At 67.7% G+C, this 56222-nt stretch carries 55 protein-coding genes (2 of these 55 only partly in view); 27 read left to right on the top strand and 28 right to left on the bottom strand.

Translation table 11 applies throughout. The features are described 5' to 3' along the window. From AMYAL_RS51010 to AMYAL_RS47540, 7 genes are all read right to left on the bottom strand, one after another. Positions 1 to 306: the start of an aldo/keto reductase gene (locus AMYAL_RS51010; RefSeq protein ID WP_020637833.1), read on the bottom strand. Its footprint begins 1068 nt before the window's first position; only the first 306 of its 1374 coding nucleotides appear in the window; its start codon is at positions 304 to 306; the stop codon falls past the left edge of the window. A gap of 182 nt (positions 307 to 488) precedes the next feature. Beyond that, positions 489 to 1106, bottom strand: a complete 618-nt coding sequence (locus AMYAL_RS0144720) for a DNA-3-methyladenine glycosylase I (protein ID WP_020637832.1) — start codon at positions 1104 to 1106, stop codon at positions 489 to 491. After that, the gene (locus AMYAL_RS50715) at positions 1103 to 1654 is read right to left on the bottom strand and encodes a type 1 periplasmic-binding domain-containing protein (protein WP_245193358.1); all 552 of its coding nucleotides are present in this window, start codon (positions 1652 to 1654) and stop codon (positions 1103 to 1105) included. The genes AMYAL_RS0144720 and AMYAL_RS50715 overlap by 4 nt, the downstream gene beginning before the upstream one ends. Beyond that, complete coding sequence (locus AMYAL_RS47545; protein WP_020637830.1) at positions 1651 to 1926, bottom strand: Ada metal-binding domain-containing protein; 276 nt, start codon at positions 1924 to 1926, stop codon at positions 1651 to 1653. Before AMYAL_RS47545 ends, AMYAL_RS50715 begins: the two co-directional genes overlap by 4 nt. Then, positions 1926 to 2639: a 2OG-Fe(II) oxygenase gene (locus tag AMYAL_RS0144705; RefSeq protein WP_020637829.1), complete on the bottom strand. Its 714-nt coding sequence runs from the start codon at positions 2637 to 2639 to the stop codon at positions 1926 to 1928. The genes AMYAL_RS47545 and AMYAL_RS0144705 overlap by 1 nt, the downstream gene beginning before the upstream one ends. Then, a complete protein-coding gene (locus AMYAL_RS0144700; protein ID WP_020637828.1) occupies positions 2636 to 3253 on the bottom strand; it encodes a methylated-DNA--[protein]-cysteine S-methyltransferase in 618 nt (205 codons plus the stop codon). The genes AMYAL_RS0144705 and AMYAL_RS0144700 overlap by 4 nt, the downstream gene beginning before the upstream one ends. Beyond that, positions 3250 to 3747, bottom strand: coding sequence for an RNA polymerase sigma factor (locus AMYAL_RS47540; RefSeq protein WP_020637827.1), 498 nt, complete (start codon positions 3745 to 3747; stop codon positions 3250 to 3252). The genes AMYAL_RS0144700 and AMYAL_RS47540 overlap by 4 nt, the downstream gene beginning before the upstream one ends. Positions 3748 to 5068: 1321 nt before the next feature. On the opposite strand from AMYAL_RS47540, the gene AMYAL_RS0144690 reads away from it, so the two are divergent. The 9 genes from AMYAL_RS0144690 (at position 5069) to fabI (ending at position 17083) form a co-directional block, all read left to right on the top strand. Further along, complete coding sequence (locus AMYAL_RS0144690; RefSeq protein WP_020637826.1) at positions 5069 to 7711, top strand: aldehyde dehydrogenase family protein; 2643 nt, start codon at positions 5069 to 5071, stop codon at positions 7709 to 7711. A gap of 5 nt (positions 7712 to 7716) precedes the next feature. Continuing rightward, complete coding sequence (locus AMYAL_RS0144685; RefSeq protein WP_020637825.1) at positions 7717 to 9402, top strand: thiamine pyrophosphate-binding protein; 1686 nt, start codon at positions 7717 to 7719, stop codon at positions 9400 to 9402. Next, positions 9399 to 10661, top strand: a complete 1263-nt coding sequence (gene fabF, locus AMYAL_RS0144680) for a beta-ketoacyl-ACP synthase II (protein ID WP_245193356.1) — start codon at positions 9399 to 9401, stop codon at positions 10659 to 10661. Before AMYAL_RS0144685 ends, fabF begins: the two co-directional genes overlap by 4 nt. 10 nt (positions 10662 to 10671) lie before the next feature. Continuing rightward, positions 10672 to 12603 (top strand): condensation domain-containing protein, encoded by a 1932-nt coding sequence (locus tag AMYAL_RS0144675; protein WP_143267931.1) that lies wholly within the window; start codon positions 10672 to 10674, stop codon positions 12601 to 12603. Positions 12604 to 12704: 101 nt separating this feature from the next. Then, positions 12705 to 13847 (top strand): aminotransferase class I/II-fold pyridoxal phosphate-dependent enzyme, encoded by a 1143-nt coding sequence (locus AMYAL_RS0144670; RefSeq protein ID WP_245193355.1) that lies wholly within the window; start codon positions 12705 to 12707, stop codon positions 13845 to 13847. Positions 13848 to 13904: 57 nt separating this feature from the next. After that, positions 13905 to 14147, top strand: a complete 243-nt coding sequence (locus tag AMYAL_RS0144665; protein WP_020637821.1) for an acyl carrier protein — start codon at positions 13905 to 13907, stop codon at positions 14145 to 14147. A gap of 55 nt (positions 14148 to 14202) precedes the next feature. Beyond that, entirely contained in the window at positions 14203 to 14964 is a 762-nt protein-coding gene (locus AMYAL_RS0144660; protein WP_020637820.1) for an SDR family NAD(P)-dependent oxidoreductase, read from the top strand. A 58-nt stretch (positions 14965 to 15022) separates the two neighbouring features. Further along, positions 15023 to 16270, top strand: a complete 1248-nt coding sequence (locus tag AMYAL_RS0144655) for an MFS transporter (protein WP_020637819.1) — start codon at positions 15023 to 15025, stop codon at positions 16268 to 16270. A gap of 45 nt (positions 16271 to 16315) precedes the next feature. Continuing rightward, positions 16316 to 17083, top strand: coding sequence for an enoyl-ACP reductase FabI (gene fabI, locus AMYAL_RS0144650; protein WP_020637818.1), 768 nt, complete (start codon positions 16316 to 16318; stop codon positions 17081 to 17083). A gap of 73 nt (positions 17084 to 17156) precedes the next feature. On the opposite strand, the gene AMYAL_RS49020 is transcribed toward fabI, so the two are convergent. Continuing rightward, positions 17157 to 17864 (bottom strand): DNA glycosylase AlkZ-like family protein, encoded by a 708-nt coding sequence (locus tag AMYAL_RS49020; protein WP_020637817.1) that lies wholly within the window; start codon positions 17862 to 17864, stop codon positions 17157 to 17159. Between the two features lies 1 nt (position 17865). Next, positions 17866 to 19044: an epoxide hydrolase family protein gene (locus tag AMYAL_RS0144640; RefSeq protein WP_020637816.1), complete on the bottom strand. Its 1179-nt coding sequence runs from the start codon at positions 19042 to 19044 to the stop codon at positions 17866 to 17868. Between the two features lie 62 nt (positions 19045 to 19106). Between AMYAL_RS0144640 and AMYAL_RS0144635 the strand changes: the two genes are divergently transcribed. Next, on the top strand, positions 19107 to 20066 hold the full coding sequence (locus AMYAL_RS0144635) for a helix-turn-helix transcriptional regulator (RefSeq protein WP_026467975.1): 960 nt from the start codon (positions 19107 to 19109) through the stop codon (positions 20064 to 20066). 979 nt (positions 20067 to 21045) lie between these two features. Here AMYAL_RS0144635 and AMYAL_RS0144630 read toward each other — a convergent pair. After that, on the bottom strand, positions 21046 to 22029 hold the full coding sequence (locus AMYAL_RS0144630) for a hypothetical protein (RefSeq protein WP_020637814.1): 984 nt from the start codon (positions 22027 to 22029) through the stop codon (positions 21046 to 21048). 2280 nt (positions 22030 to 24309) lie between these two features. Between AMYAL_RS0144630 and AMYAL_RS0144620 the strand changes: the two genes are divergently transcribed. Then, positions 24310 to 24627 carry a hypothetical protein gene (locus AMYAL_RS0144620; RefSeq protein ID WP_020637812.1) on the top strand — a complete coding sequence of 106 codons (318 nt, stop codon included), beginning with the start codon at positions 24310 to 24312 and terminating at the stop codon, positions 24625 to 24627. A gap of 37 nt (positions 24628 to 24664) precedes the next feature. On the opposite strand, the gene AMYAL_RS0144615 is transcribed toward AMYAL_RS0144620, so the two are convergent. Beyond that, entirely contained in the window at positions 24665 to 25315 is a 651-nt protein-coding gene (locus tag AMYAL_RS0144615) for a winged helix-turn-helix domain-containing protein (RefSeq protein ID WP_245193354.1), read from the bottom strand. 520 nt (positions 25316 to 25835) lie between these two features. On the opposite strand from AMYAL_RS0144615, the gene AMYAL_RS47525 reads away from it, so the two are divergent. From AMYAL_RS47525 to AMYAL_RS0144600, 3 genes are all read left to right on the top strand, one after another. Further along, positions 25836 to 28853, top strand: a complete 3018-nt coding sequence (locus AMYAL_RS47525) for a BTAD domain-containing putative transcriptional regulator (protein ID WP_020637810.1) — start codon at positions 25836 to 25838, stop codon at positions 28851 to 28853. A 70-nt stretch (positions 28854 to 28923) separates the two neighbouring features. Next, positions 28924 to 29241, top strand: a complete 318-nt coding sequence (locus AMYAL_RS0144605; RefSeq protein WP_143267932.1) for a peptidase inhibitor family I36 protein — start codon at positions 28924 to 28926, stop codon at positions 29239 to 29241. Positions 29242 to 29366: 125 nt separating this feature from the next. After that, positions 29367 to 29738, top strand: a complete 372-nt coding sequence (locus AMYAL_RS0144600; protein WP_020637808.1) for a hypothetical protein — start codon at positions 29367 to 29369, stop codon at positions 29736 to 29738. Positions 29739 to 29817: 79 nt separating this feature from the next. Here AMYAL_RS0144600 and AMYAL_RS0144595 read toward each other — a convergent pair whose 3' ends face one another. Then, positions 29818 to 30711, bottom strand: a complete 894-nt coding sequence (locus tag AMYAL_RS0144595; RefSeq protein WP_020637807.1) for a LysR family transcriptional regulator — start codon at positions 30709 to 30711, stop codon at positions 29818 to 29820. Positions 30712 to 30805: 94 nt separating this feature from the next. Between AMYAL_RS0144595 and AMYAL_RS0144590 the strand changes: the two genes are divergently transcribed. The 3 genes from AMYAL_RS0144590 (at position 30806) to AMYAL_RS49015 (ending at position 32610) form a co-directional block, all read left to right on the top strand. Next, complete coding sequence (locus AMYAL_RS0144590; RefSeq protein ID WP_039795042.1) at positions 30806 to 31975, top strand: MFS transporter; 1170 nt, start codon at positions 30806 to 30808, stop codon at positions 31973 to 31975. A 96-nt stretch (positions 31976 to 32071) separates the two neighbouring features. Continuing rightward, on the top strand, positions 32072 to 32311 hold the full coding sequence (locus tag AMYAL_RS50710; protein ID WP_020637805.1) for a hypothetical protein: 240 nt from the start codon (positions 32072 to 32074) through the stop codon (positions 32309 to 32311). Continuing rightward, positions 32260 to 32610, top strand: coding sequence for an alpha/beta fold hydrolase (locus AMYAL_RS49015; RefSeq protein ID WP_245193353.1), 351 nt, complete (start codon positions 32260 to 32262; stop codon positions 32608 to 32610). Before AMYAL_RS50710 ends, AMYAL_RS49015 begins: the two co-directional genes overlap by 52 nt. Here AMYAL_RS49015 and AMYAL_RS0144575 read toward each other — a convergent pair. After that, positions 32567 to 33430 (bottom strand): alpha/beta fold hydrolase, encoded by an 864-nt coding sequence (locus AMYAL_RS0144575; protein WP_020637803.1) that lies wholly within the window; start codon positions 33428 to 33430, stop codon positions 32567 to 32569. The two genes, AMYAL_RS49015 and AMYAL_RS0144575, sit on opposite strands and share 44 nt — an antisense overlap. A gap of 131 nt (positions 33431 to 33561) precedes the next feature. On the opposite strand from AMYAL_RS0144575, the gene AMYAL_RS0144570 reads away from it, so the two are divergent. After that, positions 33562 to 34470 carry an AurF N-oxygenase family protein gene (locus AMYAL_RS0144570; protein ID WP_020637802.1) on the top strand — a complete coding sequence of 303 codons (909 nt, stop codon included), beginning with the start codon at positions 33562 to 33564 and terminating at the stop codon, positions 34468 to 34470. 1 nt (position 34471) lies between these two features. Continuing rightward, on the top strand, positions 34472 to 35974 hold the full coding sequence (locus AMYAL_RS0144565; protein WP_020637801.1) for an FAD-dependent oxidoreductase: 1503 nt from the start codon (positions 34472 to 34474) through the stop codon (positions 35972 to 35974). Here AMYAL_RS0144565 and AMYAL_RS0144560 read toward each other — a convergent pair. Next, positions 35936 to 36145 (bottom strand): hypothetical protein, encoded by a 210-nt coding sequence (locus AMYAL_RS0144560; RefSeq protein ID WP_020637800.1) that lies wholly within the window; start codon positions 36143 to 36145, stop codon positions 35936 to 35938. The genes AMYAL_RS0144565 and AMYAL_RS0144560 overlap by 39 nt on opposite strands. A gap of 500 nt (positions 36146 to 36645) precedes the next feature. Between AMYAL_RS0144560 and AMYAL_RS49725 the strand changes: the two genes are divergently transcribed. Both AMYAL_RS49725 and AMYAL_RS0144550 read left to right on the top strand, forming a co-directional pair. Then, positions 36646 to 36855 carry a hypothetical protein gene (locus AMYAL_RS49725; protein WP_143267933.1) on the top strand — a complete coding sequence of 70 codons (210 nt, stop codon included), beginning with the start codon at positions 36646 to 36648 and terminating at the stop codon, positions 36853 to 36855. A gap of 213 nt (positions 36856 to 37068) precedes the next feature. Then, positions 37069 to 37677: a DUF1345 domain-containing protein gene (locus tag AMYAL_RS0144550; protein ID WP_020637799.1), complete on the top strand. Its 609-nt coding sequence runs from the start codon at positions 37069 to 37071 to the stop codon at positions 37675 to 37677. 178 nt (positions 37678 to 37855) lie between these two features. Here AMYAL_RS0144550 and AMYAL_RS0144545 read toward each other — a convergent pair whose 3' ends face one another. The 5 genes from AMYAL_RS0144545 to AMYAL_RS0144530 form a co-directional block, all read right to left on the bottom strand. Continuing rightward, complete coding sequence (locus tag AMYAL_RS0144545) at positions 37856 to 38740, bottom strand: SAM-dependent methyltransferase (protein ID WP_026467973.1); 885 nt, start codon at positions 38738 to 38740, stop codon at positions 37856 to 37858. Between the two features lie 113 nt (positions 38741 to 38853). Next, complete coding sequence (locus AMYAL_RS0144540; protein WP_020637797.1) at positions 38854 to 39702, bottom strand: Scr1 family TA system antitoxin-like transcriptional regulator; 849 nt, start codon at positions 39700 to 39702, stop codon at positions 38854 to 38856. Between the two features lie 139 nt (positions 39703 to 39841). Further along, positions 39842 to 40051: a DUF397 domain-containing protein gene (locus tag AMYAL_RS49010; RefSeq protein WP_084702287.1), complete on the bottom strand. Its 210-nt coding sequence runs from the start codon at positions 40049 to 40051 to the stop codon at positions 39842 to 39844. Positions 40052 to 41228: 1177 nt separating this feature from the next. Further along, on the bottom strand, positions 41229 to 41429 hold the full coding sequence (locus AMYAL_RS0144535) for a hypothetical protein (RefSeq protein ID WP_020637796.1): 201 nt from the start codon (positions 41427 to 41429) through the stop codon (positions 41229 to 41231). Between the two features lie 477 nt (positions 41430 to 41906). After that, positions 41907 to 42185 (bottom strand): DUF3892 domain-containing protein, encoded by a 279-nt coding sequence (locus AMYAL_RS0144530; protein WP_020637795.1) that lies wholly within the window; start codon positions 42183 to 42185, stop codon positions 41907 to 41909. A gap of 224 nt (positions 42186 to 42409) precedes the next feature. On the opposite strand from AMYAL_RS0144530, the gene AMYAL_RS0144525 reads away from it, so the two are divergent. Next, on the top strand, positions 42410 to 42991 hold the full coding sequence (locus tag AMYAL_RS0144525) for a hypothetical protein (protein ID WP_020637794.1): 582 nt from the start codon (positions 42410 to 42412) through the stop codon (positions 42989 to 42991). Positions 42992 to 43039: 48 nt separating this feature from the next. Here the strand turns inward: AMYAL_RS0144525 and AMYAL_RS48150 are convergent, their stop codons facing one another. Next, a complete protein-coding gene (locus tag AMYAL_RS48150; protein WP_143267934.1) occupies positions 43040 to 43762 on the bottom strand; it encodes a DUF4190 domain-containing protein in 723 nt (240 codons plus the stop codon). Positions 43763 to 43900: 138 nt separating this feature from the next. Then, a complete protein-coding gene (gene shbA, locus AMYAL_RS50930; RefSeq protein ID WP_020637792.1) occupies positions 43901 to 45088 on the bottom strand; it encodes an RNA polymerase sigma factor ShbA in 1188 nt (395 codons plus the stop codon). 190 nt (positions 45089 to 45278) lie between these two features. On the opposite strand from shbA, the gene AMYAL_RS0144510 reads away from it, so the two are divergent. Continuing rightward, on the top strand, positions 45279 to 45530 hold the full coding sequence (locus AMYAL_RS0144510; RefSeq protein WP_020637791.1) for a WhiB family transcriptional regulator: 252 nt from the start codon (positions 45279 to 45281) through the stop codon (positions 45528 to 45530). 94 nt (positions 45531 to 45624) lie between these two features. On the opposite strand, the gene AMYAL_RS0144505 is transcribed toward AMYAL_RS0144510, so the two are convergent. Together AMYAL_RS0144505 and AMYAL_RS0144500 are read right to left on the bottom strand one after the other, a co-directional pair. After that, on the bottom strand, positions 45625 to 47139 hold the full coding sequence (locus AMYAL_RS0144505) for an MDR family MFS transporter (protein WP_020637790.1): 1515 nt from the start codon (positions 47137 to 47139) through the stop codon (positions 45625 to 45627). Positions 47140 to 47228: 89 nt separating this feature from the next. Then, entirely contained in the window at positions 47229 to 47864 is a 636-nt protein-coding gene (locus AMYAL_RS0144500) for a TetR/AcrR family transcriptional regulator (protein ID WP_020637789.1), read from the bottom strand. Positions 47865 to 47955: 91 nt separating this feature from the next. Here AMYAL_RS0144500 and dprE2 point away from each other — a divergent pair, with 91 nt between their 5' ends. From dprE2 to AMYAL_RS0144480, 4 genes are all read left to right on the top strand, one after another. Next, a complete protein-coding gene (dprE2, locus tag AMYAL_RS0144495) occupies positions 47956 to 48699 on the top strand; it encodes a decaprenylphospho-beta-D-erythro-pentofuranosid-2-ulose 2-reductase (RefSeq protein ID WP_026467970.1) in 744 nt (247 codons plus the stop codon). A 174-nt stretch (positions 48700 to 48873) separates the two neighbouring features. Further along, positions 48874 to 50076 carry an LCP family protein gene (locus AMYAL_RS0144490; RefSeq protein ID WP_020637787.1) on the top strand — a complete coding sequence of 401 codons (1203 nt, stop codon included), beginning with the start codon at positions 48874 to 48876 and terminating at the stop codon, positions 50074 to 50076. A gap of 114 nt (positions 50077 to 50190) precedes the next feature. Further along, positions 50191 to 51075 carry a hypothetical protein gene (locus AMYAL_RS0144485; RefSeq protein ID WP_020637786.1) on the top strand — a complete coding sequence of 295 codons (885 nt, stop codon included), beginning with the start codon at positions 50191 to 50193 and terminating at the stop codon, positions 51073 to 51075. A gap of 26 nt (positions 51076 to 51101) precedes the next feature. Next, the gene (locus tag AMYAL_RS0144480; RefSeq protein ID WP_026467969.1) at positions 51102 to 52493 is read left to right on the top strand and encodes a neutral zinc metallopeptidase; all 1392 of its coding nucleotides are present in this window, start codon (positions 51102 to 51104) and stop codon (positions 52491 to 52493) included. Positions 52494 to 52565: 72 nt separating this feature from the next. Here AMYAL_RS0144480 and AMYAL_RS0144475 read toward each other — a convergent pair whose 3' ends face one another. The 5 genes in view from AMYAL_RS0144475 to AMYAL_RS0144455 are tightly spaced (at most 11 nt apart) and all read right to left on the bottom strand, a layout consistent with a single transcriptional unit that may run on beyond the window. Further along, the gene (locus AMYAL_RS0144475) at positions 52566 to 53759 is read right to left on the bottom strand and encodes an acyl-CoA dehydrogenase family protein (protein ID WP_020637784.1); all 1194 of its coding nucleotides are present in this window, start codon (positions 53757 to 53759) and stop codon (positions 52566 to 52568) included. A gap of 1 nt (position 53760) precedes the next feature. Further along, entirely contained in the window at positions 53761 to 54687 is a 927-nt protein-coding gene (locus AMYAL_RS0144470) for a 3-hydroxyacyl-CoA dehydrogenase NAD-binding domain-containing protein (RefSeq protein WP_020637783.1), read from the bottom strand. Further along, on the bottom strand, positions 54684 to 55430 hold the full coding sequence (locus AMYAL_RS0144465; RefSeq protein WP_020637782.1) for an acetoacetate decarboxylase: 747 nt from the start codon (positions 55428 to 55430) through the stop codon (positions 54684 to 54686). Before AMYAL_RS0144465 ends, AMYAL_RS0144470 begins: the two co-directional genes overlap by 4 nt. Position 55431: 1 nt before the next feature. Then, positions 55432 to 56199, bottom strand: coding sequence for a crotonase/enoyl-CoA hydratase family protein (locus tag AMYAL_RS0144460; RefSeq protein WP_020637781.1), 768 nt, complete (start codon positions 56197 to 56199; stop codon positions 55432 to 55434). An 11-nt stretch (positions 56200 to 56210) separates the two neighbouring features. After that, positions 56211 to 56222: the 3' portion of a CaiB/BaiF CoA transferase family protein gene (locus tag AMYAL_RS0144455; protein ID WP_020637780.1), read on the bottom strand. Its footprint extends 1143 nt past the window's final position; 12 of the gene's 1155 nt are visible here — the last part of the coding sequence; its start codon lies beyond the right edge, outside the window; the stop codon is at positions 56211 to 56213.

The following is a 56222-nucleotide window of genomic DNA, read 5'->3' as shown; positions in this document are numbered from 1 at the left end:
GGCGGGATCGAAGGCGACACCGCCGACGTTGAGCCGGAGCTGCCCGTCGATGATCCGCGGCGTCATCGCCTCCAGATCCTGCGGCGACCAGGCGAGCCGATCCAGGGCCGGGACGGTGAGCGTGTCTCCCGGCAGGCATGTCGCGAACGCCCGCTCCAGCCCAGGCCGCTCAGGGCGAGGTCCTGCTGATTCGACGTCGACGTACAGGTCATCCGGCCTTACGCCAAGCCCGGTAAGGATCGTGTGGACAGTGGCGTAGTCCTCGTCACCCGGAGCGATCAGCGAGTAGCCGATGGCGGTGGACATTGGCGAATCCCCTTTCACGATCCTCGCAAGCGGCGTCCTTCGACACCGTCACCCGGTAGACGCCGGGCCGTGGCGGAACGTGAGCTGTGATCGGCACCGCATTCGATCGCGGCAGCTGTCCACGAGTGAAACGCGCGCGGAGCGTGGCTTTGGCACCGCCGTGCGCAGGCGAAGCTGCCGGGTCACCGACCGTCCGTGGGCGGCCAGACGCCGGAACTACCGCGACGGTGGCTGTCGAGCAGGTGGGTGTCGACGATGCCGGTGGCCTCCATCAGCGCGAACATCGTCGTCGGGCCGACGAACGCGAACCCGTGCCGCCGCAGTGCCGTCGCCAGGGCGACCGACTCCGGCGACTGGGTCGGGATGTCCTCCACCCAGCGCGGCGACGGCGTGCTGTGTGGCCGGAAGGACCACACCAGCGCGTCCAGCCCGCCGTTGTCGCGCAACGCGATCGTCGCGCGGGCGTTGGTGACCGCCGCGTCGATCTTGCGCCGGTTGCGGACGATCCGGGGGTCGGTCATGAGCCGCGCGATGTCGCGCTCGCCGTAGCCGGCCACCCGGTCGGGGTCGAATCCGTCGAAAGCGTCGCGGAACGCGGGCCGCTTGCGCAGGATCGTGGCCCACGACAGCCCGGCCTGGAACGCCTCCAGGCTGATCCTCTCGTAGAGGTTCTGTTCGCCATGGACGGGCATGCCCCACTCGGTGTCGTAGTACTCCCGCAGCAAGGGATCGGTCGCGGCCCACGGCGGCCGGGCGAGTCCGTCGTCACCGACCACCGCGCCGGTGCGGGTGCGGGTCACTGCGGACTGCCCGGGTGATCGACGAGCAGGGTACGGACGATCTCCCAGCTGCCGCCGTCGGCGTGCGCGCCGCGCAGACCGTCGAACGTGCCGATGCCGCCGGCCTGGATGAGCGCGGGGACAGCGAGCCCGGACGTGGCGATAGTCCGCTGCGGACTCCACTCTGTCGAGCAGACCAGCCGGCGTCCCATGCCGATCCATCCCGCCGGGGTAGCCGTGACGATCCAGGCATCCGGGTCCGGGGCGGCGAAACGCCGCGCTTGGCGTAACCATGACGCGGCGGTCTCCGGCCAGGCCACCGTGGCCAGCACGAGCCCGCCGCGCCCGGTCCATGCGTCGGCGATCCGCGCCGCGTTGGCGTGGGAGACCTCGTCGGCCGCGCGGCCGATCACCACACTGGCCGGCCGGGGGCGCATCCCGTGTAGCAACCGCAGGATCGTGCCGATCTCGGTGTCGTCGCAGAGCGCCGGGCGGGACGGCTGGACGGGGATCCTGGGCAGGGGTGAGTAGGACCGCGCGTCGGACACGGACGCAAGGGGGGAGATCATGGTCGTGGTGTCTTTCCGGTCTGCTTGTGCTTCCAGACCTGGTACTTCTCGGGCAGGCAGGAACAGCAGGGGCGGTAGCCCGCGGCGAGGGCGGTGGCTTCGTCGGCGAAGAACACCCGATGCCGCACGTAGCCGCCGCGGGCGATCGCGCGCAACGCCGCCGGGCAGTCCAGACGGCCGTAAAGCTTGCTCCGGCGATGCCCGCCCAGCGTTCCCGGTTCGGCACTCTCATACGGGTTGCCGTCCGCGCCGATCAGCGTGTAGGTCCTCATCAGGTGGCGTCGTGGAACACGAGGCCGAGTGTGTGCCGCGAACCCGACCGGACCGCCGACACACCATGGCGCACCGGCGAAGCCGACCAGCCACGCGCGGAGCGAACCGGCCGGTCGCGGGTGGTGAACACCAAGCCGTGCCCTTGCGGGATCAACGTCGCGGTGCCACGCGACTGCGCCCGTGGCCGCTGTTCGACCAGCAAGAACTCCCCGCCGGTGTGGTCCGTGCCCGGCTGGTTGAGGTTGATCACCACCTGCAGAGGGAACACCTTGTCGCCGTAAAGATCTCGGTGCAGCGCGTTCCAGCCGCCCGTCTCGTACCGCAGCAGGATCGGCGTCGGCCGTGTCTGCCCGGCACCGTGGCAGATCGCCAGCCACTCCTCCAACGTGGACGGCCACTCCGCTTCACGGCCCAGCTTGGCGTACCAGTCCTGGGCGATGGGCAGCAGCCGCGGATACAGCGCCTGGCGCAGCGCCTGAACCGGATCCGGGACCGGCTCGGCGAAGTAACGGTAGTCGCCGTTGTCCCCGAAACGGTGCCGACGCAGATTCACCGTCGCCCGGAACCGTTCGACCTTGTCCCACAGAGCGACGATCTTCGCGCACTCGGCCGGAGTCAGCAGTCGTGGTAGCAGAGCGCAACCGTAGTCGTCGACCTCGGCGGTCACCGCGGCCCAGTCGGCCGCGGCGACCCGCTTCTCGAACCTGTTCACGCCGCCTCCAGCGTCAGCAACGTCCGCTTGGCGTCCTCGCCGCCGACGTAGCCGCCGAACGACCCGTCGGAGCGCACGACCCTGTGGCACGGCACCACGACCGGCAGCGGGTTGGTCGCACACGCGGTCCCGACCGCACGCACCGCCCTCGGACTTCCGGCCGCGGCGGCGACCTGGGCGTAGCTTTCGGTGTCGCCGTACCCGATCTCCGGCAGATGCGCCAGCACCGCGCGCCGAAACCCCTTCGACAGCCGGAAGTCCAGGGGAACGTCGAAGGTCCGGCGTCCGCCGCCGAAGTACTCCTCCAGCTGCCGGGCCACAGCGTCCAGCCGCGCCGGAGCGCGCAGGATCCGCGGGCTCACCGTGTCGGCCAGCTTCGCCAGCACGGCGTCGTGGTCTTCCCGGCCGTAGGCGACCCGGACCAGGCCCGCCTCGGTAGCGGCCAGCAACAGCGTGCCAACCGGAGTGTCCAGGGTGCGATAAGCCAGGTCGAGCAGCCCGTCACGCTGAGCCGCCGCGACCAGCCGCTCATGCAGCCGCCGCGTCGCGTCCGGATCGACGTCCGGCAACGGGTCGAACAAGTCTCTGGCCTGGTCGTCGGACATGGTCATCATGATGTCGCTCCTTCCCTGTCGGCGGGGCGCCGGTAGGTGGCTCTGAGGGATTTGACGCCGTCGGCCGCCGCCCGACGGGCAGCATCGGTACTGCCCCCGGTGATCTCGGCGATCTCGCGGTAAGGCAGCCCGCCGAGGTAGTGATAGGCGACGGCCACGCGCTGTTTGTCCGGCAACCGCGCCAGTGCGTCCCACAGATCGCCAGCCCAGGCTTCCGGCCGCCCGGTGGCGCTTGGCCGCTCCGGGACCTCCTCGACCGGAACAGCCCGCCGGGTACGGGCCCTGGTGACGTCGATGGCCTTACGGTGCGCGATCGTGACCAGCCACGCTTCGACATTCGCGTCGGCGGGCAGCCCAGGATACGCCTTCAACGCGGCCAGGAACGTCTCCGACCAGGCGTCCTCCGCGTCCACCGGACCCAGCACGGCCCGGCACACCCGCAGCACCATCGGCCCGAACTGGACCACGATCTGTTCGAACGGTTTCACGATCACACCCCGAAGACGCCCCGGCACCGCAGAACGTGAGATCGAAAATCCAACGGCCTCTTCTGCCTGGTCAACCCGACTGATCCCACTCATCGAACGCGGCATCACCCGGCATGACCAGTAACACCGCCGCACCCGACCGAGTGACACGCGTCCCGGCCCGGTTTCCTCGGGCGTCGGCGGCCGAGTGCCGCGCCCGCCCGGCATGGCTCCACTGGGACGAGCCGGGACGCTACAGCAGCGGGACACCCGCGACCGCGTCGTCCGTTTTCCAGGTAGGTCGCCGGGCAAGGAACGGAGGGCGGCAATTCGATCGGCTAGTGGCTTGTGGATCGCGCTGACCGGATATCCGGCCGCTCTCCCTTCCAAAGGATGGCGGCGACGACATCGTGGGTGATCGGCGTGAGGCCGACCGCACACGCGCCTTCGAGTGCGCGCGCCCGATATCCGGTCGTGGCCCATTGCTCGCTTCTGATGCTTCGGGTTCTCTGCCAACGCGGATCGTAAGCGAGCTCGTCGACGGAGATCGCGCGAGCGAGACGCACAGGGGCCCGGCCACCCCGCGCCGTCGGGAATCACATGGATCAGACACAATTCGCACATGGTCTTTCGTCGTTCTTGGAATGTGCCAACGCGGTCGATCCTGGAATTCTCGTGGAGACGCCGGAGTGTTGGTGCGATCGGTATGAAGCCAGTCCAAAGCTTGAGACGGTCTGTCACTCGATTCCGCTATTGCCGCGCTATTCACGCAGTGGTACGCGCTGTGTGGAGGTGCGCCTGGCGCGGTGGTGACTCTGGTTTCGCGGCGAGAGATCGAATCCGCTCGCCTGTCGCCTCGTGCAGGACTCAATACGTCAATCGAGGGCTTTAGTGACCCGGCTTTTCGTAACGGTACCCGTCGATCGACTGAACGGTTCGACAAATGATCGTGACGCGTATGGAGTATCACTTCAGGTTTTCGTTAGCGCATCGCGTTTCGGGCAAACATCACTTTTTGTCACTTGCTTGACCTCCTTACGGGCGGTCGCTACATTGATATCGGGGCAAGGTCGAGGCTTCGGGTCGGTTGTCTCGGGTAGTACTTTTATTCAGCTCTTGCCGTGGCGGAAGTATTTGTACCGCCACTAAGATTTCTCGGGTTGGCTTGATTCGCTTTCTTCGTCTTCTGTCGTCGCGCTTGCGGGCCCGCCCGTCTCGGCGGAGGAGTCGTCGAACAGGTGCGGCTGGTTCTCTCGCGGAGCTTCTTGGACAGAAGCCGGACTGTCCGCGGATTATGGGTTTACGGACGTGCGTCTAGGAAAACATCCCTGGCATCGAGGAGCACGAGTTGCCCGCCTTCAAGCGCTTGATCTCGCCAGAGGGGTACATCTGGGAGACCGATGAAATCGTGGCTCGCGTATTCGCGGCCGCCGAAGTCCTTGCCCGCCGCGGCATCGAACCCGGTTCGCGGGTGATGATGAGCGGGGCCAATTCCCTGGAGTGGGTCGTCGATCTGCTGGCGCTTGTCCACCTCGACGCGTCTGTGGTCCTGGCCGATCATCGCGCCATTCCGGCGCAGCGGGCGCGGATCCGCGCGCAGGCGCGCGTGATGTTCGAAGTCAACGGTGGTACCGATGACACCGCGGTGACGCGGCCCGCGGCGAGCACGGGGGGCGTTCCCGATCTCGCGGCCTGGGCGCGGCGCCAGGACGCCGCGATCTCGTGGTCGTCGGGGACGACCGGTAACCCGAAGGGCGTCGTCCGCTCCGGTCGCTCGATTCTGGACAACATCACTCTCAGTGCGGAACGAATGGGTTACCGGCCGGCCGATGTCTTCCTGCCCGTTCTGCCGTATTCCCACCAGTATGGTCTGTCGCTTGTGCTCTCCTGGTGGCTGAGTGGAGGCACGCTGGTGATCTATGGGCCGGCCACGCGCCTGGATCACGTTCTCGCGGTCGGTGCGGACCATGGCCTCTCCGTCGTCGACGGGGCCCCGTCGACGTATTACAGCCTGCTCAACTTGTTCGACCGTCGGCCCGTTCTGGCGAACGCGCTGAAGACGGTCCGAGCCTGGTGCGTGGGCGGCGCGCCGCTGGGGCGCACCCTGGCGGCCCGATTCCACGCCGTCACCGGCAAGCATCTGCTCGACGGCTACGGAGCGACCGAAGTGGGAAACATCGCGCTGGCGCCTCCGTCCGATCCGGTCGGGTGCGGCACACCGCTGCCCGGTGTCCTCGTCGAAATCCACGACGAGGACGGCGCCGCGCTTCCCCCCGGCAGGCTCGGCGAGATCGTGGTTCGCAGTGGCGGCCTGATGACCGGTCACCTGGGCGACGACGGTGAGATCGTCCCGGTTTCGGGTCCGGTTCACCGGACCGGCGACATCGGGACGCTCGACGACGCCGGCCGCGTCTTCCCGGTCGGGCGCAAGCACGCCGTGCACCGCGACGGCCACACCCTTTATCCCGATCACCTCGCCGAGCGGGCCGAGTCGGCCGGTGCGCAGACAGAGGTCGTCGCTGTCCCCGACGAGCGTCTGGGCTGTCGTCTGGTGTTCGTCATCGCCGACCCCGACGCCCATGGATTCGCGCACTGGAAACAGGTGCTGCATTCCGTGCTCGCTCGCTACGAGCAGCCCGACCACATCGTCGTGCTTCCCGCGCTGCCGCTCACGAACACCGGTAAGCCCAACCTGGCCGTTCTGGAAAAGATCGCCATGACCTCATTGCCCAGGCCACCTGCCACGATCACCGCCGCGGCCGTCGACGTGGCCGACTACCGCGTCCCCTTCGCCGACCGTCTTGACGCGCTGCGTGCGGTGCGACGGCACGTGGCCGAGCACGACGCTGCGGTGATGGCGATCCTCACCGAGATCTCGCCTCATCACACCGCGAGCGCGGAGATCCGCTCGTTCCTCGCCACCCTCGACGGAGCGGAAGAGGAGATCGGCCGGGTCCGGCCAGGCCGGGTGCCTCGCGCCGCTGTGTTCATGCCCTCCAACATCCCGCTCTATTCCTATGCGCTGTACCTGCTTGTGGCGTCTCTCTACATCGACGAGATCACCTTTCGCCCGTCCGCTCAGATCAAGAGCCAGCTGGAACGCTTGCACGCGCTGCTGGCGCCGATTCACGGTCTGCCACTCGATCTTTTCGACCTCAGTCAGCGCAAGTTCGTGACGGGACCGGTACGCGAGGCGGATCTCGTCGTCTTCACCGGTGACTACTCCAATGCCGAGACGATCCGCGACGGGCTGGCGGAAGACCAGCTTTTTCTTTTCTTCGGCAACGGCATCAACCCCTTCGTCATCGCACCCGACGCCGACCTCCCGCGCGCCGCTCATGACGTCGCGAGAATCCGGCTCTACAACTCGGGTCAAGACTGTTTCGGTCCCGATGTCGTGTTCTCGCCGCAGCGCCGCACCGACGAGTTCGTCGGAGTGCTGTCCGCTGAACTGGCTTCGCTGCGTTTCGGGCAGAACAGCGATCCCGCCGTCGACTACGGCCCGATCTACTACGACTCGGCACTGGTGCGCTGCTCGGACTACTTGGTGCGGCACGTGAATCACATCCGGCACGGCGGTCGCATCGATCTGCTGTCCCGCCGGATCGAGCCGACCGTGCTGCTGTGGGACTTCGACGACAAGATCCCCCTGGACGAGATGTTCGCCCCGGTGTTCAACGTCGTGGCCTATCCGGGTGCCAGGCGGCTGCGTGAGCGGTTGTCGAGCTCCTATTTCAGCGAACGCGCGCTGGGAGCGATGGTCTACGGCAACGACCCGGAGACGGTGGAAGTCCTGTCGAAGCACCACCAAACCTGTGTCAACCACACACTGCTCGACGCCGAAAACGGCAACCATCCCTTCGGCGGGTTCGGGATGAGGGCGAACTACCTCTCCTACGGCGGCGAGCGGCGTGCCGAACCACTGCTCATGTCGCAGGCCGCGGCGCGGACTCTCCCGGCGGGTGCGCCCGTCGCGGTGAGTGGGCGGTGAATCAGGTGGGCGAACGGTACGCCGACGCGTGGTCCGCGATCGTCGACGTGCTGGTGGCGAACGAGGTGGACACCTGCTTCGGGCTGCCCGGAGACGATCTGGAGTTGCTCCGCGCCCTCGACGCCGTCGGCCTTTTCCTGGTGCCGTGCCGTGATCAGCGGAACGCGATGTACATGGCGACCGGCTACGCGATGCAGTCGGGCAGGCTCGCCGTCTGCGCGCTGGGAAAGGGGCCGGCGGTCACGCACGCGGCTACGGGACTGCTGGAGGCGCGGGAGTCCGGCGCCCCTGTCCTCGTGCTCGCAGCCGGTGTGGCCGAACGACGCCGGGGCAGCGGTGGATTCCAGGAATTCGACCAGATCTCCGTGGTCACGCCTCTCGTGCAGTGGGCGCACCGGGTGGGGCATCCCGACCGGGTCGTCCCCGCGACGGTCACGGCCTTGACCCGGGCACTGGGACCTCCCGCCGGACCCGTGTACCTGGAGATACCCGATGACGTGCGCGCGACGGAGATCGTGGTCGCCCGGCCCCGGCCGACGCGACCGGAACCGTTGGCGCTCGACTCCCTCTCCGTGACGCCGGGACCGGCACTCGCGGCGATCCGCACGAGCAGCCGGCCGCTGGTACTGGTGGGCGGGGGAATGCGGCACCACAACGACGACGGCATGGTGGAGCGCTTCGCCGAACACCTCGGCGCGGCGCTCTTCACCACCGCGTCCGGCCGCGGTGCCGTCGACGAGCGCAACCCGCTTTTCTGCGGTGTGGCAGGACTTTACGCCGCTGCCCCTGCCCGTGAGCTGTGGTCGTCGTGTGACCTCGTGGTGTCGCTCGCCGGACGGCTCGAGGAGACGGTCGCCGAAGGCGGGACACCCTGGCCCCCGGTCCCGGTGGTGCAGGTCAACGTCGATCCCGGCGGGCTGTCCGCCGAATTCCCGGGCCCGCGAGTGCTCGGAGACGCCCGCCACGCCGTGCTCGGCTGGTCGCGGGCGCTGGAGGGGGACCCTAAGTCCGGGCCCGCCGCAGCCAAGGGATGGGCAGACGAGATCGCCGCCGCCCGCAAGGCCATGTCGCTCGAAGTGGAAGAGGAACTGGCCCGCGCGGCGGCGCTGCCGGAAATCCGTATCGCCGAACTGCTCGCCGCACTCGACGCCACCGGCGGCGAGCGCCGGATCCTGGTCCAGGAGAACGGGTTGCAGGACATGTGGTCCTACTGCTTCCCCTTCCACGCCGGTGGCGGTTCCATCGCGCCGTCGGAGCAGACCCCGCTGGGCTTCGGGGCTGCCGCGGCCATCGGGGTCAAGCTGGCGGCCCCGTACCACGAGGTGACCGCGTTCGTCGGTGACGGAGCTTTCGTCGCGGCCCGCGCGGACATCGCCGCCGCCGCGCCCGCCCACGGCGGTGTTCTGTATGTGGTGCTCTGCAACGGCGGCTACGGCTGGCTGGACACGCAGCGCGCCCGCCTCGGTCTCGACGCCGGACGCCACTCGTTCGTCCGCCTGGGTCAGCCGCCACCCGTGGTGGACGGGCCGGACATCCGTTGCCGGGTGCTCCGCGACAAATGCACGCTGACCGAGGAAGTCCTGGCCGCGCGGCGGTTCTGCGCACAGGGAGGCACCGCCGTGCTCATGGTCCCGGTCGCCCCCGACGACATCGCCCCGCCCATCCGCGACGCCGAGGTGGTCCCCCAGTGACGGAAGCAGCAGAACGACCGGGCGCGAGGCGTCGGGTGATGGTCACCGGATACGGGGCTGTGACGCCGCTGGGCCACAGCGTCGACGAGACCTGGACGGCGATGCTGGCCGGGCGCAGCGGTATCGACAAGGTCGAGGCTATCGACGTCACCGATCTCGCGGTCCGGATCGGCGGCCAGGTCCGCGGATTCACCCCCAGCCGCTACATGCCTGCGATGGTCAGCCGTCGCGCCGATCCGTACGCGCAGTACGCCCTCGCCGCCGCGCTGGAAGCGTGCGAGCACGCGGGGCTCGTCATCGACGATCACGTGGCGCCGCGGGTCGCCGTGATCATCGGCAGCGGCTACGGCCCGGTCGGATCGATCTACCGCGCCGCGAACAGGCTGCGCGACAAGGGACCGCGGTCCATCAGCCCGTTCACTCAGGTCACGACGGCCATGGACAGCGCCGCCGGCGAAATCAGCATGCGGCTCGGTACGCAGGGGCCCAGCCGCGCCCAGAGCACGGCGTGCGCCAGCGGTGCCGACGCCGTGGGCGCGGCGATGCGCATGATCAGCCACGGGGAAGCCGACATCGTCCTCGCCGGTGGCGCCGACGCATGCGTCACCACCGTGGACCTCGCGGGCAGCGGGAACGCCCGCGCGTTGTCCAAACGCAACGACGACCCGGCCGCGGCGTGCCGGCCCTTCGACGCGCACCGCGACGGGTTCGTGATGAGCGAGGGCGCCGCCGTGGCGGTGCTGGAGGCGGCGGACGTGGCCGACCGGCGAGGGGCGACGGCGCTGGCCGAACTCACGGGGTACGGAGCGAGTTCCGACGCTCATCACTGGACCGCACCGCATCCGGAGGGCAGGGGCGCACGCCTGGCCGTCGAGGCGGCGCTGCGCGACGCGGGGATCACGGGGGCGGAGGTCGACTACGTCAACGCGCACGGCACCGGAACGCTGCTGAACGACATCACCGAGACGGCCGTCCTGCGACAGGTGCTGGGGGACCGGGTCACCCGGATCCCGGTGAGCTCCACCAAATCGATGACCGGGCACATGATCGGCGCCGCCGGGGCGGTGGAGCTCGTCGCTTCGATCCAGGCCCTCCGCACGGGCGACGTCCCGCCGACCGTCAACTGCGATGAGCCGATCGACCCGGACATCAACTTCGTGCCCCACCGCACGCAACATCATCCGGGGATGCGCATCGCTCTCAGCAACTCGTTCGGCTTCGGCGGCCACAACGCCGCGCTCGTGGTCCGGACAGTCTGAAGTGACGGCCGTGAAGGCGACTCCGGATCCCGCCACCGTCATCCGCAGTGGGCCGCTGTCGTGGGTTCAGCAGTGGCACTGGTTCGAACGCACCATCCCCGCACCACGGCGGGTGAACCCGACGCCGCTCGCTGACCACTGCCACGTCCCGCCCCCTGCCACCGTCAGCGACGTGCACATGGCGCTCGCGTCCCTGACCGCGCGGCATGAAGCGCTGCGCAGCACCATCGGCCCGCTCCGCCCGGTACAACGCGTCCATCGCCCGGACTGGGCGCCGCTGCCGATCGATCACGTGGACGTCCCCGCTGTCGATGCCGGCACCTTGGAAGCCGCCACGGCGGCACTGGCGGCCCGCCCGATCGACCCCGAGCGGAATCCGCCCTGGCTCGCCAGAGTGCTGCTCGAAGCGGGAAAGCCGCGCGCGGTCCTGATCGCCGCCCACCACGTCATGATCGACGGGTGGGGGCTGGCGGTGCTGCTCGACCAGTTGCACGACCGGCTTCGCGGCGCCGACGGACCGGCGGAAACAGCCCTCCACCCGCTCGACGCTATCGCCGAGCAGAATCTGGAACGCGCCCGCCTGTCGGAGTGCGAGTGGCTCGCACGTCTCGCGGACAACCCCACCGGCGTGCTGGCCCCGTTCGGCGGCATCGCCGACGGCAAGGGGCGCCACCGTCTTCAATACCGCTCGGTGGAGGCGTATGACGACCTTGACCGCGTCGCCCGGCGTCATCGGGCCAGTCCGGAGATCGTCGTGCTCGCGGCGCTCGCCCACGAGGTCGCCACCCGCACCGGAGAGCATCGTTTCCTCGCGTCGGTGGTGGTCTCCAATCGAGCCCGGGCGGCTCTGCGCACCAGCGTCGACGTCCGGGCTCTGACGGTCCCGGTCCAGATCGACCTCCAACCGGGCGCGGCGTTCGGTGAGGTGGTCGCCTCGGTCGCGACGGCGTCCACCGCGGGCTACCGGCACGGCCGGTACCGCCCCGCGGAACTGGTCGCCGCCTGGTCCCGCCAGGACCGGCGCCGCGGTGTCGTTGCCATACCCACCATCGAATTCAACTGCTATGCGTGGCCCCGCGGATACCTGGTCCCCACCCGGACCACTCCGCCGGGCGGGGACGCCACCTGGATCAGCAGCGCGCCTGACGAGCCCTGCGAGACCCTCTACGTCGACTTCAGCCGCGACGCGGGGTTCATCACCCTCGACGTCACCGTCGGGGATCACCTGCTCGACGCCGCGCAGGCGGTGGCGTTGCCCGAACGCCTGTGTGGTCTCCTGCACGCGCTCGCCGGCGGTGCCGAGTGCCCGGTCCTGTCGGACCCGCGCACACCGGCGGCGTCCGGATGGTGGCGCGCCCCGCAGGGATGGGCGTGCCTGACCACGGTCGAAGACGTGCTGCAGAGCCACCCCGGTGTGCTCGATGTGACAGTGACGCCCAGCGGCGGCACTTCGGGAGAAGGCGATCGACCACACCTCGTCGCGCGCGCCCGCGTCACTCCTGGCGTGACGATCGACGAGCTACACCAGCACGTCCTGGACCACCTCGGCGACGTGCCCGGTCTCCTCACCCCAGGCCGCTACATCCTGTCCCCGGCCGAACACGGCACCGCCACCGGCGGCTCAAGCGTCCCGCCGATGTCGTCACGGCTGGCCGTGACGACATCGGAACGGGCTCTGGCCGCCGCTGTGGCCGCCGTCGTTCCGGACGATTCGCGGCAGCCCTCCTATGACAACCCTGGCTCGGTCGACATGAACCGTTGCCTCGCCGACCACGGGGTCACCCTGGTCGAGATTCCTCGTCTGCTGATGCTGCTGCGCCAGTCCGGCTACACCGGGATCGCAGCGGACGAGCTGGCCGGAACAGTCTCGCTCGGCCACCTCGCTGCGGCTCTGGAGCCCTTTCCGCCCCGCGCCCACCACGGAGGAGAAACGTCATCGTGACTGCGTCTTCCACTTCCGCACAGTCCGTGGATCGCCTGGCCCCGTGGGCCTTCGCTGCTTTCGTCGAGGCGAATACCCACGACACCGCATACCGTCCTCCGGTGGTGGACGGTCCCGTCGGGCCGACCATCGTCCGCAACGGGCGCGAGCTGGTGAACTTCGCCAGCATCAGCTTTCTCGACCTGGACCGCCACGTCCCGGCCCGGCGCCACTTCGCCGAGGCGGCAATCGCCCACGGCCTGAGCACCAGCGGTTCCCGGATGACACAGGGAATCTGCCGCCCGCATCAGGTCCTGGAGGAGACGATCGCCCGCCACACCGGCAAGGAGCGGGCCATCAGCTTCGCCACCGGACTCCTGGCCAACATCGGATTCGTCCACGCCATGAGCAGTTCCGCGTACTTCGACACCGGGATCGAAGTACGCAATCGCGACACCGTCTTCGTCGTCGACAGGGACGTCCACTGGAGCATCTGGAAGGGGCTCGAAGGACTCGGCTACGGCCGTAACGTCCACGCGTTCCGGCACAACGACGTCGCGGATCTGGCCGCCATCCTCGGCCGGATCCAGAGCCGCAAGACCGTGGTGATCGCCGAGAGTATTTATTCCGCCGACGGCACCATGGGGCCGATCGTGGAGATCTTGGACGAGTGCGACCGGCACGGAGCTGTCAGCATGATCGACGACGCGAACGGGTTCATGGTCTACGGGGCCGAGAACCGTCCATATGCCCGGGAGGCGGTGGCGATCAGGGAGCGCGCCGACTTCGTCATGGTGTCCCTGTCGAAGGCCATCGGTCTGGAAGGCGGCGCGATTGCCGGGCCCGCGGCGGCGATCGACGCCTTCGAACTGCTTTCCGGCACCTCGATGTTCACAGCCGCTATCCAGCCACCCACCGCGTACCTGGCCGACCGCACGATCGACGTCCTCGCCGACCATCCGGAGATCGTCGACGACTACCTCGCACACGCCGCCCGCCTTCGGCGGCAGATGCATGCGATCGGCACGATGACGACGCCGACCGAGTCGTACATGCTCTCGGTGCCGATCGGCGCCGATGCCGCCGCGCTCCAGATGCGGGAGTGGTTCGTCGAGGACGGCTACCTCGTTCCCGTCTTCTCCTACCCGGCCGTCTCGCGCAACCAGGCGCTCCTGCGGTTGTTCCCCCATGCGGGTCACACCGAGGCACAGATGGACGGTTTCCTGCGCACCCTCCTCATCTACCGGCGGCGTCTCGGGCTCTGACGTACAGCCGAGGGTCGCCCATTGATCGAGCATGCCCGGCCGACAAGGAGAAAGCCCGTGGTCAGCAACACCGACATCCTCGCCGACATCGCCGAGATCGTCGAACAGGTCACCGGTCTCGACCGCGCCAACGTGACTCCGGAGAAGTCGTTTGCCGACGATCTCGGCATCGACTCCCTGTCAATGGTGGAGATCACCGTGCAGGTGGAGGACAGGTTCGCGGTGAGGATTCCCGACGACGAGGTTGCGGAGCTGAGGACCGTCGGTGACGCGATGAGCTACGTCGCCTCCCAGCGGTGACCGTTCTCGGGAGATACGCCGTGCACGAATGGACTTCCCTCCAAGGAGAACGGCTATGAGCGTCCTTGATCGGTTCCGGATCGACGGCCGCGTCGCCGTGGTCACCGGAGCGTCCTCGGGGCTGGGCATCGCCTTCGCCACCGCCGTCGCCGAGGCCGGTGCCGACGTCGTCCTCGGAGCGCGGCGCACCGACAGGCTGGAGACCACGCGCGCGGCCGTCGAGAAGCTCGGCCGCCGGGCCGTCGCCGTGTGTACCGACGTGGCCGATCCGAAGGACTGCCACGCACTGATCGACGCGGCTGTGCGGGAGTTCGGGCGCGTGGACATCCTGGTCAACAACGCCGGGGTCAGCAGTGAACACCCCGCGGTCGAGGAGACACCGGAGCAGTTCCGCGACGTCATCGACGTCAATCTGAACGGCTCCTACTGGATGGCCCAGGCCGCAGGCGCGGTAATGCGACCCGGCAGTGCCATCGTCAACGTGTCGAGCATCCTCGCGCTGGTCACGGGTGGTCTGCCGCAGGCCGCCTACTCGGCGTCGAAAGCCGGGATCCTCGGGCTCACCCGCGATCTCGCCCAGCAGTGGACACCTGGCAAGGGCATCCGCGTGAATGCCCTCGCTCCGGGCTTTTTCACCTCCGAGATGACCGACGGCTACGACGAGGGCTACATCGAGGCGATGATGCCGAGAGTGCTCTCCGGCCGCGTCGGACAGCCCGAAGAGCTCGCCGCCGCGCTGGTCTTCCTCGTCTCCGACGCGGCGACCTATGTCACCGGAACCACTCTGGTGGTCGACGGGGGCACACACATCGCATAGTGCACACCTGCCCGACCTAGGCAAGGCCACCTCCTACCGGAATCCACGGGAGCCCACGATGACGACAGGGCCGCCCGCCCGTTCCCTTCCCCGCGAACCCCTCGGCGACCCGCGGCTGCGCCGCCTGGTCGTGGGTCAGGGTTTGGCGGCCGTGGTCGACGCGCTGTTCCTGACCTGGCTCACCCTCTTCGTGCTCGAACTTTCGGAGCCCGGCCTCACCACCGGGCTCGTTCTCGTGGCGGTGGCGCTGCCACGCGCGGTGCTCCTGCTTCCCGGGGGAGTACTGGCCGACCGGCTGGATCCCGCTCGCGTCGCGGCCTGGGCTTCCTGGCTTCGGGTCGCCGTCCTGCTCGCCCTTGGTGCCGTGATCACCTTTACCTCCCCATCGGTGACCACCGTCGCCCTTCTCGCCGGATTGCTCGGCATGGCCGACGCCGCGTACTTCCCGGCAGCCATGGCGTTGCTGCCGGCCGTCGTACCGACCGAGAAGCTGTCACGGGTCAACGCGCTGGTGCAGGGCGCGGAGTCGGGGGGCGATCTCGTCGGGCCTGCGGCGGCCGCCGGAGTCATCGCTGCGGTCGGCTTCGGCGCCGCGCTCGCTGGGATCACGGCGGTGGCCGTCGTGGCCGCCTTGGCCCTCGGCACGCTCGTCCGCCTGGCACGACTCGGTGAAGGCGCCGGTCCGGACGCCGTCGATGGTGACCAGCGACTCGGCGGCTTGCATTCCCTCGGCGAGGGTTTGGGATATGCCTGGCATGAACCGCTCGTGAGAGCGCTGCTGACGGCCGTCGCCGTGATTAACATCGCGGTCGTGGGCCCCGTGCTTGTGGGAGGCGCGGTGCTCGCCGATCAACGCCTCGGCGGAGCGGGATCTCTGGGCATCGTGCTCTCCGGTTTCGGCGCCGGGTCGCTGGCAGGATCACTGATCGCCGGATGGCGCCCACCCGGCAGGCGCGGCTGGACCGTGGTCGGCGGGGTCGCGGCGATCGGCACGGGAACAGCCGGGCTCGCGGTCGTCACCGACGTGGTCACCGCGACAGCGGTCGTCACACTCATCGGTCTCGGGTCCGCGTTTCTCGGAGTGGTCATCGTGGCCACCTTGCAAGAGCGAGTGTCCAGGCAACTGCTGGGCCGGGTGATGAGCCTCGTCGTTCTGGCCACGGTGGCGTTCGACCCGTTCTCCTACGTCGTCGCCGGGATCCTGCTGCCGTTCGGCACCACGGCGGTGTTCCTGATCTGCGGCGGCGCCGTGCTGGCGTGTGCCGGACTGGTCGCCGCGAGCCCGGTGATCCGATCCCTGCGTTGACCGCCGTTGCCTTCCCGGTTCACCGGACCACGGCTTGGAGGATTCGTGCCAGGACTGCTTGACGGCAAACGCCTGCTGATCACCGGCATCATCACCGGCAGCTCGCTCGCCTTCCACACGGCCAGGATCGCGCAACTGGAAGGCGCGCAGGTAGTGCTGACCGGCTTCGGCCGTGTGTCGCTGGTCGAGCGCATCGCGAAGCGGCTGCCCGCAGCGGTGCCGGTGCTGGAGCTGGACGTCACGAACCAGAAGCACCTGGACAGCCTGGCCGGACGGGTCCATGAGCACGTCGACGGCCTCGACGGTGTGGTGCACTCGATTGGCTTCGCACCTCGGAGCTGTGTTGGAGCACCGTTCCTGGACGCGTCGGCCGGCGACGTCAAGACCACCGTCGAAGTCTCGGCCTACTCGTTCATGTCCCTGGCCAGAGCATGCCTGCCGCTGCTGGACCGTGGCTCGTCGATCGTGGGCATGGACTTCGACGCCCGCGTCGCGTGGCCGGCCTACAACTGGATGGGCGTCGCGAAGGCCGCACTGGAGTCGGTTAACCGGTACCTGGCCAAGGAACTGGGGCCGCAGGGCATTCGAGTCAACCTGGTCAGCGCGGGCCCGATGAAGACCATGGCCGCGAAGTCGATCCCAGGCTCTTCGGACTTCGAGCGCGACTGGGGTGACCGGGCACCGCTCGGCTGGGACAGCACAGACGCCAGCCCGACGGCCAGGAGCGTCTGCGCGCTCCTGTCGGACTGGCTCCCGGCCACGACCGGAACGATGATCATGGTCGACGGAGGGGTCCACGCCCTTGGCGTCTGAGCCCCGGTCGTCCAGTCCGGCGAGATCCGCAAGGACCTGCTTCCCGGACTCGTGCGCGACGACCGCCTCGGCTTCACGTCTCAATGACCCGGCTTTCCGGCGGGCCGGGGGTGAGGGTTTTCATGGTGATGTAGCTGGTCACGGCCGCCACGCTGGGCAGGCCCGCCAGGCTGTGGGCGTGGAAGTGCTCGTAGGCGGGCAGGTCGGCGACTTCGATGTGGAGCAGGTAGTCGTAGTTGCCGGTGATGTGGTGGCAGTACCGGATTTCGGGGAGCCGGGTCACGGCGCGTTCGAACGCGACGACGTCGGCGCGGCCGTGCCGCAGGAGCCGGGTTCGCGCGAGCGCCCGTCCCAGCTCGGGCCGGGTGAGGACGCCGCTGCCCTCGAGTAGTTCGGCCGTGTCGGCGACCAGTTCGCCGAGGTCGACGCCGGTGGTGCGGCTGCCGAAGGCGTTGCGCTGCACCCGCCGCAACAGTGGTGCCAGCGCCGGCCGGACCAGCCGGAAGTCGGCCGCCGACATCAGGTGCTGGGTGGCCCGCATCATCGTGGACCGCACAAGGACACCACGCTCGATGGCGACGGTGAGGTCCTGGATCTCGAAGCGTTCGAGCCGGTTCCAGAGCGCGAAATACGCGAGATCCGGGTCCTGCGCGTTCAGCCCGAAGAGATGCTCGATCGCCTCGGCGACCCCGAGATCGACGCGGCCGAGGAGAAGTTGCCTGCCGAGAAGGGCGCGGTTGAGCGCCCGCGGGCTCAGCAGCGCGGTCCCGCGGGCGCCCATCTCAGCGCACCTTCCGGAAGAACACACGGATATCGTCGGCCAGCGCGGCGGGGGCCTCCATGGCGAGGAAGTGCCCGCCGTGGCCGAGTTCGGTCCAGTGCACGATGTGGTGGTCGCGCTCGGCCCACCGGCGGACGGTCACGTCGTGCGCGGACACGAGCACCCCGGTGGGCACGGTCGGCGCCGCAGCGCCGCTCCAGTCACCGGATCCCCAGTCACCGGATTCGCCGCCGCTCCAGTCGTTCGCCGAAATCTCCTCGTAGTAGATCTGGGCGGCCGAACCGGCGGTGCCGGTGAACCAGTACAGCGAGATCGTGGCGAGCATGCGGTCGCGATCCACGCATTCCTCAGGCAGCGCGTCTTCGGGCATGGTCAGTTCCTTGAACTTCTCCACGATCCACGCGAGCTGACCGGCGGGCGAGTCGTGCAGGCCGTAGGCCACCGTCTGCGGACGCTTGGAGTTGCACTGCAGGTAGCCGTCGTTGAAGTTCTGCATCGACTCCCAGCGGCGCTGGTCGGCCTCGGGAAGGTCGTCCAGTTCGCCCTCGACACCGATCGGGAAGGTGATCATCGCGGTGAGGTGCACGCCGAGCACGTGCTCCGGATCCTGCTTGCCGATCTCCGGCGCGACCCACGAACCCGTGTCGTAGCCGTGCACGCCGTACCGCTCGTAGCCGAGCGCGGCCATCAGCCTGGTGAACAGGCCTGCCATTTTCGCGGCGCTCATTCCCGGTCCGGCCAGCGGCGTGGAGAACCCGAACCCCGGCAAGGACGGGATCACCAGGTGGAAGGCGTCGGCCGGGTCTCCCCCGTGCGCCCGCGGGTCCGACAGCGGCCCGATCACGTCGAGGAAGTCGGTCACCCCGCCCGGCCACCCGTGCAGCAGGACCAGCGGCGTGGCGTCCTGCTCCGGCGAGCGTACGTGGAGGAAGTGCAGGCGCTGGCCGTCGATGGTGGTGACGAACTGCGGGTGGGCGTTGAGCGCGGCCTCCTGCGCCCGCCAGTCGAAACCGGTGCGCCAGTACTCGGCGAGTCCGGCGAGGTAACCGGCGGGCACACCCCGGCTCCAGCCGACGTCCGGCAGTTCACTCGGCCAGCGGGTGGCGGCCAGGCGCGTGGCGAGGTCGTCGAGGTCTGCCTGCGGGATGTCGATCGAGAAAGCGCGGATGTCCTGTGTCATGAGACCACGCTAAAACCCGGTTAGGACAACTTCGGTCCTAACCGGACGGCAGAATGAAAACCATGCTGGAAACCTCCGCACGACTGCTGAAGCTCCTGTCGCTGCTGCAGACCCACCGCGACTGGCCGGGTACCGACCTGGCCGAACGCCTCGGCGTCACCACCCGGACCGTGCGACGGGACGTCGAGCGCCTGCGGGAACTCGGCTACCCGGTGCACGCACTCCAAGGCACGCCCGGCTATCGGCTCGGCGCGGGCGCGTCCCTGCCGCCGCTGCTGCTCGACGACGACGAAGCCGTCGCGGTGGCCGTCGGGCTGCGCACCGCCACGAGCAGCTCGGTCACCGGTATCGAGGAGACCGCGTTGCGCGCGCTCACCAAACTGGAGCAGGTGCTGCCGTCGCGGCTCCGGCATCGGGTGAACACACTCCAGACCGCGACCGTGCGCGCCGGGGAGGCGCCCGGCCCGAAGATCTCGGCGGACACGCTGATGACCATCGCGGACGCGTGCCGCCACCACGAACGCCTGCGCTTCGACTACCTCAGCCCGCGCGGCGGTGCCTCCCGGCGACACACCGAGCCCTACCGCCTGGTCAACTACGGCAGGCACTGGTACCTCGTCGCCTTCGACATCGACCGCGACGACTGGCGCACCTTCCGCGTCGATCGCCTCACCCCGCGACCGCCCGCAGGCGCCCGGTTCACACCCCGCGAGCCGCCGTTCGACGACGTCGCGGCCTATCTGGCGCAGCAGCTTTCCGCCCGCACCTGGCCGTGCCAGGCGACGGTCGAGCTGCACGAATCGGCCGACGCGGTGGCCGACCGGGTGTGGCCGGGAATGGGCGCCGTCGAGTCCCTCGACGAGCGCCGCTGTCTCCTGCACCTCGGCGCCCCGTCGACGTCCGACCTGGTGTGGATGATCACCTCAGTGCAGACCGATTTCACCCTGGTCAGCGGACCACCGGAACTCGAAGGCGCACTCCGGCAGCAGGCAGAACGGTGCCTGCGCGCGATCGAGACCTGACTGTGCGCTGCCGCAGAGGCTCACCAGAATGTCGTCGATGACATCCACACGACACAGCCGGCGAGATAGCGGCACGAATCGTGAGACCCCACACCGCCTGGAGGGTCTCATCGCGCATGACATGTTGATCTCCTGCGACCTGCAGTCTTTTTGTTGTCTCACGGGGATATCGTCAAGAGCCGGCCGGTACGCCGTCCAGCAGGTCGAGGCTGCCTCGGGGCGGCGCTTCCCTGCCGAGCCGAAACGTTCCTTCAACGTTCTACGACGTTGAAGGGCATAGCCGCCGACCCGCAGCCGTCGGCCGCCGCCAGCCCATCTCCGAGCACGACGACGTCGCGCGTGCGGTGGCTGTCGGAGTCGATCCGGGCGGTCGGCCCGGAGGCGCCGGCGTCGGGGGAGGTGAGGCCGGTACTGCGTCCGATTTCGGGCTGGATGATCGCGTCTGGCGCTGCGCCTACCGCCGCATGCCTCGCCGTAGGGCATCCGACCTGACGGACCGTCGCAGGGCTGCGGAGGTCGGCGAGGCGGTGACGGCGGTGGGGCTTGGCGGGTCGTGAGCACCCCTCCTGGCCGACGTCCGATTGTCGCGCACCGAGAGGCCTTTGCCGAGGTGGCCGGTCACGACCGGGGTGGTGGGCCTGGCCGCGCCCGCGAATGGCTGGACCTCGTCCCGGACCGTGGGCCGCACGACATCCGATGCCACGGAATCCACCGTGCCGCCGGACGACACCCACCGCCGCGGTCGCGGTTCCGTCGACCGCGGCGTCGAGCGGGACGTCACCGTGGTCCCGGCGCACGTGCGTGGACAGGTGGATTGGAAAACGACACGGCCGGGCGCGAACTACTACACGACCGTCTGCGCCTACCCAGGCCCGTGGAAATCGGAAACCAACCCGTCCTCCTGCCGCGATGCCACCCAGGTTCCTCATTCTGTATCCGTTTGGTCACCTGCGGCTTGTCTTCTTGATCAAAAGGGGGCTCAAGCGCTGTCGAGTGCTTCGGCGATACGCTGGGTTACCGGTACGCTGCGGTCGCCCGATGACTGTAGTGGTTTAGCGAACTCGAAAGGTGCGTCGGCGCGAACTTGACGCAGCGCGGTGATGTAGCGGGCATCGGCTGAAACGAAGACGTCGCAGTCCGGGAGATATGCACTGTGCTGTTCGTCGGCCGGATTCCCAGGACCGATCTTCTGGGTCGACTGTACAAAGCGTACTGCCCACCGAAGCCAGTTCCGGGGCATTCTGGTCACCTCGACGTCCTGTGTCCAAAATCGGCCGAAGTCGGCTGTGTCGGAACGCATGATGCGAAGGTCGAGGTAGGCGCCGACCCAATCGGCGCGCGTCGTGTCTTCTCTGGTGAGCGCGGCGCGTCCTCCCACGGTGAACAAGTTGTACCGGTAGACGTGCCAAGATTCTATTCGCCAGGCTTCCACTGGTTCGCCGGACCAGCCGTCAAGGTACTCTTCGGGGGTGTCAGGCTCCGACTTGACCATTATCGCGGTCAAGGGACGCACATTGAAATCAGTTTCCAGTATGGCCTTTCGCTGCTCCTTCTGCTTGGCTACCAGGTAGTCTGTCGGCCGATGGTAGGTTTCAACCTGGTACTCGTGGATTCGAGTGGAGTCTTCGGCGGCCTCTCGCCACAACTTCTTGGTCCAGTAAGTGTCCAGAGACGCGGTCCTGCCGGTGTCAGGCATGCGACGCAGCCAATGAGGCCGTAGGCGCTTGGCCTCGGCGATGATTTCGGCCGCTTCCAGCGCGGCCTCGGTGCGGAGCCGCACGCGATGCCCGGTCGTCAGAGCGGTGATGATTCGTTGGCGTGCCGCGGCGACTGGTAGACGTGCGACCTCGATGAGAATGCTCGGCGGCGTGACAACGGCCACGCCCCGTGCGGCCATCTCCGCGTTGAATTCCGCGGTCGCTTCCTCGTCGCCGATGGATGACCAGAGGTTGGTGTCCAGCATTACCCGCATTTTGTCAGGCACACGCCTTTGGGAACGACTCACTTGGTAACGATAGCGGAGGCGTCCCGGTCCGCCGGGATTGTCCGACACCCATCAGAAAGCCCCGGTTGCTGCGCCGGAACTCGTTTGCTGCCGTCGATCGTTTCGGAACCTGGAGCGTCGCGTGACACGCCTGTCGGTTCCGAAGCGACACGTGGCGTGTCATCCCAGTGATTGGGAACTAGGCTTCGTCCTGGGCCTGCTCAACGGTGAACCTCCTGGTCGTGCAGGGCAGCGCTGGCCGTCCGCGGCCAGCGAGGATTGCAACGCCGTGAGGGACGCCGAGTACCTGCTGAGCCTGCAAGGCAGCGCTGGCCGTCCGCAGCCAGCGTGGATCGCAACATCCGCGAGTTCGCGAATCCGGTCTGGTGCCATCGCAGCGCTGGCCGTCCGCGACCAGCGAGGTTCGCAACTTCAGTGCAGCGCAAGAGCCCGCGCCCGCGGGAAGCAGTGCCGCCCGCCCGCAGCCAGCGAGGATCGCAACAGGGGGACGCGCGGCGAAGCTTCTCAGGGCGCGAGGACTTCGCTGGTCGTTCGTGTCCAGTGGGGTCGTGACGACGGTACGGCTGCAACGCCCCGCCGGCGCAACGCGAACGTATGTTCTACTCGTGGTGGATTGTGTGCTCCGATGGTGTCGGACTAGGTGCTGGATGAGGAGGTGGTCGGGCTGAGCTGGCTGGTGAGGGAGCGTGCGACTGGGCGTGCCGTGCCGTGTCGAGACAAGTGACATGGCTTGGGAGGCGGGCGGTTATGACCTTGGGCGCTTCGAGGTTCATTTTGTTGACGGACGTGTGAATGGCGCTTCGTCTTGTGGCTCTGGCTTGACGATGTTGCCGAGTTTCGGAGGGGAAGGTTCTGTGGGCTCCGGCGATCCTGCGGAATCCGATCACTCATGATTAGTGATTGAACATGGATCGGTCACCAGGGCCGGTGCTGCCATGGTGGTCCCGGTCGGATCGGCAACGTCGATGGTGGCGAAAGCCATGACGGCGCGGAAGCGGTGGAGACGTTGCCAGCCATGAAGTCCTCCTTTGGCTGGGCGGTGGATGTCGTGGTGCGGGGTGGCGGGAGTGTCTTGATCTTTGGGGGTGGCCGGCGATTCCGGCGCCATGGAAGGGGATGTCGCGCCGGGGAGCGGGAGGGCATGTGGTCCTGCTGGCAGCAAAGGTGCTGCCGAATGGGCAGGCACGTCGTCTCCGATTGGGCTCCGTTGCCTGCGTAGTGCCCGATACAGGCCGACGCGCAGTGGCACTCATTCTGGGCTCAAACCGGCGTTGACCTGCACAAACCGGCAGAATTTAGCGTTCGACGACACTGGCTGACATGTCGGATCTGCGGTCTCATAATCCCTTGGCCGTCGGTTCGAGCCCGACCCGGCCCACCACGTCAACATCGCTGCCGATCTGCGGGGATGTTGGTCCTTCGGCGGCAATTTCGTCTTGGCGTCAATCACGGCTCGGCTCCGTTTGCAAATGGAGGCACCACGCCAGAGTGAGCAGGGCCCTCCTCGGAACTCGGGCAAATTGGAGGTTCTTCTGGTGAGTGGCCCCCTGAAGCGAGTCGCAGACGTTGTGACCGTGCTTGCGATCATCTGGGGCGCATGCTTCCTGATGACCGTGCCATTCGGTGTCAGCGACCTTAAGTTCTCCCTCATCTTTGCGACTGTCTTGGCTGTGATACTGGTTCTCGTCGGGGGAATAGCCAGACTGATAAAGCGAGGCCTTGAAACGCGGAAGAGGCACAAGTCAGGAAACTGACCCTCGTCGCTTGACTACGGGCTGGATGGCCTGCAGGGACAAGAATCCTCGGTGGGCCGTCCGGCGCGTTCGTGCCGTAGCTGACTGGGGATCCGAAGCCTGTTCGTCAAAGAGAAGATAACAACTTTTCAGGTTTGGCACAGTGGTGGCGATAAGCGATCCTGGTCTCCTCCGCGGTGCCGGGTCGGTGATGGCAGAGTCTCCCTCGATTCGCTGTGGATGAAGATATTGATATCGGTGCTTCGTGTGTCAGGAATGACTTGGCTCTATGGTCCCGAGATGAAGAAATAGATGCACTGGCTTGGCGGTCGGAATGGGAGATTCGAACACGAACCCGCCGCTGCTCGACGTCATGCGCTCGTCGACCGGCCAAGGCGCGGGGCGGTGGACAGTACCCAGGCGATGTGGTCCGTTCGACCGACAGTGCAGGGACGTGCTTGTGGATATCTTGTAGCCGATCCCCACCAGCACCCAGAGGAGCACAATGACGGCCACCCGGCGCGTTCTCACCGTTCTGGCCACCGCGGGTATGGTCATCGCCACCGTCGGCGCGGGTTCCGCCTCGGCCGCGACGAAGGGCAAAATCTACATCTCCAACAACTGCGGTGCAGCGGTCTCGACCACGATCCACCGCACCAACGGCTCGATGATCGCAGGCACCGGGGCAGCCCCGGCGGGCAGTTACTTCGGCTATCCGGTCGACCCCGGCACCTATCAGGTTCGCGTGCCTGCGGGTAACCGGAACGTGAAGATCCTCGACCTCGGCGGCAAGGCACACTCGGTCGTCGTCAAGGCCTGCTGACGTAACCCAGGCGCGCGGCCGAGATCGAAGCCGGAACCTACCCGCTCAGCAACGCCTCACCGCGCGGTGAAACCCGGTGCCGCGCGAAGCCGCGGTCCCGGACCGTGGTGATGAGCCCGGCGCCCCGGAGCACCGACGTGTGCTGACTGATGCCGGCCACGGAGACCCCGACCTCCCGCGCGAGATCCGAGGTGGTGACCGGGGCCGCCGCCGCGATGGCGTGCAGCACTCGTGCCCTGGTCCTGCCCAGCAGCGCTGTGAGCCCCTGCCCGAACCGCGCGTGGCCGACGGTGGCCAAGGACTCGAGGTCTCGGTCGACGGGATAGACGAGAATCGGCTGTTCGTTCTGTCGCAGCAGGGTGATGGGCCCTGGCAGGCAGAAGAACGAGGGCACCAGGGTGAGGCCCTGCCCGTCCAGGTGAACGTCCTGATCGACGGGATAGGCGACTTTCAGGACACTGTCGTCCCAGCGAACGTCAGGGTGCAAGGTCGTGAGCATGGCTCCGGTACCTTCGGTGATCGCGGTCGCCGCCCTTCGCTCGCGATCCGCACCGGCCACGCGCCGGATGACGTCCCAGAACGGTTCGATGGCGACAGCGTGGTACGCCTCGAGGGCGTCTCCCAGCCTGTGGAGGGCTTCGCTCCGGCCATCGGCGAGATCAGTCGTCCAGGACGTGGGACGTGCCAAGAGCGAAAGGTCGGCTCGGAGCCGTGTCCGCGAAGTGGCCAGCAGTTGCTCCAGACCTGCATCGAAGCCTTGCTCACCAGCCGTCGGGGTCAAGAAATCCGGTGAGTAACCTCGCGGTCGCGCCAAGGGCCAGAGCAAAGCGGCCGACGGCGCGAGTTTTCCGCGCACCGCTGTCCGCCACACACGGAGTGCGCCGCTGATGCCGACCGTTTGCGCCGTGTGGAGGCTCAGCAGAAGCTCCCACAGCGGATCGGGAGTGGCCGAAACCCGCAGTCCGAGCACGTCGGCCGACGAAAAATGAATGCGCAGCAAAAGATCACCCCCATCTGTTCGCCGATCCAGCCTAGGCACGACACCGTCCCGGAACCTGACGCGTTTCTTGACCTGGACCACCCCGCTGAGCGGGGGAAACGGGAGAAGACCGGCAGAAATCGTCGTCGACCGGAGAAACAGCGGAAACTCGTCAGCCGAACACGGTATTTTGGGGACCGGTCGGCATGAACCAACGCTGGGGGGCGTCATGACCTTGGGGAAAGCGCTGCTCGCGTACCGGGCACGGACCGGAATCACCCAGGACGAACTGGCTCGTCGCGCGGGTATCAGTGTGCGCACACTGCGGGACATCGAACATGAGGTGAGTGTCCGGCCGCACTCCAGGTCCGTGCGGAAACTTGTCCAGGCCACGGGACTCTCCGCCGTCGAGATCGACTCCGGAGTGGCCCTGCGGATCGACGTGCTCGGGCCGATGATCGTGCACGACGGACCACGGCGGATCGATGTCGGTGCCCCGATGCTGCGCCGTCTGCTCGGTCTGCTGGCCCTCCGGGCGAACGAGCCGGTGAGCCGGTCGGAGATCGTCGATTTCCTGTGGGGCGAGGGCATCCCCGCCACCTACCGGAACCTTCTCCACACCTACGCCTCCCGGATCCGGCGGCTACTCCGAACGAACGGCGACGAACCACAACCGCTCGAACGTGGCGGCACCGGATACCGCCTCACTCTGACGGCCGGGCAGACCGACGTTCTGGAATTCCTCCTCCGGGTGGCCGACGCGGCCGCCCTCCACGAGGCGGGGCGGCTCAAGGCATCGGAAGGCGAGTACGAGAAAGCGCTCTCGTTGTGGCGAGGGCCGGCGCTGGCCGACCTCGGGCCGGAGATCCAGCAGCATCCGGCCGTCGTCGCGCTGACCCAGCGACGCATGATCGCCACCCTTGCCCACGCGGACCTCGCCTTCGCGCATGGCAGGCACCACAGCGCTTTGCCGGGACTTCGAGACGTGGCCGAGACCGAACCACTGCACGAAGGCATCAACGCGCGGATCATTCTCGCGCTGACGGCCACCGGACAGCGACAGGCCGCAGTCCGCTTGTTCCACGAACTCAGTGTCAAGCTCAGGGAGTCCTTCGGCGTCGACCCCGGAACCGAACTGCGTGCCGCCTACCTGCATTGCCTCGAGCCTGTCCGCGCCACGCCACCCAGGACTGGGAATCTCAGGGCTCCGGAACAATTGCCGCCCGACAGTACGACGTTCATGGGCCGCGCTTCGCAACTCGCGGAGCTCGACGCCTTCCTGTCAGCCTCCGACCACACCCGCCGCGCCGCACGCGTCGTCGTCATCACCGGCTCCGCCGGGGTCGGGAAGACAGCCCTCGCGATCCACTGGGCTCATCGAGTCAGCGGCCGGTTCCCCGATGGGCAGCTGTACTACAACCTGCACGGCTTCTCCGACTCGGTGACCCGAACTGCGGGCGACGCGCTGACGGCGTTCCTGACCGGTCTCGGGGTCACCTCCACCGCGGTGCCACTCGACCTCGAAGCGCGTGCGGCCCTGCTGCGGTCCCTGCTCGCCGACCGGGAAGTGCTGCTCGTGCTGGACAATGTGACGGGGCCGGAGCACGTCCTTCCCGTCCTGCCCGCCAATTCTCGCAGTATGGTCGCGGTCACCAGCCGCAATGATCTGTCCGCGCTCGGACTGCACGCCGATGCCCGGTCCATCGAGCTGGACGTGCTCGGCCGTCGAGAGGCGGTCACCCTGCTGGCCCGGTTGCTGAACAGGAGTCCGGACACCCCGGCCCTGTCCGCGCTGAGCGATCTGTGCGCACGTCTGCCGCTGGCGTTGAGGATCGTCGCGGCGAACCTCGCGGGTCGTGCCCACGACAGCCTCGACGATTATGTGACCGCGCTCCGCGCGGGCAACCGACTTGCCGGGCTGGCCGTCGGTCCAGGTGGCGGTGCGGCGGTGCAGACAGCGTTCGAGCTCTCCTATGCGACGCTGGGCCCGGAATCCGCGTGCCTGTTCCGGCTCCTCGGTCTCGTGCCGTCGGCCGACGTGAGTATCGCGGCTCTGGCGGCCTTGGCGGGCGACACCGTCGCAGACACCGTGAAGCTCGCCGATCGCCTCGTCGGAGCCCATCTCGTCCAGCGCCGCACGTCCGATCGTTACCAGGTCCACGACCTCCTCCGGCTGTACGCTGCCCAGCTTTGCGCAGAAGTGGACAGTGAGGACGATCGGGCTCTCGCGTGGCGGCGGCTCTCGGAGTACTACCTGCGCACGGCGGCGGTGCTGACCGATCAGGCCTATCCGGGAATGCTGCGGCTGTGTTCCTTACCCGAAACGGAAGGGCCGGGCGGGGAAGCCCACGTCGTGCCGTCGGACTGGCTCGCAGCCGAACGCGGGAGTCTGGCGGCGACGGTCCTGCATGCCGCGGAGCACGGCCCGCGGGAACTCTCGTGGCAGATCACGGACGTGCTTCGCGGCTACCTCTGGCGCAACTACGATGTCGCCACTTGGCGATCGATGGCCGAAGCGGCGTTGACCGCTGCCCAGCGAGAGGGGAACAAGTCCGCCGAAGCGGCCATGCACTACAGCCTCGGGGCCGCCCATCGTTCGAGCGGTCAGCATCCCCTCGCTGCGAAACGACACCTACGCCGAGCGGAACGCATGTTCCAAGATCTGGGCATGCCCGAGGGACAGGCCGCCGCGCTCGACTGCCTGGGCACCGTGCTGCATCACACTGGCAGCGCGCAACGCGCACTCGCCGTCCTGGAACGCTCCATCGAGCTGTGCCGAAAGGCAGGCTTCACGATCGGCCTGGCCAAGGCGTTGTGCACCCTGGGCTTCGTCGCCGCGGATCTCGGGCTGGCCGAGCTCGCGCGGGAGCGGCTTCTCGAAGCACTGGCGTTGAGCGAAGAACTGGCGGACAAACACCTCGAAGCCCTGGCGCTGCACAATCTCAGCCAAGCCCTGCAGCACACCAGCCGCTACGAAGAGGCAATGGACGGATTCCACCGGGCCCTGACGATCCGGACCGAAATCGGCGACACCGAAGGGATAGCGGCGACCCTCGGCGCCATCGGGCATCTGTCGAACTCCACCGGGAAGAAGTCGACAGCCCACAGGTACTGGCGAGAATCCCTCGCCGTCTTCGACCGTCTCGGGCACCCCGCCGCCGAAAGCATCCGGCCCCTGCTGGGTAAACGCGGTTTCGCTTCGCTGCCGCCCGAACCGCGGCCCGCAACCATTTCAGCGCAGCCTTAACCGCCTTGCCCGGAGACTCGCGTTCGTGGACTACTGCTCTTTGTTCCGCCAAAGCGACAAAGGAGCAGAAGTGAAAAAACTGGGAACAACCGTCATGGCTTTCGCCGCGGTCGCGGCTACGGCGACCGCTTTCGCGCCGGCCGCGAACGCGGCCCCCGTGCCCGAACTCTGCGTGCACACGGGAACGAACTACAGCGGTTCCAAGACCTGCAGCAACGGCTGGAGTGGCATCAGCATCGGCAACTACCGCATCCGCAGCTGGTCCAACACCACGGGCAACGTGTGGTGCCTGTACGCCGACGTCGGCGGCCCGTGGAAGGTTTATCCCGGCTACGACCCCAACGCCGACTACGGCGAGGCCCGATTCCATTCCGCTCACATCTGCTGACAAGCCGCTGCCGACGCCAGGCAGTGCATCAAGTGCCTCCGGGCACTGGGAGGCCGGGACGGCAAGGCTTCCGACACTGTGTCCAGATCTGGACCTGGTCACCACATTGGCGAGGAAGGGTGAGCATGGTGAACAAGCTCCGATACGGCGCTGCTGTCGCCGCCATAGGTCTGGCGGCCGCGATCGGGACGCCCGGCACCGCGCAGGCGGCGACGCTTGTCGCCGAGCGACACTGCGCAGCGGCGTCCGGGTGTGACGTCGGCTTCTACAGCTACGGCGGCCCCCTTGTGATCGAGTTCGATGTCTCGGGCGGGACCAACGTGGCGATCAAGTCCTACATCAGCTCGTCGGATTGCTTCCGGCGCGGGATGGTGAACGACGCACCACTGACCTGGGCCTGCCAGTCGCCTGGCTATGGTGACCGATTCGCCTTCGTCGGCCTCGACGACGGAAACGGCGCATGGCGGAGTATGTACATCAAGGTCTACCGGGTCTGACTTCCCTCCAAGGATCAAGCTTCCGGTTTCCGGGAGGGCGGACGGTGACAGCGACCGTTCGCCCTTCATCCCGGCACGGTCAGCTTCGAGCCTGAACAGCGATCTCCTCCGCGAAGGCACGCGCCCTGCCGTCGGCCTCCGCATGCCAAACCACGCCGAGCACCGATTCCGGCAGCCCGGTGAGCAGCACGAAGGCGACCGAATCCCGCCGTCCTTGGTGTTCGGCTGTCGAGCGGCACAGCACCATTCCGCCCTGGCCTGCCGCGGCGAGGCCCATACCCTCCTGCAATGTGCCGACGGTCGGTCCACGCGGTATCCGGCGGCCTCCGGGGGTGATTTCGGGGGCTTGGGCGTGGCGCCAGTATTCCGGGGCCGGACCGCGGATCCCGATCAGAGGACATTCCGCCAGCTCCTCGACGGTGACGGACTCCCTGCGGGCAAACCGATGCCGAGGCGAGATGGCGAGCATCTGTGGCTGATGAGAGAAAACCGGACCGAGTACGAGATCCGGTTCCTCCACCGGAAGCAGCACCACCGCGGCGTCGATCTCCCGGCGGCGGAGCGAGCCGAACGGATCGGCCAGCGGGATTTCGGTGAGTTCCACCGCGCAGTCCGGGTGGTGCTTCTCAAATCCGCCGATGGCGTTCGCGAGGTGGTCGTCGATGATGCCCTGGAAGCCGATTCGCAGCACACCGCCGATCCCTCGCGCGGTGGAACGGGCATGGTCGACGGCGGCCCGCAGCGCCTCATAGGCGGGACGCAGTTCGGCGAGGAACTTCTCTCCTAGCGGAGTCAGTTCCACCCGGCGGCTCGTCCGCTCGACGAGCGTCGCGCCAATTCGTCCCTCCAGCGCGCGGAGCAGCTGACTGACCCGGCTCTGAGAGACGTACAGGCGTTCGCCTGCCCGGCCGAAGTGCAGCTCCTCGGCCAGTACCAGGAACGCCTCCAGCTCACGGATCTCCAGGCCGCTCATCGGTCTTCTCCTCCGCGGATCCAGTAGTCACGCTCATAGAAGGATGAGACATCGGCCGTTGTTCCCGGCAGCGGGCGACGGTTGCCTGGAACACGTGACGACAAAGGAAACCGAACAGAGGAAAAAGGGCTGGCCGGCGGTGAGCTCGCTCGCCGGGGCGACCTTCACCGTGGTCACCTCGGAAATGCTGCCGGTGGGCCTGCTGACCCCGATCAGCCGCGACCTGCAGGTCACCGAAGGTATGGCGGGTCTGACGCTCACGATCACCGGCCTGGTCGCGGCCGTCTCCGCGCCCCTGCTGATCCCGGCGCTCGGCAAGCTCGATCGGCGGGCCGTGCTGTGCGCCTTGATGGTGTTGCTGGCGGCTGGGAACTTCCTGGCAGCGTGGTCGCCTGGGTTCGGCGTCATGCTGGTCGCTCGGGTCCTCGTCGGGATCGGCATGGGCGGAGTGTGGGCGATCGCCGCGAGCCTGGCCGTGCGGCTGGTTCCACCGCGGTCGATCGGATCCGCGACTTCACTGATCTTCAGCGGAATCGCGGTGGCGTCCGTGCTGGGTGTACCGGCAGGCACCTACCTCGGGGAACTGGTCGGCTGGCGGGCCGCCTTCGTCAGTGCCGGCGGCCTTTCACTGGTGGTGTCGGCTGCTTTGGTGATGTCGCTTCCGTCGCTGCCGACGGAAGGGGCCGTTCGCCCTGGCGCGATGCTGCGGCTGGTGAGTGTGCCGCGGGTGCGCCTCGGACTGATCGTGGTGGCGCTGATCGTCATCGGGCATTTCACCGCGTACACCTATGTCCGGCCGGTGCTGGAAAAGGTGTCCGGGGTCAGCGCGGGGCAGATCGGAACGCTCCTCCTGGTTTACGGGCTCTTCGGGGTCGCGGGCAATTTCGCCTCGGGCGCCGGAGCGTCGCGATCACCACGGGTGACGATGCTGGTGCTCAGCGGGACTTTGTCGGCGACGATGGCGCTGGTTCCGCTCCTGGGGCTGACCACACTGGCAGTTGCGGCGCTCTTGGTGGTCTGGGGCCTGGCGTACGGCGGTGTCTCGGTGGCCGCGCAATCATGGATGCTGATGGCCGCCCCGGAGGACCGTGAAGCGACGTCGGGTCTGTTCGCTGGAGTGTTCAACGCGGCGATCGCGGTCGGAGCGCTGGCCGGCGGGCTGGCCACGGACGCAGCCGGGACCACCGCGGTGATGTGGCTCGGTGGGGTATTCGCGGCCGGGGCGGTGCTGGTTCTCGCCACCGCCGGTGGCCGGTCCACCTGACGAGCGTGCTCGAACCGGGTCTCCGCCACTCACGCGATGCATGCCTGGATGGGTGAGGCGTTCTGGCTCTCTCCCTCTCGTCGAGGTTTCCTCGAAATGAGTGCCACGGCCGCCATCGGTGTGGCGTCTTCGGGTGTCGCGGGCACCGCACAAGCCGCCGAGCCGACGCGGATACAACCGCTGCGGATACCCACTCCCGCCGGCATCTTCGACGCTGTGGCCGCCGGCCCGCGGCACGGCCGGAAAGTGCTGTTGTTGCACGGCTTCCCCGAGTTCGGCATCGAGTGGGAGCATCAGCGGAGTACTTCCGGCGGCTTTCCCGGCCGGGCGCCCTGACCGCCGCGTTGAACTGGTACCGGGCCAACGATTTCGCAGGTTACGAACAGCGGGTCTCGGTGCCGACGCTCTTCATCGCGAGCACGAAGGATCGCATGGTCGCCCCCTCGGGTGTGGCGACGACCGAGAACTGGGGCACCGGACCGTATCGGCTGGAGAATCTCGCGGGGATCGGGCACAACATCCCCGAAGAGGCCGCCGAGGCCACGACGGCGCTGCTCCTCGCACATCTCGCCTCGGTGTGTTTCCAGGAGGTCAGGCCGGCGGACTGGAGGCGTCCGTGGCCGTGCGGTCGATGATGGCGGCCAGTGTCGTGGCCGCTTCTTCGGGGACCCAGTGGCTGACGCCGGTCAGGATTTCGAGCCGATAGGCGGCGTCGACGTACTGGCCGGCGAGTTCGGCGCTTCGCCGGGACAAGGCCGTGTCGCCGTCGCTCCAGACGTGGGTGGTCGGCACGGTGACCCTGGCGCGGAGGGCGGCCGGGTGTTGCAGCAGCATCGCGCGATACCAGTTCAGTCCGCCGGTGAGGGCTCCGCCGAGGACGATGTCCTGGCGGACCCGGTCGATCTGGGCCGGTGTCATCCCCGTGCCTGCCAGTGTCCGTTCGAGTACGCGTGGCCGGCGCCGGATGGCGAGTTCGGGCAGCCAGGGGAGCTGGAACAGGAACATGTAGTAGGACCGGATGAGCTGGTCACTGCTGATCATCGCGCGGAGGAACGCCGCGGAGTGGGGGACCGACACGGTGGTCAGTGACCTGATCAGATCAGGTCGCCGGGCCGCTGTCGACCAGGCGGCGTTGGCACCCCAGTCGTGTCCGGCCAGATGGACCGGTCCGGCGCCGAGGGTGTCGATGAGCGCGACGGTGTCGGCCACGAGACGACTCGACCGGTAGGCGAAGCGGCCTCGTGGGCGCGCGCGGGGGGAGTAGCCGCGCTGGTCGGGCACGATCGTGCGGTATCCCCGCTGGTGGAGCAGTGCGGCGGTCTCCGCCCACGACGCGCTGGTCTGGGGGAATCCGTGCAGCAGGACGACGATGGTGCCGTCGAGCGGGCCGGTGTCGCGGACGTCGAAGACGAGTCCGTCGTGGTCGAAAGTGCCGACGCGGCGGGATGCGGTCATGGGCGGATTTCCCCTCTTCCGTGGGCTGACACGGCCACTCGCGAGACGGCCTACTATATGTTACCTTGGGTAACAGTGAATCGCGGTAACAGGTAGCCGCGCACTCTGTCGACGCCGTCAGGGAGGTCCGTATGACCAGCACCGATGTGCCGCGCACGGCCGAGGCCGGTCGCCGCGAGACCGCGCAGCGGCTTCTCGATTCGGCCGCGATGCTGTCCTATGACCCGGCCACCGAGGTGGACTGGGAGACGCCGCTGGACAAGGACTTCCACGGCGCGAGCCCGGAGTGGAGCACCCTCTACGGCACGAGCTACTGGGGCGAAATGAGCCCAGAGCAGCAAAAGGAACTCACGCGCCAGGAAGCCGCTTCGGTCGCGAGCACCGGTATCTGGTTCGAGATGATCCTCCAGCAGATGGTGCTGCGCGATTTCTACGCCAAGGACCCGACCGACCCGGCCTTCCAGTGGGCGCTGACCGAAATCGCCGATGAATGCCGCCACTCGATCATGTTCGCCCGCGGCGCCGCGAAACTCGGCGCGCCCCCGTACCGCCCGCGTCGGCTCGCTGTCGAACTCGGCAGGGTCTTCAAGGCGACGGCCAGTGGCGAGGCGGCCTACGCGGCGATCCTCGTCGCCGAAGAGGTTCTCGACGTGATGCAGCGCGACTGGATGCGCGACGAGCGCGTGGTCCCGTTCGTGCGCACCATCAACAACATCCACGTTGTCGAAGAATCGCGGCACATGAAGTTCGCCAGGGATGAAACCCGTGAGCAACTGGCGGGCGCGGGTCCCGTGCGCCGCCGGCTCAACGCGCTGGTCATCGCGATCGCGTCGTACTTCATCGTCAGCAGCATGGTCAACCGGGACGTCTACAAGAACGCCGGACTCGACACCGCGCGAGCGTTGCGCGAAGCGAAGACCAACGAGCACCACAAGTCGATGATGCGCTCCAGTTGTGCCGGTCTGATGGAGTTCCTCGGTTCATGCGGTCTGCTGACCCGCCCTGCGCTGGTGTTCTACAAGCGGGCGAACCTGATCTGACATGGCCTTCGCGATCACCCAGACCTGCTGCAGCGACGCCACCTGCGTGTCGGTCTGCCCGGTCAACTGCATCCATCCGACGCCGGACGAGCCCGATTTCGGCACCACAGAGATGCTCTATGTCGACCCTGCGTCGTGCATCGATTGCGGGGCCTGCGCGGACGCCTGCCCGGTGGACGCGATCTTCCCGGCGGATCTGCTGACCGGATCGCTCGAGGTCTACGCGGGCATCAATGCGGAGTACTACGCGGGCCGCGAGGTCGTGTCCTCGGCGGATCCGGCACCGAACTTCCACCGCTGGAGCCCGCCGACGTTCGACAGGGCCATTCCGAGCGATTTCGCGCCACCGGACATCGCCGTCGTCGGCTCCGGACCGGCCGGTATGTACGCCGTCGAGGACCTGCTCCTGCACACGAACGCGCGGGTCACCCTGATCGACCGGCAGCCGGTCACGGGCGGGCTCATCCGCTACGGCGTCGCCCCGGACCACCAGGCCACGAAACGGATCGCCGAGACGTTCTCGCGGCTCCAGGAGCACCCGCGGCTGCGGCTGACCCTGGGCACCGAGGTCGGCCGGGACGTCACCGTCGACGAACTGGCCGGGCGCCACGACGCCGTCGTCTACGCTGTCGGCGCCTCGTCCGCGCGAGGACTCGGCCTGGACGGCGAGGACCTGCCCGGCAGCGTCGCCGCGACCACCGTGGTCGGCTGGTACAACGGTCACCCGGACGTCCCCGCGAACGTGGTGGACCTGTCCGCGGAACGCGTCGTGCTGATCGGCACCGGCAACGTCGCCCTCGACGTGGCCCGGATCCTCACCGCCGACCCGGAGACTCTGACCGGCACCACGATCGCCCCGCACGCGCTGGAATGCTTGCGCACCAGCAAGATCCGGGAAGTCGTGCTGCTCGCCCGGCGCGGCCCGGAGGATGCCGCCTACACCTCCCCGGAACTGCTCGCGCTCGCCGCGCGCGCCGACGTACCATTCATCGTCGACGACGCCGACCCACGCACGACGGCCGCGATCGACGCGGGCACAGGCAAGGCGAAACTGTTGCGTGAGCTCGGCCGCGAGACCGTCGACTGGACCGCACCGCCGGACGCGGACCGACGCCGCATCGTCCTGCGATTCCATTCCGCACCCACGGGGTTCATCGGGGACACGCAGGTGCGCGGTCTGCGCGTCACGGGCCAGGACGGGCAAACCGAGATCGCCACCGGACAGGTCGTGCGCGCGGTCGGATACCGCGGTGTCCCCGTGCCGGGTCTTCCGTTCGACGACGACCGGGGCACGATCCCGAACACCGCCGGCCGCGTCGAGGGAACCGCCGGCGCCTACGTGGTCGGCTGGATCAAACGCGGTCCCTCGGGCGGGATCGGCGCCAACCGAACGTGCGCGAAGGAGACCGTGGCGACCCTGCTGGAGGACATCATCTCCGGACAGCTTCCCGTTCGGACCCGGCGCTCACCGATCGCCGCGTTGGCCGCGCGATTCCGCGGTTAGCCGCGCCACCAGTGGTTCCCCGAGCAGCCGCATCACCGCGGGCAGCACGAGACAGCGGATCACGATCTCGCGCGGCACCGGATGCCGCATCGCGGCGGTGACCACCTCGACCGGCGCGCCGCAGCCGTCGCAGACGATCGGCTGACCGCTCGGCGTCGTCGCGATTGTCATGGCGCTCACCTCCACATGAGTCCGACAAAGGGCGTACGAGCGGACTCAGAGCCGCGAGTGGGCAGAAGAGACCGCGTGGCGAGGAGGGTGTCCCTGGTGGGACGAGCCGGGCCGCCGGCGTGCGAGGTTTGTGTGGCCGTCGGCGTCCGCTTGGGCTGTGTGGTGCGCTGTCGTGCAGGTCTGCCCGTGAAGGCACAGATGTGTGGCTGAAAGGCTTTTCCTTCGCTGACTTCATCGGGGTAGCGTCGGGCAGGTAGTTGATCATTGCTGGGTGTTGCAGGAACGAAATGGGTATGGCGGATGGGCGCCCCTCAACTACCTGGACGGGTGGAAGCATGACGGCTCGAGCGTCCAGGTCCGGGCATAGCCGGCCACGTTCTGACCGATATTGATCAGGTCTGTTGATCCACAAGTGCGATTGGAACACGCGCGCATCTGCGGTCACTTCATACCTTCATAGCCAGCGCGGCCTGATCGCCGCGAGATCTCAGGAGCGAAAGATGTCCCTGGTTCGTCGGATTTCCTCGGCAAGCGTGCTCGCCGCGACGGTGGTAGGTGCCGTCCTGTCACTGGCCGGAGCGGCCAGCGCGGGGAATTGCTGGAAGGCTTCTGGAGCGGACAGCACTCCGCCCGGCATCACCTGTTGTGCAATCTGCCATCCGTCCGTCGCCTCGCTGGACACCGACTATCCCGGCACCGAAAACATGTGACCTTGACGGCCATGCTGCGCGACTTCACCGGCCATCAGGCCGTCACCGCCCGCATCACCGGCGGCAACCTCCGTCTCCGGTAACGACTCTTCGTCCACCAGCGCGCCATCCTTGCGGGCCGCGCGGGCGCTCGACCGGATCTCGGACCGCTTCAGCAGCCGACGCTGAATCCGTCCGTTCGCCCTCGGTGTCGTGCTGGGAGACGATGACGGCGTGACCCGGAAGCTGATGCTGCTGCTCGAACTGGTCCTCGCCGTCCTCGGTATGGCCTGGCTGGTCTTGTTCCTCCGTGACCGGGAGTCGCTGGTCCCGTTGCTGGCGTGGGACGTGGTCGCCATCGGGTATCTCGTCATGGGCTGGCTCGAGATGCGCCGTGAGCTGCCCGCCCGCGCCCCTGAGGATCTGCGCTCGCTCACCGGCCCGCGCTGGTACACGCAGCTCTTCGCCCTGGTGATCAGTTGCTCCGGACTGACCGGTGGCCTCATGGTGATCGCGAACCGCGGCGAGGACGAGAGCAGCCAGGCCACCCAGGCGGTCGCCGCGGTGACGATCCTGTTGTCCTGGTTGCTGTTGCATTCGGCGTTCGCGCAGATCTACGCGCGGGAATACGCCGCCGACAGCGGGCTGGACTTCCCGGAGTGCCCGGTGCCGCAGTTCACCGAGTTCCTCTACTTCGCCATCACGATCGGGACGTCCTTCGCGGTCTCCGACGTCACCGTCACCACCCGGCCGATGCGGCGCCGCGTCATCGTCCACAGCGTCGTCAGCTTCTTCTTCAACGCCGCGCTCGTCGCCATCGCCATCGACTGGCTCAAAGGATGACGAAGCCGGCCGCCCAGCTCAGAGGCTCAGAAGCCTGCGCCCCTCACAGAACCGACCTGCATCTGACCGCGCCCGGCTGGACGTCACCGCCTCACACCGGCTCGGCGGTCTTGACCGGCATCACCCACGCGCTCGCCAGTGACCCTGGTACCAGTGCTGTCTGTCCTGCTGGCCCGCTCTACGGCTTCTGCCCGACGCCCGCCCAGACCACCGCTTGATTTGACGAGTCGAACGACACCGGTCGAGCGGTCGGGCCGGTCTCCTCCGGATGCCAGTCCGGTGTCCAGACCCAGCCAGGGTCGATGACCTCGAAATCGTCGAGTAGTGCCGAGATTTGTTCACGCGTCCGCAGGATGACGTTACTGCTGCTTGATTCGTCGTACATTCGTTTGAGCTCGGCCAGGTTTTCGGAAGACGCCCGTGGAACACCTTCGTCGGTTACGTGTGATATCGCGAGATAAGAGCCTCGCGGCAGCAGTTCCCGGAATCGGGCGACGGATTCGAGACCTATATCGTTGCCATCTCTGTCCGGTTGATGAACGTGAAGCACCGCGATGAGCAGCAAGGCAACCGGCTCGTCCGGGTCAAGCAATCGCGTGTCGATCGCTTGTCGCCACAATACGTCAGGATCGCGAAGGTCGCCCTCGATAACGGTCTGCCGGGACGCGTCACCTTCGCGGTTCAGGAGCAGGTTGGCGTGCGCGACCGCCACCGGGTCGTTGTCGACGTAGACGACGCGCACATCCGGTGCCGCACCAACTTCACGCTGTGCCTCGTCGGCCACCTGATGCGTGTTGCCCGCGGTCGGGACGCCGGCGCCGATGTCGAGGAACTGCCGCACACCTCGTTTGGTCAAATGCCGCACCACCCGGTTGAGCAATTGGCGGTTGGCCAGGGCGATATCCCTCAACAGCGGGAATTTCGACAGCACCCGGTCGCCGAAGTCGCGATCTACCGCCCAGTTGGCGGTACCTCCCAGATAATAATCGTAGACCCGAGCGACACTCGGGCGATTCAAGTCGACACCTTCTGGTGGAACCGGATCAGACTTTCTCTCGGACACTGGCCGAGCCTCCCCGTCGTCGCCTTCCGGAATATTCTCCGATGCTAGCGAATAAGTGGGATCGCGCTCGTCGAGGGCGGCTTGCCGTTGGGTAGTCGTTATCGCCACGGCTCTCACCAGCGCGAGGCCGCGTCATGCATCTCGATGAGAGCGGCCCTGCTGTCTTCGATGCTGAGCGCCTGCCGGAATACCTTGTCCCACTCTCTGATGTGGTTCTCGACCTGCTGGCGCCCGCGATAGATCCGGGCAGGGCCGCCCGCGTACTCGTGGTAGACAGTGTCCTTGCCCCGTCCATCAAGCTTCAGGACGGTCAGGTCATGGGGCCAGTAAGCCAAGTTGGCCTCGAAGGGCACCACGTGTACGAACAGGTGATCCGCGTAGTCGTCCATCATCCGGCACAGATGCTGGATCTGCTCGCGGTAAAGCCCGGCCTTCTTGCCGCCGGGAAGCCGATCGAACGACGACGGGCTGAACAACGCGCGGTACCGTGGTGGCCTGTCGCTCTGAAACAATGCCTCCCGCTCCTGGCGCGCCTCGAGCACGGATGTGAAGTCGTAAAGGGCTCCCTCGACTTCGTACTGCTTCATGATGTACGGCTCACACTGGAACAGGTTGGGAAGGCGCTCGCTGTAACAGCCGAAAATCTCCACTGCCTCGCGCTCCGCCTTCAGGAGTGTGAGGTACTCGCGGTTCGCGAGGACCCCCGCCACTGGGCCGCCTTTCGCTTGCGCGGCCAGCATCCGGATGCGGTCGGCCTCGGCGTCGGATACCTCGTAGAAGCGCAGCAGCCGGTTCAGGTCTTGGGGACGGATCGCTACGAGGTCGTTCTCGATCTTGTTGATCTTCGGCTGCGTGCAATCCAGAGCTGAAGCGGCGCGACTCTGTGACCACCCGATCGCCTGGCGCGCCTTCTTCAGGCTCGCACCTAGCTCTCTGCGGGCATTGACGGCCTCCCGTGACACTCCTTCTCCCCATCTCACCTCACGAAGGAACACTCGCCCTTCGAGGGCCACTGAAAGATGCATTCCCGCCGACCTGGTCCATCGATCGGGTCGTATGAAATGCGTGACCGGGGCGCGTGCAACTGTCTGTGACGAGAGCTTAGCGCATGATGCGAGACAGGAAGGCCGCCCAGGCCTCACGGCTGAAAGCCAGAGTTTCACCGCAGGCGTCCTTCGAATCCCGCACCCGGACTCCGGAGCGGAGGATTAGCAGCTCCACGCAGTTATTGTGGGGTGTTGAATAGCTGGAGCGCACCCACCGCGCATGTCCGTCGTTGGTGTCCGCGTGCCCCTGATTGAAGTCAGTCATGTCCGAATCAGCCTCCCCCGAGCCTGAGCGTTGCGATTAGTCATTTTTCCCGACTATTCCTGTGCGCTCCTCCAGTAGATCACGACAAGCGGTATACTCGCAGGTAGGAAGCCTGTGGCACTTGCGGCGACGCAAGTCGGAGCGCTGCCACCGGCTGCGATCGGTAGCAGGCGACTAATCGGCGACTCGGCCGAGAGTGGTAGGCGCCACCGTCTGAACAGAGCAGCATTGCGGCCCCGGAACCACTACGCGTCGCGAGTGAACGTAACAATGCGCCTTAAAGAGTGAACCCATCGGCATTCAGGTAATCGGTCACTCGGATAATCGCGGTTTGCTCCAGCCTATTCGCCGCGCGTATCGACCGCGACCGTTCGGCGTTACGTGGCCACCGTTCAGCGCATGCGGCTCTCTCGGTCGATCGGGGCAACCGGCCCCCGGCAGACTGGCTAAAGAGCCGGAATCCTGCACTAACCGCACCTGGGAAAGCTGCTGTGAAAACAGGGCTCAAATAGGTGCGGCTCCCTGCTCGCGACAGGGAGCCGACTCTGCTGAACTCGCCCATAGAGAAGAGGAGTTACAGCGTGCCCACTATAGATGGCGCGTCGCCGACTAATCCAGACGAAGCACCGCGCAAGTCACCCCAGAAGGTGCCTCGCATCACCCTCGTCATCCATGGGTCACCGGCTGGACTACGGCCGACGGGCCGGCAAACAGGTGACCCGGCAACGGAAGCAGGGCCGGACTCGCCGACGTCGACGCCTCCGGAACCGGAAGCGAAGCACCGTAAAGACCGAGGCGGACGCCACGAGCTTGTCGACCCGACATGGTTCGGGCGGCTCGAACGCCTCCTGCAGTCCTGGCCACCCACCCTTCGCCTGGCATTGCTGATCGCCGTCGTGCTGACCGGCACCGCGGCGATAGCCGCCACGTTGGGCATCGGGGGCCAGCTGGCGCTCATCGCGCTCAGCTTGGTCGAACGCCGGAAACTTCGTGACCATATGGCACGAGGCGGCCGCGCTACACCACCAGGCAAACGCACCAGGCGCTAGCCGGGCTCCTGACCGAAGGGGACGCGCGGCCGTGAGCGGTGTGGACACCTCTCGCGGTCGTGCGGTGACACCAGAGCGACAAGCGGTCTTGTGCAGATGATGAGGTGGCACATTGTGAGCAGGGGCTCTCATGACGCGTACTCCCGCCTGTGCAGAACGTACCCATCTGCGTGACTGCTACAGACGGTGCCCATGCCGACCAGGCCGCGCTTGTCCAGCCGGTCGCGCCAGCGGTAGTGACGGCGCGACTGGCCGGCGCGCTCCTCGGTCCCCGCCTTCCCGGAGATCTGCGCGGCGGTGCACTGCGCGGCTTGCGGTGTTCTAGGCATCGGCGATGCCGGGTAGTCCCGCTGCGCCCTCGTGGAGAGCGCCGCGGCGCAGGCTCCGGCCGGTAACAGGATCGGTGTGCGTGAATCGCCCCGCCGCAGGCGGTGCTGGGTCAGCCGTCGGCCGCGTGAGTGGCCAGTTCGTCCGGCGACAGCGGCATTTCGAGGCGTTGCAGCGCCCAGTCACGTGTCGGCCCGATGCCGGTGGCGGGCGACCTGGTTGGCCACGTCGCTGCCGTGGTCTTGGCGCACCAGATGCGGGCAGACGTCGATCCCGCTCGCCGCTCCGCGAGCGGGCCGGTATCCGGATGTGCACCACCGATGGGGACGCCCGTGTCGAGTTCGGCAAGATCCTGGAAGCGTGCCTGACCAGGTCGAATTGGGAGTGCTGACAGAATCCGGTGTCGCGCGACGCTCGATGACACGGTGGCGGAGGGGATTCATGATCCCTTGACCGTTGTCCTTTGTGGATGCCTCGCCTCAGAAGCGGGGAAGCTCCACCAGGTTGTTCTTCCAGATCCCGTCCGCCCGCGTGCGCAGGAACTTCGGGCCGAAGGTCGGTTTGATGATCTCCACGGCCACCCGGTGGATCCCCTCGTCCACGTAGGCCTTCCCGTCGTCGTCTTCGATCCACGCCACGATCGCCGAAACGAAACTTTCGCCGGTTTCGCCGCTGCCGGGGTTGACCCAGCGCAGTTTCGTGATGTTCTCGTGGAACTTCCCGCCTTGGAGCCGCGCTGCGATGATCTTGATGGCCATGGTGCTACCTCTTCGGCTGGGTGTCCTCGAAGTGAACAGGGGGTAATGCGGTACTCGCCGCTTGCCCGCACCCCGTTACGCCGCCCGGCCGCCGTGCCTCGAACGTTACGAATTCGAGCGCGGGGCGTCCGTTCTGAGTCAGATGACGCAGACCGCGCCCGTTCCGCCGTGTCAAAGTCCTCGCGCCGGCCGGAACACCTGCCGGAAAGAGAGGGGAAACAGACATGCGTGCTGACCGGAAAGCGCCGGCCGTCGTCGCGGCCGCGATCGGAATGGCGTTCGCCCTGACCGGCTGCGCCCCGGATCCGGCGCCACAGGCGATGCCGCCGGCACCATCGGCGCCTTCGTCCTCCGCCGCCGACCCGGCCGTCACGGTGACCTGGATGAACGGGTTCTGCGGCGCCGTCCACGATTTCATCGACGGCAACAACAAGATGCCGTCGGCGAGCGGCGAAACGCTCGAGGCCATCAAGAAGAGCACGAGCGATCAGCTCGGGCACTACGCGACCATCCTGGGAAAGACGGTCGACGGTCTCAGCGCGTTGCCCGCCGCACCGGTTCCCGCCGGGGATACGGCGAAGCAGGACTTCCTCACGAAGTACACCTCGGCACGCGACAAGACCGTGAAGGCCAAGGCTGACTTGGACGCCGCGGGGAAGAACGACACCGCGGCGCAAGGCCGTGCGGTCGAGGGGCTCATCGCCGCCCAGAAGGACACGCACGGCGCGCTCGATCCGGTCGCGGCGATCGTGGGGAGTCCCGAGTTGAAGACGGCCGCGGCGACCGCCGAACGCTGCCGTCCTTGAGGCAGTGGTGCAGGCCCTTCGCGGTACGAAAGGGCCTGCACCACCCGCTCAGTTGCCGAGGGAACCGATGTTCTCGTTCGCGTGCGCGACGCCGTATTCCTGGGCGCTCGCTTCCTTGATGAGCTTGCCGTCGACCTCGATGGTCACCTTGATGGAACCCTTGCCGCTGCCCTGCGCCAGGATGCTCACCATCTGCAGGGATTTGCCCGCCGGCAGTTTGATCGTCTTCTCCCACGGGAGCTTGACGTTGGCTTCCTGGTTGCTGGTGGTCATCCCGTCGGTCGTGTAGGTGATGTTGCCCGCCTTGGCACCGCCGGTCCCGGTCACCCGGTAGACCACGGTGTGCTCGGTGACCGGTTCCTGAGCGGGCTGTTCCTGAGCGGGGGCGAGCGCGGATGTCCCGGCGTCATTGCCCAGCGGTGCGCCCGGCGCCGACATCGGCGCTGTCGGCAGCGAGTTCGCGGCGTCCACGACGGCCTTGCTGAACACGGCGGTCCAGAGAATGCAGATGACCAGCCCGATCGCGGACAGGATGATGCCGGTCAGCGCGAGGCCTTTGTTGTTCGCGACACCGCTTTTCGCGCGGGAGAAACCGATCCCGGAGAGAATGATGCCGACGATGACGAGCGGCCATGCGATGACGCCGATGAACGGGATCGGGGAGAACAGCAGCCCGACGAGGCCGAGAACGAACCCCGCGGTGCCCAACCCGTTGCGCGGAGGCGCGGCCACGGGTGCTGCCTGATAGGGGTACGGGGAAGGAGTGGTCACGATGATCCTTTCGCATGTCTTCGCGTGGAGATCGGTGTGACGTATTCCCGTGTTACGTCCCATCGTGCGCGATTTTCGCGCACCGCGATTCACGCGGGCGTTACGAAAACGGCGTAACGATAAGGTATCCGTAATGGCTTATTCCTCGATGAGGATCTTGCGGAGTCGTGACAAAGCCCGGTGCTGCGCGACCCTGACGGCACCCGCCGTCGAACCGACCACCCCGGCGGTCTCTTCCGCCGAGAGGCCCACGACTATGCGCAATACGACGATCTCCCGCTGCCTGTCCGGCAGGATCCGCAGCAATTCGCCCATCCGGTCGCTCAATTCGTTGTGCAGCGCGTGCTTTTCGGGACCGGCGGAATCCGAGACCCCGTCGGGGACCTCGGCGACGGGTTCGGAGCGGTCACGGGCGGCGGCACGGCGGGCGTCGGCGACCTTGTGCTGGGCGATGCCGTAGACGAAGGCGAGGAAGGGCCGTCCGCGTTCGCGGTAGGTGGGCAGCGCGCGGAGGATCGCGACGCAGACCTCCTGCGCGACGTCGTCCGCCGAGGCGTGGGTCCGTTCCTGTCTGCCGACCCGCGCCCGGCAGTACCGGATCACCAGCGGGCGGATGGCGGCCAGCAGATGGTCCAGCGCCTGCCGGTCACCTCGTCCGGCGGCCGCCACGGATCCGTCGAGGGTGTAGTCGAGGGTGTACCAGTGGGACGGCGCCGCTTGTTCGGGCTCGGCCTCGGCCGGGGCGCCGGGCTCGACCAGCGCGAGTTCCCGGATCATCGCGCGGTTCTTGATCCGGGTCAGGGTGTCCTCGCTGTCGAGCCCCACGCGCAGCGCGTCGACGAAGGCGCCGTTGGCGCTGTCCAGGTGGTCGACGAACTCGGGATCGTGCTCCTCCAGGCGGCCGTGTGCGTGACGCAAGGTCGCGCTCACCGCTTCGTCCGCGATCCCGAGCACCCCCGCGATCTGCCGGGCCGTGAAGCCGTCCAGCGCCCAGGCCATGCCGAGCTGCTGGCGTTTCGGCAGCAGCCCCAGCATGGTCAGGACGGACGACGCCTCGGCGGCGAGAACGGTGAGTTTGTCTTCCCTGCTCGTGTCGGCGAAGGCCCAGTCCGCCCGGACCGCGGTCTGCTCCTTCGCCCGCCGATGTCCGACGCGGCGGACCCAGGATCTCGGATGGGCGATGGTCCGCCAGTCCTCGTAGGCGTTGAGCATCGCTTCCGCCGCCGCGTCGCGCGCCGGATCGAGTGCAAACCCCGCCTTGCACAGAAAGCCGGTGAGCAGCGGAAATTCGGTGTGGAAGAACTCGTCGAACTCGTCGTGGCCCATCACCCGCACTCACCGCTCCCAGTCGCCTGACGCGAATGCCCTCGAGGAACAGGTGCAGTGAGCGGGCCGCTGAGTGTAACGATTCGGTCAAGGTGATGTTTGCGGTGCGCGGCCGGGCGGATACCCGGCGGCGGGACGGAAGTCGTTTGACGTGGAAGGGAAAATCGGAAAAAAGGGAGGTGATAGGAAAATGGAAACGAGGATGGTGGGTGCCCTGGGGGAGGCCGCTTGCCGCGGTGAGGATCCCGAACTGTTCTTCCCGGTCACCGAAACCGGTCCCGGCGCCCGGCAGGCTGCCAGGGCGAAGGCCGTCTGCGCCCGGTGCCCGGTCGCGTCGGCGTGCCTGGCCTATGCCGTGGACAACGGTCTGGCCCATGGCGTTTTCGGCGGGCTGACCGGCGGTGAACGGCGCCGCCTGATCCAGGTCGGCAACGCCGCCTGAAAACCACTCGACAGCGCGAAGGAATTCTTGTGGTCTTTTCGCGCGCGCGAAAAGAGGGGCCCGGTTCGGTGAACCGGGCCCCTCTCGTGGTGGGTCAGGCGGCGGCGGCCTCCTCGGCCAGCCGCTCGTGGCCCGACTGGGTCTTGAGCGGCTTGTGCTTGAGGAAGGCGACGGCGACGATGACCAGCAGCGCGATCGGCGCGCAGATCAGGAACAGCTCGCTGGTCGCTTCCCCGTAGGACTCGCGGACGACCTTCGCGACCGGTTCGGGCAGTGCGGCGAGGTTCGGCACCGCGCCGCCTTCGCCGCCGCCGGGCAGCGGGCCGAGGCCTTCGGTGATCAGCGCGGTGACCCGGTTCGCCAGCACCGCGCCCAGCGCGCTCACCCCGATCGAACCGCCGAGACTGCGGAAGAACGACAGCGTGGAGGTCGCCGTGCCGAGGTCGTGCGCGTCGACGTCGTTCTGCGCCACCAGGACCAGGTTCTGCATCAGCATGCCGACGCCGACGCCCAGCAGCGCCATGTACGCGCTGAGGACGACGAGGTTCGTCGACGCGCCGATCGTGCCCAGCAGGGCGAGGCCCGCGGTCATCAGCGTCGCGCCGATCAGCAGGTGGCTCTTCCACTTGCCGGTCCGGCTGATCAGCTGGCCCGAGATCGTGGAGGACACCAGAAGACCGAGGACCATCGGCAGGCTCAGCAGCCCGGCCGCCGTCGGCGACATGCCGAGCGACAGCTGGGAGTACTGCGACAGGAACACCGTCCCGCCGAACATCGCGATACCGACGAGGAAGCTCGCGAGCGTGGAGAGGGTGATCGTGTGGTTGCGGAACAGGCCCAGCGGCAGGATCGGCTCGGCCACCTTCGACTCGACGTAGACGGCGAGGGCGAGGATCACCACACCCGCGGTCACCAGCCCGACGGTCCACCACGAGCCCCACGCGAACTGGTGCCCGGCCAGCGAGGACCAGACCAGCAGGGTCGAGACACCGGCCATGATCAGGAACGCGCCGAGGTAGTCGACCTTCACTTCACGCCGGATCGTCGGCAGGTTCAGGGTGCGCTGCAGCAGCAGGATCGCCGCGACCGCGAACGGGACTCCCAGGAAGAAGCACCAGCGCCAGCCGAGCCACGAGGTGTCCACCATGACGCCGCCGATCAGCGGGCCGGTGATGGTCCCGACGGCGAACACGGCGCCGAAGACCCCCGAGTACTTACCGAGCTCCCGCGGCGAGACGATGGTCGCCATGATCACCTGCGCGAGCGCGGTGAGCCCGCCCGCGCCGATGCCCTGGGCGACCCGGCTGCCGATCAGGAGCTCGATGTTGCCCGCGAACCCGGCGACCAGCGAACCGATCACGAACAGCCCGAGCGAGAGCTGGATCAGCAGCTTTTTGTTGTACAGGTCGGAAAGTTTGCCCCAGAGCGGAACGGTCGCGGTCATCGCGAGCAGTTCGGTGGTGACCACCCAGGTGTAGGAGGCCTGCGAGCCGCCCAGTTCGGACACGATCCGCGGCAGCGCGTTCGCGACCACCGTCGAAGCGAGGAGGGCGACGAAGATGCCCAGCATCAGCCCTGACATCGCTTCGAGGACCTGTTTACGGCTCATCGAGCCCGCCGGGGCCTCCGGTTCTCGTGGTTCGGTCGTGGATACGGACATGGTGGTCCCCCTTCGTGTTCCTGTGGTGCCGGGCGTGTTCAGCGCGCGCGGCGGCCGGGCTCCGGGAGCCCGGCGAGAAGCATTTCGACGGCTTCGTCCAGCAGGTCGAGCGCGGATACCCGGCCGTCCTGCTGGTACCAGAGGATGAGCGCGGCGTTGACCGCGCCGCCGAGCGCGGAAAGCAGCAACGTCGGATACAGATCGGCCTTGGGGTCCACGCCGGTGCGGCGTGCGATCGCCTTGATCGCCGGCTCGATGGTGTCGTGGTTCATCGCCACCGCGCGCGAATGCAGGGTGGCGTTCTCCTGGATCGCCTTCATCCGGCCGAGCCACTCTTCGCGGTTCTCGTCGATCTGGACGATGTCCTGTTTCAGCGCATCGACGAAAGCGCGTGGAGCGGGGACTTCCTCCGGTGTGGCAAGGAAGATCTCGATGGTGCGCTGCGACCGTTCGGCGTTGTCGGCGTGCGCGATGACGACAGCGTCCTCTTTGGACGCGAAGTAGTTGAAGAAGGTACGCGGCGAGACCCCCGCCGCCGCGCTGATGTCCTCGACCGTCACCTGGTCCAGACCGCGTTCGGCGACGAGCCGGACGGCGGTGGTCGCCAGCGCGCGGTGGGTTTCCAGCCGCTTGCGCTCGCGGAGACCTTTGACGGGTTCGGGCACGAGGACCACGATACGCCTAAAGGTGCAGATACTGCAAAATTGCAGTTCGTGAACCGTGCCACCGGCGGCGGGCCGGATCCCGCCTGGCAGACTGCGGCGGGTGAGCGGAACGGTGCTGGTACTGGGCGGACGCAGCGAGATCGGCCTCGCGGTCGCGGAACGGCTCGCCAAGGGCGGGGCGCGCGAGATCGTGCTGGCCGCGCGGCGCAGCGCGGACCTCGGCGCGGAGTCCGAGCGGCTGCGCGCCGCGGGGGCGGAGAAGGTCGATGTCGTCGAATTCGACGCCGACGACCTCGCCGGGCACGGTCCCTTCCTGGAGAAGGTCGTCGCGGACCACGGTCCGCTGGACGTCGTCGTCACCGCTTTCGGGATCCTCGGCGACCAGACGCGGGCCGAAACGGACGTCGAGCACGCCGTCGCGATCGTGCACACCGACTATGTGGCTCATGTGAGTGTGCTGACACATGTGGCCACTGTGCTTCGTGAGCAAGGAAACGGAAGCCTCGTGGTGTTCTCGTCGGTCGCCGGGGTGCGGGTCCGGCGGGCGAACTACGTCTACGGTTCGGCGAAGGCGGGCCTCGACGGTTTCGCGAGCGGTCTGGCCGACGCCCTGCACGGCACCGGTGCGCACCTCCTGCTCGTCCGGCCCGGTTTCGTGATCGGCCGGATGACCGAGGGCATGTCACCGGCGCCGTTCTCGAGCACGCCGGATCAGGTCGCCGACGCGACGGTCGCCGGGCTACGGAAACGCCGGGACACCGTGTGGGTGCCGGGACTGCTGAGGCTCGTGTTCGCGGTGATGCGCGTGGTGCCTCGCGCGATCTGGCGCCGGATGCCGCGCTAGCCAGCGCTGTGCGATCGGTCCGGTACCCGCTGTCGCGACCGGTTGTCTGCTTGATCACTTCTGCTGGGCCGAACGGGCTTTAAGACCCGGTTATGACACGTTTCTCAGGTAATTCCCAGCTAACGCGGTGATCCTCGAACGCGGGGGATCATTCACGGAAGCGGGGAGAAGGTCGTGCTGCTCACGTCGCGAGGACGGCGGATCGGCGGCCGCGTCGCACTGGGCCTGGTGTCGGCGGCAGTACTGGGTGTCACGGGCTTCGCGTGGACGCAGTTGAGCCGTTTGGACGCGGGGATCGTCACGGCCGACGTGATCGCGCCGTCCGCCCAGGTGCCCGACGGCCCGCCGGGGCAACCGCTGCAGGTGGCGCAGAACATCCTGCTCGTCGGCATCGACTCGCGGACCGACACCAACGGGAACCCGTTGCCGCAGAACGTCCTCGACGCGCTGCACGCCGGGAACGGCGACGACGGCGGTGACACCACCGACACCATGATCGTGGTCCACATCCCGGCGGGCGGCGCCGCGGCGACCGCCATCTCCATCCCGCGCGATTCCTATGTGGACATCGCGGGCGGGTTCGGCAAGCACAAGATCAACTCGGCGTACAGCCGCGGCAAGAACGCCGCGATGAGCTCGCTGCGCGCCCAAGGCCTGAGCGGCCCGCAGCTCGAGGTCAAGGCCAACGAAGCGGGCGCGAAACTCACGATCCAGACGATCGAGCAGTTCACCGGGCTCAGCATCAACCACTACGCGGCGGTCAACCTCGCCGGGTTCTCCGCGCTGAGCGAGGCCGTCGGCGGGGTCGAGGTCTGCCTCAAGGCCCCGGTACAGGACAAGTTCTCGGGGGCTTCGTTCCCGGCTGGCAAGCAGCTGCTTTCCGGCGCGCAGGCGCTCGCCTTCGTGCGGCAGCGGCACGGGCTGCCCAGCGACCTCGACCGCATCGCGCGGCAGCAGGCGTTCCTGTCCAGCATGGCCAAGACCATGCTGGACGCCGGGACCTTCACCGACCCCACCCGGCTGAGCGCGCTGATCGGCGCGATCCAGGGTTCGGTCGTGCTCGACCGCGGCTGGGACGTGCTGAGCTTCGCGCAGCAGCTGCGGGGGATGAGTTCGGGCGCGATCAAATTCCAGACGATCCCGGTCCAGAGCCTTTCGCTGCCGACGCCGTCCGACGGCGACGCGGTGAAGGTGGACCCGGCCGCGGTGAAGGCGTTCGTGAAGTCCGCGCTGACGTCGACGACCGTCGCCGCGGTGGGGGAGCCGACCGGTGGGATCGGGGTCAAGCCGGTGGCGGCCACTTCGTCGGTCGCCGCCCCGCCTTCGTCTTCCTCGACTCCTGCCGCGCCGTCCGCGATGGCCGGCTGCGTCAACTGAGCCGCACGGAAACTTTTCCAAGATTCTTTTGAACCGCATCGCATCGCCGTCCGTGTCGATGGCGTAGGGGAGTTCCGGACAGCCCGGAACCCAGGGTGCAGGGGAGAAGGAATCGTGCTCAGCAAACGGATCGTGCCGGTCGCCGTGCTCGTCGCCGCGGGGGCGTTGTCGCTCGCGGCTTGCGGTACAAGGGAAGCCGCGCCGCGGCAGGACCCGGCGCCGGTCGAACAGGTCGCCGGCGAGTTGTCCTTCCTCGCGGGGAGCGCGAAGGCCAACAACGCGCAGCCCAAGACCGGTGACTGGGCGACCGGGCCGGACGGGACGCCCGGCACCGCGGACCAGAACGTCGCCCGCAAATGGGTGCAGCTCAAGGCGGCCAAGGCGGGAAACCTCGATCCGGTGGTCGTCAACGGCGCGGGCCTGACGTTGTACCGCTTCGACAAGGACACCGCCAAGCCGTCGAAGTCGACCTGCAACGGCGACTGCGCCAAGACGTGGCCGCCGGTGCTGGTCACGCCGGGCAGCAAGGTTTTCCTCGCCGGGGTCAGGAAATCCGCCGTCGGCACGGTCAAGCGGGACGACGGCACCTTGCAGCTGACCGTCGGCGGCTGGCCCGCCTACCGGTTCGCGAAGGACGCCAAGCCCGGCGACACGCTCGGCCAGGGTGTCGGGGGAACATGGTTCGGGCTCGCGCCGAACGGCCAGAAGGCGCAGGGCGGGCAGCCGGACGAGAGCACGTCGCCGCAGAAGCCCGCGTCGAGCGCGATTCTCTTCGACGGCAAGAACTTCAGCGACGATGAACCGTCGCAGGGGCTCGCGGGCAAGGGCTGCCAGAACGTCGCCCGTCCGGACGTGACGTCGTCGGTCTCCGCGTCCGGTTCGCTCAAGCTCTGGTCCGAAAAGGACTGCAAGGGCAAGTCCCTCGTCATCGACGGGGACGTCAAGGATCTCGCGAAGCTCGGGTTCGACGACACGGTCAGCTCGGTCTTCTTCGGTTGACAGACGGCAGAGACGGGAATGGTGTGATGAAGCGTCAGTCCGGCTGGGCGATCGTGGCGAGCCTGTCTCTGTTCCTCACCGGTTGTGCCGCGACTGTAGGGGGAGCGGCACAACCGGTGGATCCCACCAGGGTCGCCGGGCTCGAGATCACCGACGGCCCCAGTGGTCTCAAACCCGGCGTGCGCGACGCCGCCCTCCCGGTCGACGGCGGGGACGGCGGGGAGATCGACAATCTCGCGGCCAACGCCGTCGCCGATGTCCAGCGATACTGGCGAGAGCATCTGCCGGCGGTCTTCAACCGCGACTTCCGGCCGCTGGCCACCCTCGCCTCGTACGATTCGGCGGGCCGCGGCCGGGTGATCTGCGGAGCTTCGACGGCCGGGTTGGTGAACGCCTTCTACTGTGCGGGAGAAGACGTCGTCGCGTGGGATCGCGGGGAACTGCTGCCGACGCTCGGCGACTCCATCGGATCGGCGGCGGTCATGGCCGTGCTCGCCCACGAGATCGGTCACGCCGTCCAGTTCCGGCTGGGCCTCCCGGCCGCGACACCGTCGATCGTCAAGGAACAACAGGCCGACTGCTACACCGGGGCGTACTTCCGCTGGGTCGCCGAAGGCAAGTCGGCGATGTTCCAGGTTTCCACCGGCCGCGGGCTCAACGAGGTGCTCACCGCGCTGTTCCGGATCCGGGACTCCGCCGGGGTCGCGTTCGACGACGACGGCGCGCACGGCAGCGCGTTCGACCGGGTTTCCGCGTTCCAGTTCGGGTTCACCGACGGGCCCGCCCGCTGCGCGATGATCGACGAACGGGAGATCGAGGGCCGCAGCACACAAGGCGGTTCCGGGTCGGCCGCGGCGAACGTCCGTCTCGACGATCGCGAGGCGCTGGCCGATCTCACCACCAGCCTCCGGCAGGCCTTCCGGCTCGCGGCCACCCCGCCGACGCTGACCGCCGGAGCGGCCTGCGGTGTCACGACGGAGGACTCGCTCGCGTCGTACTGCCCGGAGTCCAACCAGATCGCCCTCGACCTCGACGGTCTTGTCCGCATCGGGACCCCGCCGCGCAGGGGACGGCAAGGCGGCATCGGTGACTTCGCCGCGTTCGCCGAGGTCGCGTCGCGTTACACCCTCGCCGTCCAGCAGGAGGGCGGGTTCCGGCTCGACGGCCCGGTGGCCGCGCAGCGCACGGCCTGCCTCACCGGCTACTGGGCCTCGACCATCGCGGACGGCAAACGCGGGTCGCTCACCTTGTCGCCGGGCGACCTCGACGAGGCCATCGCCGAGATGCTGACGCGGAACAGCCTGATCGCGGCGGACGTCCAGGGCCGGACGCTCCCGGCGGGCTTCGCCAGGGTCGCCGCCTTCCGGGACGGCCTCTCCTCCGGCGACCAGGGCACCTGCGGCACCAAATACCGCTAGACGCAAGTCCGTGAAGGCCTCCTTGAGGGACTCTGAGTCCCTCAAGGAGGCCTTCACGGACTTGCCGCGGGTTTATACGAAGGCGCTTTGGCCGGTGATAGCCTTACCGACGATCAGTGTGTTCATCTCGCGGGTGCCTTCGAACGAGTAGATCGCCTCGGCGTCGGTGAAGAACCGCATGATGTCGTTGTCCAGCACGATTCCGTTGCCGCCGAAGATCTCACGGCCCCAGGCGACGACCTCCCGCATCCGCGAGGTCACGAAAGCCTTGGCCAGCGACGAGTGCTCGTCCTTGAAGATCCCGGCGTCCTGCAGCCGGGCCAGCTGCACCAGCATGCCCCACGACGCGGTGATGTTGCCGAGGCTCTTCACCAGCAGGTCCTGCACCAGCTGGAACCGCGCGATCGGACGGCCGAACTGCTTGCGCTCCTTGGCGTAGTCCAGCGCGAGCTCGTAGGCGCCGATCATCACGCCCAGCGCCTGCCAGGCCACGCCACCGCGGGTCGCGCGCAGGATCTCGGCGACGTCGCGGAACGAGTCGATGCCGTGGAGCCGGTTGGCCTCCGGCACGCGGACGTCGGTCAGCGTGATCTCCGCGTTCTCCACGATGCGGAACGCGAACTTGTTCTCGATCTTCACCGGGACGAACCCCGGCGAGTCCTTCTCGACCACGAAACCCTTGACGTTGTTGTCCTCCTCGTCGCGGGCCCACACGATGACCAGGTCGGCGAAGGTCGCGTTGCCGATCCACTTCTTGGCGCCGTTGAGGATCCAGGTGTCACCGTCGCGCCGCGCCGTGGTGCGCATGCCGCCCGCGACGTCGGAACCGCCGAGCGGCTCGGTCATCGCGAACGCGCCGATCTTGTCCATCGCCGCCATCGACGGGAGCCAGCGGTCACGCTGCTCCTGGTCACCGCCCGAGTAGATGCTGTACATCGCGAGTCCGTTGTGGACACCGAAGAACGTGGCCACGGACGGGTCCGTGCGGGTCATCTCCATCGCCATCATGCCGCTGAGCAGGTGGCTCGTGGCGGGGAGGTGCTCGCCGTAGCCCTCGTAGGGCAGCCCGGCGAGGCCCTGTTCGCGGAACTTGCCGATGAGCTCGTGCGGGAACTCGCCCTTGGCCCAGTTCTCGTTCACGAGCGGTTTGACCTCGGTGCGCATGAAGTCGCGCGCCTTGAGCAGCAGCTTGCGCTCCTCGTCGGGCAGCAGGGCTTCGTAGTCGTAGAAGTCTGCGGTCAGTTGCTCTTTGAGTGTGCCGGTCATGTCAGTTCTCCTCCTTGGCGGTGTCCAAAGCGGACAGCACCGCGAGCTGCTTGCGGTCGCGCGTCTCGGCGAGTTCCGAGTACGTGGAGGAGCCGTAAGCGGATTCCACGGCTTCGATGAGCCGTTCCTGTTCTTCGGGGGACTGCGAGGGCTGGCCGAGGCCGGCCCACATCTTCTTCATCGACTTGCCGATGTGCTCGGTCATGTGCCGGTAGCCGCCGGGGCCGCCGCCCAGATGCGAGCCGAGGAACGGCCCGACCGTGGACCAGCGGATGCCGAGCGAGTTCGTCATCACCGCGTCCAGTTCGGACGGTGACACGACACCTTGTTCCACCAGGTAGATCGCCTCACGGCTCAGCGCGTTCTGCAGCCGGTTGCCGACGAAGCCGGGGATCTCCTTGCGTTCGACCACCGGGGTGCGGCCGACGAACCGGTAGAACTCGACGGCGCGGTCCACCGACCCGGTGCTCGTGCGCTCGCCGGGCACGACCTCGACCAGCGGGATCAGGTGCGGCGGGTTGAACGGGTGGCCGATGAGGACTCGCGACGCGTCGTCGAGGTCTCCCGCGAACGCCGTCGAGGGGATCGCCGAAGACGAGCTGAGCAGCAGCGCGTGCGAGGGCGCCTCGCGGACCAGAGTCGCGAACAGGTCCTTCTTGAACTCGACGCTCTCCGGTCCGTTCTCCTGCACGACATCCGCGTTCCGGACGGCTTCGGAGACGTCAGCGGCGAGGTGGACGCGAGGGGCGAGGTCCGCGACGTCCCGGCCGAGATGCGGGGCGAACGCCTCCAGCGCGCCGTCGACGGCGTCGGCGAGATCCGGCCGCGGGTCCGTAACCCAGACCTCCATGTCGTGTGCCGCGAACAACGCCGTCCACGACAGGCCGATCGTGCCCGCGCCGATCACCGCGGCGGTGCGAAAAGTCATGACCGCGCTCCCTTCAGGTAGTCGAAGACCGGCTTGACCGGGGCGAGCGTCAGGTCGGTGAGGATGTGGCTCGCGGACACGACCTCCAGCACCGGGAGATCGGCGAGCGGGGCCAGGACGTGCTGGAACAGTTGCAGCCGCGCGGGCCCGGTCCACGCCTCCTTGACCACCACATCGGTGATCTCGGTGCGGACCAGTTCGAAGACCCGCGGCGAACCGTCGTAGTCCGGGATGGTCTTGAGCATGAACGTCGGCACGGTGATCTGCGCTTCGGCCGCGCGGACGTCCAGCCGGTGGTGCTTGTAGCCCATGGTCGCGGTCGCGACCCGCTGGCTGCCGTAGTCGAGGGTCCCGACGAGCGCGCCGTTCTCGGCGAACAGCCCCGGCGAGCCGATGGTTTTCGGATAGGCGCTGATCTCGCGGCCGGACGCGGTGGCCGGGAAGTTGTCGAGGTACATCGCGTGCAGGTACTCGCCGCGTTCGCCCTCGAAGTTCACCGGGATCGCCTGCCCGGACTCGGTGTAGGGCCCGTATCCGCTGACGTCGCCCATCTTCATCACCTCGAACCGCACCAGCGGCTCGTCGATTTCCAGGGGCTCCGGCACGACGGCGCGCAGGGCGTCGGCGTCGGTGCGGTAGACGATGTTCAGGTACTCGCGGTTCGTGAACCGGGGCACCACCGGCGCGTACGCCGGGTTCGTGAGCGGGGTGGTCACGTGCTGGAGGACTTCTTGCTGCTTCATTTCACTCACCAGTCCACTGTGGAGCGCGGCGTTCGGCAAAGGCCCGCATGCCCTCGCGGACGTCGGCCGACTTCATCAGCGACGGCATCGCCGAACGCTGGGTGGCAAACGCTTGCGCGTCGGGAACGCCGTCCGCCGCGCGGACGATCTTCTTGACCAGGGCCAGCGCCAGGGGAGCGTTGGCGGCCACCTGGTCGGCCAGTTGCAGCGCGACGGCGGCGGCCTCGCCGTTCGGGACGACCCGGTTCACCAGCCCCAGCCGCCCGGCGCGTTCGGCACCGATCGGCTCGCCGGTGAGCAGGAACTCCATCGCCAGGTGATGCGGGATCCGCTTCGGCAGCCGGATCACACCGCCGCCGGCGGCGATCAGCCCGCGTTTGACCTCGGGCAAGCCGAACTTCGCGTCCTCGGCGGCGACGATCAGGTCGCAGCCCAGCGCCAGTTCGAACCCGCCGCCCATGGCCCAGCCTTCGACGGCCGCGATCAGCGGCTTCGACAACCCGGCCTCGGTCAGCCCGCCGAACCCGCGACCGGGGATGTCCGGTGACTCGCCCTTCAGCGCCGCCTTGAGGTCCATTCCGGCGCTGAACGAGCCGTCGGCGCCGGTCAGGACCCCGGCCCGCAGGCCAGGATCGGATTCCACCAGGTCCAGCGCTTCGGCCAGGCCTGCCGCGACCGCGGCGTTCACCGCGTTGCGGGCCTGCGGCCGGTCGATCGTGATCAGCAGCGTGGTGCCGACCCGTTCTGTCCTTACTTCGTTGGTGCTCATGGCTTCTTCTTTCAGCGGGTGGC

Source organism: Amycolatopsis alba DSM 44262, assembly GCF_000384215.1.
Taxonomy (GTDB): Bacteria; Actinomycetota; Actinomycetes; order Mycobacteriales; family Pseudonocardiaceae; genus Amycolatopsis; species Amycolatopsis alba.
This window is presented reverse-complemented; position numbering and strand designations above follow the sequence as displayed.

Bases quoted from the DNA above. Each gene is read 5' to 3' on its own strand.
- AMYAL_RS50715 (WP_245193358.1), bottom strand. From the start codon at position 1,654: ATGATCTCCCCCCTTGCGTCCGTGTCCGACGCGCGGTCCTACTCACCC.
- AMYAL_RS47545 (WP_020637830.1), bottom strand. From the start codon at position 1,926: ATGAGGACCTACACGCTGATCGGCGCGGACGGCAACCCGTATGAGAGT.
- AMYAL_RS0144700 (WP_020637828.1), bottom strand. From the start codon at position 3,253: ATGATGACCATGTCCGACGACCAGGCCAGAGACTTGTTCGACCCGTTG.
- AMYAL_RS0144660 (WP_020637820.1), top strand. From the start codon at position 14,203: ATGAGCGTCCTTGATCGGTTCCGGATCGACGGCCGCGTCGCCGTGGTC.
- AMYAL_RS0144655 (WP_020637819.1), top strand. From the start codon at position 15,023: ATGACGACAGGGCCGCCCGCCCGTTCCCTTCCCCGCGAACCCCTCGGC.
- AMYAL_RS49020 (WP_020637817.1), bottom strand. From the start codon at position 17,864: ATGGGCGCCCGCGGGACCGCGCTGCTGAGCCCGCGGGCGCTCAACCGC.
- AMYAL_RS0144640 (WP_020637816.1), bottom strand. From the start codon at position 19,044: ATGACACAGGACATCCGCGCTTTCTCGATCGACATCCCGCAGGCAGAC.
- AMYAL_RS0144635 (WP_026467975.1), top strand. From the start codon at position 19,107: ATGCTGGAAACCTCCGCACGACTGCTGAAGCTCCTGTCGCTGCTGCAG.
- AMYAL_RS0144630 (WP_020637814.1), bottom strand. From the start codon at position 22,029: ATGCTGGACACCAACCTCTGGTCATCCATCGGCGACGAGGAAGCGACC.
- AMYAL_RS0144620 (WP_020637812.1), top strand. From the start codon at position 24,310: ATGACGGCCACCCGGCGCGTTCTCACCGTTCTGGCCACCGCGGGTATG.
- AMYAL_RS47525 (WP_020637810.1), top strand. From the start codon at position 25,836: ATGACCTTGGGGAAAGCGCTGCTCGCGTACCGGGCACGGACCGGAATC.
- AMYAL_RS0144600 (WP_020637808.1), top strand. From the start codon at position 29,367: ATGGTGAACAAGCTCCGATACGGCGCTGCTGTCGCCGCCATAGGTCTG.
- AMYAL_RS0144595 (WP_020637807.1), bottom strand. From the start codon at position 30,711: ATGAGCGGCCTGGAGATCCGTGAGCTGGAGGCGTTCCTGGTACTGGCC.
- AMYAL_RS50710 (WP_020637805.1), top strand. From the start codon at position 32,072: ATGAGTGCCACGGCCGCCATCGGTGTGGCGTCTTCGGGTGTCGCGGGC.
- AMYAL_RS0144575 (WP_020637803.1), bottom strand. From the start codon at position 33,430: ATGACCGCATCCCGCCGCGTCGGCACTTTCGACCACGACGGACTCGTC.
- AMYAL_RS0144570 (WP_020637802.1), top strand. From the start codon at position 33,562: ATGACCAGCACCGATGTGCCGCGCACGGCCGAGGCCGGTCGCCGCGAG.
- AMYAL_RS0144565 (WP_020637801.1), top strand. From the start codon at position 34,472: ATGGCCTTCGCGATCACCCAGACCTGCTGCAGCGACGCCACCTGCGTG.
- AMYAL_RS0144560 (WP_020637800.1), bottom strand. From the start codon at position 36,145: ATGACAATCGCGACGACGCCGAGCGGTCAGCCGATCGTCTGCGACGGC.
- AMYAL_RS49725 (WP_143267933.1), top strand. From the start codon at position 36,646: ATGTCCCTGGTTCGTCGGATTTCCTCGGCAAGCGTGCTCGCCGCGACG.
- AMYAL_RS49010 (WP_084702287.1), bottom strand. From the start codon at position 40,051: ATGACTGACTTCAATCAGGGGCACGCGGACACCAACGACGGACATGCG.
- AMYAL_RS0144535 (WP_020637796.1), bottom strand. From the start codon at position 41,429: ATGCCTAGAACACCGCAAGCCGCGCAGTGCACCGCCGCGCAGATCTCC.
- AMYAL_RS0144530 (WP_020637795.1), bottom strand. From the start codon at position 42,185: ATGGCCATCAAGATCATCGCAGCGCGGCTCCAAGGCGGGAAGTTCCAC.
- AMYAL_RS0144525 (WP_020637794.1), top strand. From the start codon at position 42,410: ATGCGTGCTGACCGGAAAGCGCCGGCCGTCGTCGCGGCCGCGATCGGA.
- shbA (WP_020637792.1), bottom strand. From the start codon at position 45,088: ATGGGCCACGACGAGTTCGACGAGTTCTTCCACACCGAATTTCCGCTG.
- AMYAL_RS0144510 (WP_020637791.1), top strand. From the start codon at position 45,279: ATGGAAACGAGGATGGTGGGTGCCCTGGGGGAGGCCGCTTGCCGCGGT.
- AMYAL_RS0144505 (WP_020637790.1), bottom strand. From the start codon at position 47,139: ATGAGCCGTAAACAGGTCCTCGAAGCGATGTCAGGGCTGATGCTGGGC.
- AMYAL_RS0144480 (WP_026467969.1), top strand. From the start codon at position 51,102: ATGAAGCGTCAGTCCGGCTGGGCGATCGTGGCGAGCCTGTCTCTGTTC.
- AMYAL_RS0144475 (WP_020637784.1), bottom strand. From the start codon at position 53,759: ATGACCGGCACACTCAAAGAGCAACTGACCGCAGACTTCTACGACTAC.
- AMYAL_RS0144470 (WP_020637783.1), bottom strand. From the start codon at position 54,687: ATGACTTTTCGCACCGCCGCGGTGATCGGCGCGGGCACGATCGGCCTG.
- AMYAL_RS0144465 (WP_020637782.1), bottom strand. From the start codon at position 55,430: ATGAAGCAGCAAGAAGTCCTCCAGCACGTGACCACCCCGCTCACGAAC.
- AMYAL_RS0144460 (WP_020637781.1), bottom strand. From the start codon at position 56,199: ATGAGCACCAACGAAGTAAGGACAGAACGGGTCGGCACCACGCTGCTG.